Origin of the sequence: Flavobacterium faecale, from assembly GCF_003076455.1 — a bacterium.
Classification (GTDB): domain Bacteria; phylum Bacteroidota; class Bacteroidia; order Flavobacteriales; family Flavobacteriaceae; genus Flavobacterium; species Flavobacterium faecale.
Window position 1 is genome coordinate 2,755,344 of sequence record NZ_CP020918.1, and the last position, 57,671, is coordinate 2,813,014.

General features: G+C 36.4%; 35 protein-coding genes and 1 tRNA gene (1 of these 36 only partly in view). 7 read left to right on the plus strand and 29 right to left on the minus strand.

The genetic code is table 11. The annotated features are described in order from the left end of the window. The 9 genes from FFWV33_RS11840 to FFWV33_RS11875 form a co-directional block, all read right to left on the minus strand. Window positions 1-205, minus strand: partial view of an NAD(P)H-dependent oxidoreductase gene (locus FFWV33_RS11840; protein ID WP_108741087.1) — the beginning only. 428 nt of this gene lie to the left of the window's left edge; only the first 205 of its 633 coding nucleotides appear in the window; its start codon is at window positions 203-205; its stop codon lies off the left edge, out of view. Window positions 206-210: 5 nt separating this feature from the next. Further along, on the minus strand, window positions 211-666 hold the full coding sequence (locus FFWV33_RS11845) for a MarR family winged helix-turn-helix transcriptional regulator (RefSeq protein WP_108741088.1): 456 nt from the start codon (window positions 664-666) through the stop codon (window positions 211-213). Window positions 667-889: 223 nt separating this feature from the next. Further along, complete coding sequence (locus FFWV33_RS11850; protein ID WP_108741089.1) at window positions 890-1,075, minus strand: YgaP family membrane protein; 186 nt, start codon at window positions 1,073-1,075, stop codon at window positions 890-892. Between the two features lie 45 nt (window positions 1,076-1,120). Continuing rightward, window positions 1,121-1,426 carry a hypothetical protein gene (locus FFWV33_RS11855; RefSeq protein ID WP_108741090.1) on the minus strand — a complete coding sequence of 102 codons (306 nt, stop codon included), beginning with the start codon at window positions 1,424-1,426 and terminating at the stop codon, window positions 1,121-1,123. A gap of 59 nt (window positions 1,427-1,485) precedes the next feature. Next, window positions 1,486-4,731 carry an efflux RND transporter permease subunit gene (locus FFWV33_RS11860; RefSeq protein WP_108741091.1) on the minus strand — a complete coding sequence of 1,082 codons (3,246 nt, stop codon included), beginning with the start codon at window positions 4,729-4,731 and terminating at the stop codon, window positions 1,486-1,488. Window positions 4,732-4,824: 93 nt separating this feature from the next. After that, window positions 4,825-5,913: an efflux RND transporter periplasmic adaptor subunit gene (locus FFWV33_RS11865; protein WP_108742539.1), complete on the minus strand. Its 1,089-nt coding sequence runs from the start codon at window positions 5,911-5,913 to the stop codon at window positions 4,825-4,827. A gap of 54 nt (window positions 5,914-5,967) precedes the next feature. After that, window positions 5,968-7,281 carry a TolC family protein gene (locus FFWV33_RS11870; RefSeq protein ID WP_108742540.1) on the minus strand — a complete coding sequence of 438 codons (1,314 nt, stop codon included), beginning with the start codon at window positions 7,279-7,281 and terminating at the stop codon, window positions 5,968-5,970. Between the two features lie 167 nt (window positions 7,282-7,448). After that, a complete protein-coding gene (locus tag FFWV33_RS19665; RefSeq protein WP_255505326.1) occupies window positions 7,449-7,580 on the minus strand; it encodes a hypothetical protein in 132 nt (43 codons plus the stop codon). 47 nt (window positions 7,581-7,627) lie between these two features. Beyond that, entirely contained in the window at window positions 7,628-9,088 is a 1,461-nt protein-coding gene (locus FFWV33_RS11875) for an NAD(P)/FAD-dependent oxidoreductase (RefSeq protein WP_108741092.1), read from the minus strand. Between the two features lie 537 nt (window positions 9,089-9,625). Between FFWV33_RS11875 and FFWV33_RS11885 the strand changes: the two genes are divergently transcribed. Further along, entirely contained in the window at window positions 9,626-14,134 is a 4,509-nt protein-coding gene (locus FFWV33_RS11885; RefSeq protein ID WP_108741094.1) for a PAS domain S-box protein, read from the plus strand. On the opposite strand, the gene FFWV33_RS11890 is transcribed toward FFWV33_RS11885, so the two are convergent. From FFWV33_RS11890 to FFWV33_RS11950, 13 genes are all read right to left on the minus strand, one after another. Continuing rightward, complete coding sequence (locus tag FFWV33_RS11890) at window positions 14,131-15,255, minus strand: ABC transporter permease (protein ID WP_108741095.1); 1,125 nt, start codon at window positions 15,253-15,255, stop codon at window positions 14,131-14,133. The genes FFWV33_RS11885 and FFWV33_RS11890 overlap by 4 nt on opposite strands. A gap of 59 nt (window positions 15,256-15,314) precedes the next feature. After that, on the minus strand, window positions 15,315-16,421 hold the full coding sequence (locus tag FFWV33_RS11895; protein ID WP_108741096.1) for an ABC transporter permease: 1,107 nt from the start codon (window positions 16,419-16,421) through the stop codon (window positions 15,315-15,317). A gap of 160 nt (window positions 16,422-16,581) precedes the next feature. After that, a complete protein-coding gene (locus FFWV33_RS11900) occupies window positions 16,582-17,316 on the minus strand; it encodes an ABC transporter ATP-binding protein (RefSeq protein WP_108741097.1) in 735 nt (244 codons plus the stop codon). 112 nt (window positions 17,317-17,428) lie between these two features. Then, on the minus strand, window positions 17,429-18,325 hold the full coding sequence (locus FFWV33_RS11905) for an ABC transporter ATP-binding protein (protein ID WP_108741098.1): 897 nt from the start codon (window positions 18,323-18,325) through the stop codon (window positions 17,429-17,431). 87 nt (window positions 18,326-18,412) lie between these two features. Further along, window positions 18,413-19,291: an HlyD family secretion protein gene (locus tag FFWV33_RS11910; protein WP_108741099.1), complete on the minus strand. Its 879-nt coding sequence runs from the start codon at window positions 19,289-19,291 to the stop codon at window positions 18,413-18,415. A 1-nt stretch (window position 19,292) separates the two neighbouring features. Then, window positions 19,293-20,543, minus strand: coding sequence for a TolC family protein (locus tag FFWV33_RS11915; RefSeq protein ID WP_108741100.1), 1,251 nt, complete (start codon window positions 20,541-20,543; stop codon window positions 19,293-19,295). Continuing rightward, on the minus strand, window positions 20,540-21,148 hold the full coding sequence (locus FFWV33_RS11920) for a TetR/AcrR family transcriptional regulator (protein WP_245891497.1): 609 nt from the start codon (window positions 21,146-21,148) through the stop codon (window positions 20,540-20,542). The genes FFWV33_RS11915 and FFWV33_RS11920 overlap by 4 nt, the downstream gene beginning before the upstream one ends. A 246-nt stretch (window positions 21,149-21,394) precedes the next feature. Further along, window positions 21,395-21,697 (minus strand): thioredoxin, encoded by a 303-nt coding sequence (gene trxA, locus FFWV33_RS11925; protein ID WP_245891500.1) that lies wholly within the window; start codon window positions 21,695-21,697, stop codon window positions 21,395-21,397. Beyond that, entirely contained in the window at window positions 21,690-21,896 is a 207-nt protein-coding gene (locus FFWV33_RS11930) for a hypothetical protein (RefSeq protein ID WP_108741103.1), read from the minus strand. The genes trxA and FFWV33_RS11930 overlap by 8 nt, the downstream gene beginning before the upstream one ends. A 12-nt stretch (window positions 21,897-21,908) precedes the next feature. After that, window positions 21,909-22,709, minus strand: a complete 801-nt coding sequence (locus FFWV33_RS11935; protein WP_108741104.1) for a methyltransferase domain-containing protein — start codon at window positions 22,707-22,709, stop codon at window positions 21,909-21,911. Continuing rightward, a complete protein-coding gene (locus tag FFWV33_RS11940) occupies window positions 22,702-23,091 on the minus strand; it encodes a DUF202 domain-containing protein (RefSeq protein WP_108741105.1) in 390 nt (129 codons plus the stop codon). Before FFWV33_RS11940 ends, FFWV33_RS11935 begins: the two co-directional genes overlap by 8 nt. A gap of 127 nt (window positions 23,092-23,218) precedes the next feature. Next, window positions 23,219-23,419 (minus strand): YgaP family membrane protein, encoded by a 201-nt coding sequence (locus FFWV33_RS11945; protein WP_108741106.1) that lies wholly within the window; start codon window positions 23,417-23,419, stop codon window positions 23,219-23,221. Window positions 23,420-23,743: 324 nt separating this feature from the next. Continuing rightward, window positions 23,744-25,165 (minus strand): MBL fold metallo-hydrolase, encoded by a 1,422-nt coding sequence (locus FFWV33_RS11950; RefSeq protein ID WP_108741107.1) that lies wholly within the window; start codon window positions 25,163-25,165, stop codon window positions 23,744-23,746. A 179-nt stretch (window positions 25,166-25,344) separates the two neighbouring features. Here FFWV33_RS11950 and FFWV33_RS11955 point away from each other — a divergent pair, with 179 nt between their 5' ends. Further along, window positions 25,345-26,676: a cytochrome ubiquinol oxidase subunit I gene (locus FFWV33_RS11955; RefSeq protein WP_108741108.1), complete on the plus strand. Its 1,332-nt coding sequence runs from the start codon at window positions 25,345-25,347 to the stop codon at window positions 26,674-26,676. Window positions 26,677-26,772: 96 nt separating this feature from the next. Next, the gene (gene cydB / locus FFWV33_RS11960; protein WP_108741109.1) at window positions 26,773-27,849 is read left to right on the plus strand and encodes a cytochrome d ubiquinol oxidase subunit II; all 1,077 of its coding nucleotides are present in this window, start codon (window positions 26,773-26,775) and stop codon (window positions 27,847-27,849) included. A 154-nt stretch (window positions 27,850-28,003) separates the two neighbouring features. Here cydB and FFWV33_RS11965 read toward each other — a convergent pair. After that, window positions 28,004-28,088, minus strand: a tRNA-Ser gene (locus FFWV33_RS11965). Between the two features lie 780 nt (window positions 28,089-28,868). Between FFWV33_RS11965 and FFWV33_RS11970 the strand changes: the two genes are divergently transcribed. Further along, on the plus strand, window positions 28,869-29,102 hold the full coding sequence (locus FFWV33_RS11970) for a helix-turn-helix domain-containing protein (protein ID WP_108741110.1): 234 nt from the start codon (window positions 28,869-28,871) through the stop codon (window positions 29,100-29,102). A gap of 68 nt (window positions 29,103-29,170) precedes the next feature. Here FFWV33_RS11970 and FFWV33_RS11975 read toward each other — a convergent pair whose 3' ends face one another. The 6 genes from FFWV33_RS11975 to FFWV33_RS12000 form a co-directional block, all read right to left on the minus strand. Then, on the minus strand, window positions 29,171-29,944 hold the full coding sequence (locus FFWV33_RS11975) for a 4'-phosphopantetheinyl transferase family protein (RefSeq protein ID WP_108741111.1): 774 nt from the start codon (window positions 29,942-29,944) through the stop codon (window positions 29,171-29,173). Then, window positions 29,931-33,929 (minus strand): non-ribosomal peptide synthetase, encoded by a 3,999-nt coding sequence (locus tag FFWV33_RS11980; RefSeq protein ID WP_108741112.1) that lies wholly within the window; start codon window positions 33,927-33,929, stop codon window positions 29,931-29,933. The genes FFWV33_RS11975 and FFWV33_RS11980 overlap by 14 nt, the downstream gene beginning before the upstream one ends. Before the next feature lie 124 nt (window positions 33,930-34,053). After that, window positions 34,054-36,711 carry a non-ribosomal peptide synthetase gene (locus FFWV33_RS11985; protein ID WP_108741113.1) on the minus strand — a complete coding sequence of 886 codons (2,658 nt, stop codon included), beginning with the start codon at window positions 36,709-36,711 and terminating at the stop codon, window positions 34,054-34,056. Between the two features lie 545 nt (window positions 36,712-37,256). Then, the gene (locus tag FFWV33_RS11990; protein ID WP_108741114.1) at window positions 37,257-41,222 is read right to left on the minus strand and encodes a non-ribosomal peptide synthetase; all 3,966 of its coding nucleotides are present in this window, start codon (window positions 41,220-41,222) and stop codon (window positions 37,257-37,259) included. A gap of 258 nt (window positions 41,223-41,480) precedes the next feature. Further along, a complete protein-coding gene (locus FFWV33_RS11995; protein ID WP_108741115.1) occupies window positions 41,481-45,455 on the minus strand; it encodes a non-ribosomal peptide synthetase in 3,975 nt (1,324 codons plus the stop codon). A gap of 26 nt (window positions 45,456-45,481) precedes the next feature. Continuing rightward, on the minus strand, window positions 45,482-52,114 hold the full coding sequence (locus FFWV33_RS12000) for a type I polyketide synthase (RefSeq protein ID WP_108741116.1): 6,633 nt from the start codon (window positions 52,112-52,114) through the stop codon (window positions 45,482-45,484). 1,885 nt (window positions 52,115-53,999) lie between these two features. On the opposite strand from FFWV33_RS12000, the gene FFWV33_RS12005 reads away from it, so the two are divergent. The 3 genes from FFWV33_RS12005 to FFWV33_RS12015 are packed head-to-tail and all read left to right on the plus strand — an operon-like array spanning window position 54,000 to window position 57,520. Further along, complete coding sequence (locus FFWV33_RS12005; RefSeq protein ID WP_108741117.1) at window positions 54,000-54,518, plus strand: T9SS type A sorting domain-containing protein; 519 nt, start codon at window positions 54,000-54,002, stop codon at window positions 54,516-54,518. A gap of 12 nt (window positions 54,519-54,530) precedes the next feature. Further along, window positions 54,531-55,289: a hypothetical protein gene (locus FFWV33_RS12010; protein ID WP_108741118.1), complete on the plus strand. Its 759-nt coding sequence runs from the start codon at window positions 54,531-54,533 to the stop codon at window positions 55,287-55,289. Continuing rightward, the gene (locus tag FFWV33_RS12015; protein ID WP_108741119.1) at window positions 55,286-57,520 is read left to right on the plus strand and encodes a hypothetical protein; all 2,235 of its coding nucleotides are present in this window, start codon (window positions 55,286-55,288) and stop codon (window positions 57,518-57,520) included. Before FFWV33_RS12010 ends, FFWV33_RS12015 begins: the two co-directional genes overlap by 4 nt. Window positions 57,521-57,671: the final 151 nt, after the last annotated feature.

The following is a 57,671-nucleotide window of genomic DNA, read 5'->3' on the forward strand; positions in this document are numbered from 1 at the left end:
TTTGTCCCCATGCTACAGGTTGAATTTTTGCTCTAATTTCTGGGTTTTCAATGATGAAAACTTTGTATGGTTGTAAACCATAAGAAGAACTTGAAAGACGAATAGCTTCTTTTAAAAATTCTAAGTCTTCATTGCTTATTTTTTTGGTTGCATCAAATTTCTTTGTTGCATATCTCCAATTCTGATTTTCTAAAAATGTGTTCATAGTGTTTATTTGTTTCGGTATTTTTCTAATAATTGATTAAGTTGCTGTAATTCGGCTATTGTCAAATTTTTTGTAAAAGTACGTTGATGTTCTTTTACTTTTGGTTCTAATTCTATTAAGGTATCAAGACCTTTTTGAGTAATTAAAACTTCTATTTTTCGTCGATTGTCAGGACAAACTTGACGGGTCACAAACTTTTTGAGTAGTAATTTATCCACTAGGCGAGTAGTGTTACTCGTTTTTGCTACCATGCGCTCTTGTATGAGGTACATGTTAGCGGGATTTCCTTTTTGACCCCTTAGTATGCGAAGCACATTGTATTGCTCACTAGAGAGTTCGTAGGGTTTCAAAATTTCAGCAAATTGTTCTGAAATAACTTTTTCTGTATACAAGATGTTCAAGACGACTCTTGTCGAATCATCAAGTTTTCCTGTTGTTTTGGTTATGTCTTCGATGGTCATTGCTTTTTCATTTGTTATTTGTAGGTACAAATGTAGCGGTTATTTCATTTGTATATACAAATGAATGTAAATTTTAACATTTAATAAACATTTTAGTTGCAACACTAGGTTTTGAACTAATACTTTTTTGTGGATATAAATAGAGTAGGATACGCCCAAAATAAACATAAAAAAAACCCGATAAGCTTGATGCAAATCGGGTGATGATTGGTTTATGATTGTATTAGTCTTTTAATCCTATTTTGGATAAAATAGTTTCTAATAAACACCATTTTGTAAATCCGGATTGGATTAAGTTGACACCTATAAAAACGGTAAACCACATCCAGTTTTGATTGACGTAAAGGGTTAATAATAAACTTATTAAAATGAATGATCCTACTAGGATTCTAAAAACTTTATTTTTCATAGTGGTATTGCGTGTGATGAGGGAATTCTTCCTCTAAATAAATTATTAGTTTGATTTTTCGATATTTAAAACAGCGACATGAACATGAGAAGCACTTTTTTGTTCGCCATTAAATGCATCAACTAGTTCAAAAAAGGAGTCTACTTTTTCCTTTTTTACAAAAGCATAGTAAAGGATGGATTCGTTTTCGTTGATTTTGCTTCCGAACCAATTGCTTTCAATTGCCTCTTCGGATAAATCTTTAAATCCGGTTACTGTTTTATAAGTAAAGGTTTTTACATCTGCTTGTTTTAGCATTCTTTTTACTTCGCTATCAAATGACGATATAGCTGTTATGATGAGTAATTTCATAGTGTTTTAGAATTATAACAATTCCCTCCAAAAAAGGGAGGGAATTGGGGTCATTAAATTTATATATCATTTTCTTTATTAAGTACTGTCTCTCTTCCTTCGGAAAGGTTGGTGGAGGATTCCCATTTTTTACGCTCTGTGATGTAGTAAATAATAGGCACTACAATTAACGTAAGAATAGTTGAAACGATAGCTCCAAATACTAGTGAAATTGCTAATCCTTGAAACAAGGGGTCAAACAAGATGATAGAAGCTCCTATTACAACAGCTCCTGTTGTCAATAGAATAGGAGAGGTTCTAACTGCTCCAGCCTCTATAATGGCTTGTTTTAATGCGATACCGTCATTCAGTCTGATTTCGATAAAATCGATCAGTAAAACAGAATTTCGAACCATAACTCCAGCTAAGGCAATCATACCAATAAAAGAAGTTGCTGTAAAATAAGCGCCTAGCAACCAGTGTCCAAATACAATTCCGATTAACGATAACGGAATAGCCAACATCATTACGATTGGAGTTTTGAAGTTTTGGAACCATCCCACGATCAACATGTAGATAATCACAATGGCAACCATAAAAGCAACTCCTAAATCACGGAATACTTCTAAAGTAATCTGCCATTCTCCATCCCATTTTACAGTGAAATCGCTTTCGTCTGTGGGTTGTTCCATGTACAATTCATTGACTTTGTACCCTTTTGGAATTTTCATTTTGTCTAATTTCTCGGTCATTCCAAGAATGGCATAAACAGGACTTTCTAATGCTCCAGCCATATCAGCCGTAACATAAACCACTCTTTTTTGATCCTTTCTATAAATGGTTTTTTGTAAAGTTCCTTTTACTACTTTTACTAAATCACTTACGGGAATCATATTGCCTTGATTTCCTTTTATTTTCAAATTCTGAATGTCTTGCAAGCTTGTTTTATCCTTGTCGTCTAGCGAAAGAACAATCCCTACATTATCATTTGAAGTTTCAGCATATAAGTCAGAGACAGGATATTCTTTCAATAAATAAGTCAAATTCCCAACTACTTGTTGCGGTGCAATTCCGTTCAGCATTGCTTTTTCCTTGTCTACTTCTAGTTTGTATTCGACTTGATTGTCCTCAACGGTCCAGTCAATATCTACAATGCCATCTGTTTTATGCAAAATGTCTTTTACTTGTTGCGCTACTTTTATTTGATCTTTATAATCAGGACCATATACCTCAGCAACCAATGTTGACAATACAGGAGGCCCTGGCGGAACTTCAATAATTTTTACATTCGCACCATACTTTTGGGCAATTTTTTGAATATTCGGACGTACTGTTTTGGCAATATCATGACTTTGTAATTTGCGATCCTCTTTGTGTAACAAATTCACTTGGATATCTGCCATATTACTTCCACCACGCAAATCATAATGACGTACCAATCCGTTAAAGGTAATTGGCGCTGAGGTACCTATGTAGTTTTGGTAATCAACCACCTCTGGAATGGTAGTCAAATATTGCGCAATCTCTTTAGTCACTGCGGCAGTTCGCTCTAGCGTAGTACCTTCGGGCATATCAATCACCATTTGGAACTCGTTTTTATTATCAAAAGGTAACATTTTTACCAAAACGGCTTTCCCAAAAAACATTCCAACAGAACCTATTAAAAGTAGTACGGTAATTCCAACAAGAATTCTTCTTCGGGCACTACTCTCTAGCAATGGGCGCTCAATTTTGTTGTATATTTTGTAAATAAAATTGGTTTCAAGACCTTCGGCATGTTTGTGCTCTTGATCGTCTTTTTCTTGCAATAAATGATATCCTAAATAAGGCGTCACCGTTAAGGCAACAAAAAGTGATAATATCATTGCAATCGATGCTCCAATTGGCATTGGGCTCATATAAGGGCCCATCATTCCAGATACAAATGCCATTGGTAAAATAGCGGCAATAACGGTAAATGTTGCTAAAATCGTTGGATTTCCTACTTCGTTTATCGCATAAATAGCGGCTTGTTTAAACGGGAGTCGCTTCATCTTGAAATGTCTGTGCATATTCTCGGCAATAATAATACTATCATCCACGACAATACCTACCACAAATACCAAAGCAAAAAGCGTGATACGGTTTAGGGTGTAATCCAGCATATAATAACTGAACAATGTCAATGCAAATGTTAACGGAACCGAGAAGAACACGACCAATCCACCGCGCCATCCCATGGCAAACATCACCAAAATAGTTACCGCCAAAATTGCAATTCCTAAGTGCAGCAATAATTCGCCTACTTTGTCTGAGGCTGTTTCTCCATAATTACGAGTTACCTCAACATGTACATCATTCGGAATCAAATTTGATTTTAAATGGTCTACTTTTTCAATAATTTTCTCCGAGATTTTCATTGCATCGGCACCTTTTACTTTACCTACAGATATCGTAACGGCAGGATATTCAGATGGATCTGCTTTGTATTCTTTATTGGCTTTTCCGTATCCAAAAGACACATAATTGCTAGCTGTTGACGGTCCGTCTTCAATTTTAGCTACTTGTTTTAGGTACACAGGTAAGTTTTTGTTTACCCCAACCACTAGATTTTCGACATCATCTGCTGATGTTAAAAATTTACCTGTCGTAATCAAATATTCTTGGTCTTGATTGACAAAACTACCCGATTGTGAGCTTCCATTATTGGCTTGAATCATTTGCATGATACCTAGGGCATCCACACCGTTTTCGGCCATTTTATCTTTGTCTAGAACCACTTTTAAGGTTCTGCTGCGTCCACCAATTTCTTTAGTGATGGCAACATCTTTTACTTTTTCAATTTCCGATGTTACTTCCTCAGCAATCTGGCGCAATTGAAAATCATCTATTTTTTCGCTCCAAAGCGTAATACCCAACATCGGTACATCGTCAATAGAACGAGTTTTTACCATCGGTTTGTACACTCCTTTTGGGAACATATCTTCGTGTTTTGCTAGTTCGTCGTATAGTTTTACATACGAGCGCTCCACATCCTGACCAACATAAAACTGAACAATCAGCATGGCTTGACCGTTCATAGCCATTGTATGCACGTGCTCAACCCCTTTAATATTCGAAATAATTTTCTCTAGCGGTTTGGCCACACGACTTTCAACTTCCGTAGGGCTCGCTCCTGGATATCCCACCATGACGTCAGCCATTGGCACATTAATTTGTGGTTCTTCTTCTCTTGGAATCAGAAAAGAACTATAAACCCCAATGATCATCAAACCCACCATCATCAAAATAGTTAGTTTTGAATTGATGAAAAAATTGGCAATTTTACCTGAAATTCCTTCTTGCATATTCTTTTTTGTTTAAAGTTTAAAGTTTCAGGTTTAAAGTTGTCCTCCTGAAACTGAACACTATTAGTTATTATTTTGAAAACTGATCACTAATTACTGAATACTAACTTTTGCACCATTAAACAATTTTCCTTCAGCCGAAACAATGTATTGCTCATTTGCAGCCAATCCAGAAAGTACTTCGACTTGATTCCCAAAAGTTTTACCAATACGCAACCATCTTAATATGGCAATGCTATCGTTACCTATCACATATAATCCAGTAAGTTGTCCTTGTTTTATCAAAGCCGTTTCTGGAATCAACATTACATCACTTTTAGAGGCGTTTTGTTGTTTTTCGATTGGAAATTGAACGTTTACAAACATGCCTGATAATACCGAGGCATCTGCTTTGTCCAAATTAATTTTAACTAAATACTGTCCACCAGTATTCTTGGCAGATATGCTTACTTCGCTTACTTTCCCGGTAAGTTGGTCGTTACTCGATTTGACCAAAACAGTAACAGGCATCCCTTTTTTGATTGCTGTAATATCACTTTCAGATACCATTGCTGTCACTTGTAATTTTGATGCTCCTTCAATACTTACCAATGGCATTCCTGGATTGGCCATATCACCTTCTTTAATAAAAGTATTGGTTACCACGCCCGAAAACGGAGCCGTAATGTTGGAGTATTTAAACTGTGCTACGACTTCATTTCGCATTTGTCTGGCGCCTTCCAATCCTGCTTTTGCCATTTCGTATCGTGCGGTCATATCATCCAATTCTTTTTGCGAAGCACTTTGCTGCTTGAACAAATTCATAAAACGATCGTAATCTTTCTTAGCATTATTATATCCAGCCGTTGCTTGTAAAATACTTGCGTCAACTTGTGCTTTTTTGGCTTGTAAATCGGTATTATTGATACTTACCAGCGTTTGTCCAGCGGCTACTTTTTGTCCTACTATAACATTTACTTTAGTTACATATCCCATCATTCGAGTGCTCAAATTTGCACTGTTTTCTGCTTCAATTTTTCCGCTAGCACTTACAAACGGACTGTTATCATTTTCAGAAACTCCACTTACTTTTACTGCAATGGCAGGCAATTCGGTGATGGGTTCTTTTTTCTCTCCGTTGCAAGAAATAAGTAGGACAAAAAGGGAAGCGATTATTGTCGTTTTAAATAAAAAGTTCTTCATTATATTGCTTTTAAAATTGAAATTGATTTTTGAAATTGTCATTGAAATTGACTTTTATTTTGTTAAAAACTGTAAATATTGTTGAGTGAAATTGTATTCAAAAACAGCTTGTAAAAAGTCCAATTCTTTTTTGAACATTTGAGTTTCCGTTTGCAATAAGTCCGTTGTTTTTTCTAACCCTTGAGTAAAACGGTTGCTTCTTATTCTGTACGCTTCTTGTGATTGTTCTAGATCCAATTGGGCAAGATTTACTTTATTTTCAGCATCTCTTAACTGACGATTGGTTTTGTTTAACTCCAGTTGGCTTTTGGCCTTGTATTGTTGGGTTTCAATTTCGGCTTTCTGAAAATCAGCTTTTGCTTTTTCCATTTTTCCTATGGATTTAAAACCATCAAAAACATTCCATGACAATTGCGCACCTAATGAATATCCCTTAGCAGCGGTTCCAAATAAGGAATCATCATACAATTCGTAACTACCAAAAGCATTTAATCTAGGTAAGAAATTCATTTTGCTAGACAACATCATTTTTTGATAAGCTGTAGTCGATAAATTCATGGCTTGAATATCTTTTCGATTTTCAGAAAGAGTTGTTGCATTGCTTTCAATCGTAATGCTGTTTTCTAATTCTTCTGTTGGTTTGTATATTTTATCTCCAATATTTTCATTTAGTAAAAAAGCCAAATAATCAGAAGCATTTTGAATGTTACTCTTAGCATATTGCAATTGATTTTTAACTTCATTTACACGCACTTGAACGGATAATAAATCTGTTTTTTGCAGCATTCCTTGTTTAAAATAGTTTTCTATTAATTTCAAGTTAGCATCAGCAGTAGTATTTGCTTTTTCTAAAACCGAAACTGCCTTGTAGGCCAGTTGCAATTCCATAAACGATTTATTCACTTCTAGCTCAATGTATTCTTTGGTGCGCTCCGTTTGTAATGCGAAAGCATTCATTTTAGCCTTAGCTGCTTGACGACCATAAATTCCATCTACATTAATTAAAGGTTGTAGAATCTCAAATTTGGTAGCAAAATTTTGAATGCGATTTGGATTGTTCAATAAATTCGGATCAAAATCAGAAGCGGTCAAAATTTCTTGATTCAATTTAGATCCAAAAGCCATTAAAGGATTTGTAGTTGTAATCGCAGTGTGCGAGGCGGTGATATTCGGTAAGAAAATAGCATTCGATTGTCTATAATCTGCTTGTGCCGATTTGAACTCTTGGTTTGCAATTTTAATTTGTAAATTTTTCTCAGTCACTTTTTGCGAAAGCTCACTTTTAGAAATAGCTAACGTTTCTTGACCATAACTGAAAGTCGAGATGGAAATCATTCCGACCAATACTATTAAATTAATTTTCTTCATCATTTTTTGGTTCTAATTATTACACAAAGATAATTTTGCAATATGAGCTCTACAGTAACAATAGTCACACTTGGTAAATAAAATAGTAAAGCATTTCAGAATAGGCTCTAAAATGCTTTTGGATTTGTTTGTTTTGTAAAGGATTGTCCGTGTTTTTGGATTGTTTTTTATCCTCTAGTACTGCCATGTCCGCCAGCAACAATTTTTAATATTCTGATATTTAAATAGAAAAATTTAAAAAATTGTATAAAAACATTTTGCATTTTTGAATGTTGTGATTTTGATATTCTTTGTGTCATGATTTTATTTTTTAGTTGCTTTGTACTTCTGTCTTATACTCTGAATACTATTCAGGAATCAACCACCAAAACGGACGCATTTTTGCTTTCCATAAAAAGGCATAATGCAAAGAGAGTTTTACCCAATGTCCTGCCAATCCAATGTCTCCAAAGGTTTTATTGATGTCACGACCACCGGTTTGTGGATATTTTATATAATCAGGAACAATAGGGTAGGTAGTAATACTCACGCCGCTTCCTTGTGTCATTCCAAAACCTGCCGAAGCGATACAAGCCGCTCCCATATTACCCATAGAACCTTTGTGATGCAAGGATTCTTTTCCGGATTTAATAGAATCGATAATGTTGTCAGCTACTAGTCTAGCTGTAATTCCAGAAGGCATTCCCGTTCTTGGTGGAGCTGGAAAAATATCAGTTCCGTTTTTACTTTTTCGTGGTTTCGAAATAGAATGTGGTGGTGCAAAAGCAATTCCAGGTGCAAAAATATTTTTGTAAGAAGGATTCTGATAGGTTTCTGGCCAGTCTTGAACCGTCCATTCTTCATAAGGTTTCGGTGTATAATCGGCATCTACAATCATAAAGCCTTTGAATAATTTATCGGTAATATCAGCGCCATTTTTATCATACCCTTTAAAACCATGACCTGAAAAAGCGGGTATCAACATCGCAAAATCATAGGTTTCTGATTTGAATTCTCCTTCCAGATTTTCGTAATGTGCTACGCCATCTTCGATTTTATTAACACCAGCACCCAGAATCCATTTGATGCCTCTATCTTCAAAAATCATTTCGATCATGTCTTTGGATCTCATGTTTAAACCGTTGTAATCCAGTAGCATCCCATCCATTCCAAAATCGCCTAAATCATTTTCGTTAGAAATCCAGGTTACTTCAACTTGATTTCTTACACCATGACGAACCAATTCTTTTTCAACATTCAAAATATATTCAAAAGCAGCACCTTGACAAGTTGCTTTGGCGTGCCCCGTTCCAATTAAAACTTTAGCTTTTTTATTAGACCCTTTTAATTGATCGATAAGATCTTTTAAACCGTGCCATGCATGTTGAGCATGGTCATAAGTACATACTGAGAAAGCTTTGTTTGTACCGGGATTTAATCCTTCGGTCATGTCAAACGCTAATTTTGGACCTGTTGCATTAATCAAGTAATCGTAGGTTACATTTTCGGTCTTTCCTTGATCTGCGCCAAAAACATATTCAACCGCTACATAAGGTTTAGTTTCTGTTGCATTTCCTTCTGGATGAAACGAAACAACTTTGGCTTGTTTATAGCCGATGCCTTTTCTTTTGTATAATGGTTCTAGCGGGAAAATTAATTCTTCTGCTTTCATTCTACCAATTCCCACCCAAATATTCGATGGAACCCATTGGTAATTTCGATTGGGAGAAACAACAACAACTTCATGTTCCTTGTTGAGTTTTCGACGCAAATGAGCCGCTGCGGTATGGCCAGAAATTCCTGCTCCTATAATTACTATCTTTGACATATGACTATGATTTAATTAATTGAAAAGATAAAGGTCTACTAACTATCTGTGAATCACAGTGACATTTGTTACACAGCCTTTTTAATTTGCTAAAAAAAAAACTTTTTAATGAGTTTACTGTATTAAGTATAAAAGTACTTTTAAAATGGAATGAAAAAAATGATAATTATCAGATTTACAAAGATTTAGGTGTTTGTTTTTCTGATTTGATTTTTTTTGATTTTTTTTTAAATAAAATAAAACGCTGTAATTTTATAATTTGTATTCAGTATTCGAAATAGCAAAGTTCGTCTGGACGAAGTACAATTGTTGCACAACTGCCTCCAACTATCTTGATAAAGTGGTGATATTAATTTAAGAATAGTAGTACTGCCATATAGGATTTGTAGGCTAATTATTAATTTAAAATTGTAATTAGGGGAAGTCTTTAATTCCTTTAACATTTTAATAAGCAAATTGGTTGTTTTTTTTTAAATTTATGCTATCTTTAAAGTAGACTTAGTGTAAACGACGAAGTGTGACTTATAATACAGATTTATGGAAGATAAAAAGCTCTCTTATGAAGACTTGGAAAAGAAAGTAACAGCCCTTGAACAGGCTGTAGCTACCTTGGAATTGGATAAAACAAATTTGGAGAGTGTCAATGAGCCAAAGGATGTAGCTTTTCAAGAAGACATCCATTTCTGTATTTTCGAAAGAATTACTGATGCTTTTATAGCGCTTGATGCCAATTGGTGTTATACGTACATGAATCAAAAGGCAGCAGAATTTTTAGACTGCAATGCAAATGATGTATTAGGTAAGTGTATTTGGGATTTGTTCCCAAGCGGAACTGAGTTAGGATTTTACGATGCGTACCACAAAGCATTCGAAAAACAACAATACATTTGTGTAGAACAATATTATCCAACTTATGGATTATGGTTCGAAAATCATATTTATCCCTCTTCTAATGGTATCTCCGTTTTCTTCAAGGACATAACCGAAAAGAAGAGTATTAGTAATGCTTTAGAGCAAAACGAAAAAAAGTTTAGAGCTTTGGTTGAGTACAATCAAGAAGTGATTGCAATTTTTGATGCTAATAAAAAGATAATTTTCAGGTCTGGAGGAGCTTTGCAAATCACTGGTTATACAGATGATGAACGCACCTATTTTCCAATGACTGATTTTTTACTGCCAAATAATTTGGAATACTGTGAAAAAAAATTCCAAATGTCTCTTGAAAATCCTGATTTAGTAATTCCAATTTTGATGCAAATAAAGCACAAAAAAGGACATTTTATTTGGATCGAAGGAACTATGGTAAACAAATTACATGATCCTGCTGTTCAAGGTATAATTATGAACATTAGAGATGTGACGGATCGAATCGAAGCCAAGGAAATACTTGTAAAAGAGCAAATTAAGTTTCAAAATATTGCAGCTACATCGCCAGGAATGATTTATTCTATGCGACAAAATAAGGATGGATCCTTATGTTTTCCGTATGCGAGTAGTGCTATGAAAGCCTTATGTGGTTATACATTTGAAGAAGTAGAAAAAGATGCAAATTTGATTTTTTCAAGTGTGTACTTAGAAGATGTTGCTTTACTTCTGGAAAAAATTATGAAGACAAAAACTGAATTTGTCCCATTAAAACATGAATATCGTTACAATCATCCGCAAAAAGGATTGATTTGGCACGAAGTAAATTCCTTACCTGTGCGCGAGCCTGAAGGTACGGTAATTTGTCATGGTGTAATAACCGATATTACAGAGAAGGTAAATGCAAATCATAAGGTTTTAAAAGCAAATAGATTGTATCAATTTATTAGCCAGATCAATCAAATGATTGTAAGGACAAAAGATCAAGAGACGTTATTTAAGGAAGCCTGTACCATTGCTGTAGACTTCGGTAAATTTAAAACGTCCTGGATTGGCATTGTAAATCCAACCACCAATAAAATAGATCATGTAATGATTGCTGGTGATGATGAACAACATTTGAAGCAAGTGCCCTTAACCGAAAACTATATCAATCAATTTGGTACAGGTCCTTGTTTTACAGCCATAAACAGTGGGAAATATGTGGTAAGTAATGACATCGAGACAGATGCAGTTATGGCACCATGGAGTACAGAAGCGCTGAGTAAAGGTATTAAATCTATGATTGCATTACCAATCATCACATTTGGACGTGCTATTGGTTCTTTTGCCTTTTATGCTGAAGAAAAAGATTTTTTTGATACTACCGAAATCGCATTACTAAGAGAAGCTACAGGTGATGTGGCTTTTGCTTTGGAAATTTTCGAAAAAGAAAGGTTAAGAAACGAGACAGAAAAAGAGTTGGTAGAAAGCGAACGTAGGTATCACACGTTAGCAGAAGTTTCTCCTGTTGGAATATTCCGTTCTGATTATTATGGTAATATCACTTTTGTTAACTCGAATACAGTAAAAATTCTGGGGTTGAGTCATGTGGAAATTATTGAGCAAGGTTGGTTTCATGCGGTACACGAAGCTGACCGCGAAAATTTACGCGTGCTGTGGGATGAGCTAATTCGTACTGGTGACGAACAAACTATTGAGTTTAGATTTGTACAGCCAAATCAAAAGATAATTTGGGTTTTGGGGACTGCCGTAGCCGAAAGAGACTCGAATGGAAAAGTGATGGGTTATATTGGTACTATGACCGATATTACCATTCATAAAAATAGTGAGCAACAATTAAGAATATCTAATGAGCGATTTGAAAAGATTGCTACAACCACAAATGATATTGTTTTTGAACTTAATTTGGTTGATGGAACAAGTTGGCATAACAAAAGTTACAATGAGATTTTAGGTTTTTATGATGATGATGCTTCTCCTGCTGAAAATCAAAGGTTGTGGCGTTCTCGTTTGCATCCCGAAGATAAGGAGAGAATAATCGAGTCATTTGAGCGAGTTGTTGCTGAAAAGAAGAATTATTGGGCTTCCGAATTTAGATTTCTAAAAAATGATAAATCTTATGGCTATTTTTATGAGAGAGACGTCATTATTCGAGACGAAAATTTAGTTCCGATCAAGATTATGGGATCTATGTTAGATATTACCGAAATCAAAAAAGCTGAGGAAGAATTTAGAAAGGTCAATACAAGGCTTAAAGGGGTTTTTGACGCCTTACCTGATTTACTTTTTGAAATAAGTGGCGACGGAATAATTGTGAGCTATCATTCCCATAGTGATAATTTGTTGTCTACACCATCTGACTATTTTATTGGAAAAGAGTATAAACAAATATTGCCTGCTCATGCGGCAGAAGTTGCGGAAGCTGCAATACTTGAATCATATGACAAAGGAATTTCAACCGGTAAGCAATACTGGTTAGAATTACCAACAGGAATTCATTGGTTTGAACTATCGGTTTCAAAGCTTGATGGAAAAAAGTTTAAAGACACTTTGTTTATTTGTTTGTCTAGAGATATAACGGCGACTAAAAAAATTGAACAATCCTTACTGAGAAGTAAAAAAAGATACCGTGGATTATTAAGCAATCTTGAAGCTGCAATAATTGTATACCGACCTGATAAAACAATATTGACTAGTAATAATAAAATACTCGAACTCCTTAATACTACCATAGAGGATAAAGAGGATTTAAAAAAATTGATCGAAAGCTTGTCGTATGTAGACGAGAATAAAAAGAAAATCTTAACCGATGATCATGTGGTTAATCAAATATTACGGACCAATGAGCCAATCAAAAACTTAACGGTTGGTATCAATGTAGGAAAGAGTAAAAAAATTATTTGGGTACAAATGAATGGTTTTCCGCTTTGGGGTGAAAACGGAACTATAGACGAAATTGTACTAAGTGTGATAGACATTACGAAGCAAAAAGTAATGCAAAATGAAATTAGAAAAGCTAAGGATCAGGCTGAATTTGCTAATAAAGCAAAAACACAATTTTTGGCCAATATGAGTCATGAAATACGTACACCGTTGAATGGTATTATTGGATTCTCTTCTTTATTGAAAGAAAAAAATCCTAAAAAGATTCGAAAAGAATACATTAATACAGTCAATGAATCGGCAAATAGTTTGATGCGAATTGTAAATGATATACTCGATTTTTCTAAAATTGAATCGGGTAATGTTGAACTAGACATTGAAAAGGTAAATCTGCATGACCTTTGCAATAAAACTATCGATTTATTTAAGCAACAAGCAGCTCAGAAAAAAATTGCACTTACCTACGAATTTGATAAAGAGATTCCAGAATGGGTAATGGGTGATGAGGTAAAACTGAAACAAATTGTTGTCAATTTGATTGGAAATGCGCTTAAATTTACAGAACGCGGCGAGGTTTTGTTTACTATTAAACAAGTACCATCAAAAAGGGAAGATCAGGTCCAGGTTTTGTTTTCTGTGAAGGATACCGGAATCGGAATCAAATCGCACAGCAATAGTAAAATTTTTAAATCGTTTGTTCAAGAAGATAATTCAACTAGTAGAAAATTTGGCGGTACTGGTCTTGGTTTAACCATTTCAAATCAATTACTCGATTTGATGGGCAGCCAATTAGAACTTAAGTCGAAAGTAGGGATTGGGAGCGAATTTTTCTTTACGGTAGCATTCAATACTGTTTTGAATGCTACGAGTACAGCTGTAGGTGCGACTATTATCAATGACCCAATTGCCTTAAAACTTCTAAACGTTAAGACTGTTTTGTTGGTAGAAGATAACAAAATCAATATGTTACTGGCTCGTACCTTATTGAAGAAAATAATGCCTAATTGTGAAATTCATCAAGCCTTAAATGGTGAATTGGGTGTAGAGAAATGTAAATCGGAGAAAATCGATGTTATTTTCATGGACATACAAATGCCCGTCAAAAATGGTTATGAGGCCACTGCAGAAATTAGACAACTTGAAGGTTATCAAAATGTACCGATAATTGCATTAACAGCAGGAATATTAGTAGGTGAGAAGGAAAAATGTTTTGAAGCCGGTATGGACGATTACCTTTCCAAACCAATTATTTTTGCCGATTTGGAGCGAGTGGTTTCGAAATGGTGTGCGGTTTAATTCGTTTTTTTATAACTCCAAACTGCAAAACCGTTGATCGCAAAGGCATAAAGCGCAATAATACCCAATTGTAATTTGATATCGTTAAAACCAGCACCTTTGAGCATAACCATTCTTATTACTTCTACAAAATACCGAATTGGGTTCAACAACGTAATGTTTTGAGCCCAAGTTGGCATACTTTCAATTGGTGTGAACAAACCGCTCATGAGGATGAAAATCACAGTGAAAAACCAAGCAATAAACATGGCTTGTTGTTGGGTTTCGGTATGATTGGAGATAAATAGCCCGATGCCTAGAATTAAGATCAGGTAGACGGCTGTAAATCCATACACCAAGAAAATATTTCCTAAAATTGGTACGTTAAAAATAACTTTGGCAATCAGTAACCCAACGGATAAAATCACCAGTCCCAATACCCAAAACGGAAACAATTTACCAATTATAAATTGATGTTTTTTGATGGGGGTTACATTGATCTGTTCTAAGGTACCTACTTCTTTTTCGCGAACAATATTCATGGACGATAAAAATAAAGACAACATAGTAACCAGCAAAACTAATATTCCAGGAACCATAAAGGTCTTGTAATTGAGTGTTTTGTTGTACCAAAAGGAAGGGATAGTTGTAATTCTTTCTGGTTGTATTGCAACTCCTTGTTGGTAGGTTTGCAGTTTGGTTTGAATAGACTGGTTGTAACCCGAAATGATTTGTGAGATATAAACGTTGGAAACTCCCGCCGCTGCGCCGTCAATAGCATTGATGCTTACCGATAAATTGGTGTTTTGTTGTTTAATGAGCTGCTGTTCAAAATGAAGCGGGATTTCTAAAATTACATCTACATTGCCTTTTTGCATTTCGAGATTCGCTTCTTTTTTGGATTGAAAAGCGGTAACAATATTGAAATAGTGGGAAGCTTCAAATTTACTGATTAGCTCACGTGAGCCAGCGCTGTGGTCGTAATCTACATAGGCGAATTTAATGTTTTTGACTTCAAAGCTCGCTGCATTAGACAGAATTACCAATTGCATTAATGGCAAAATGAAAATGATGGGCAGCATCCCTTTGTTTCTAAAGATTTGCTTGAATTCTTTTTGTATGATGAAGAGGATTGTTTTCATAATTTGTATTTAAACTTTAAACCCAGTCAGGGTTCAAAACCCTGACTGGGTTACTAGGATTATTCCAAACGAATTTTATATTTTTTGATGCTCAAGCCTGTGTATAGAAAGGTCATTCCGATTAAGATTAACGTTTCTTTCCAAATTATTGAAAAACTAGCGCCCTTGAGCATAATGGCTTTGATGATGATGATAAACCACTTGGCGGGAATGATATTACTTATGATTTGTAGCGGTAATGGCATGCTCGAAATGGGGAAGATGAAGCCCGAAAGTAGTATAACTGGTAACATGAGGCCGAAGAGCGAAATCATCATAGCCGTTTGCTGAGAATCTGCCAATGTGGAAATTAAAATCCCGAGTGTCAAGGCGCAAATGATGAATAATACGGTCTCTAGGGCGAGTAAAAGTAAACTTCCTTCGATGGGCATTTCAAACACAAAATAGCCCAAAAGTAGGATGATAGCAGCGTTGATAATGGATAAAAAGATATACGGGAACACCTTGCCTATGATGACTTGAATGGGTTTGAGAGGCGAAACTAACAGGATTTCCATAGTACCTAATTCTTTTTCTCGAGTGATGGATATGGAGGTCATCATGGCCGATACCAACATTAAAATTACGGTCATTACGCCAGGGACAAAAGTAAAAACGCTTTTCATGGCTGGGTTATAAAACAGCTGGGTTTGCGTCTGAATTTGATAGCTAGGCTGGATGTTTTTGTTTTTTTCTTGAATATAATTTTGTAATATAGAACTGATGTAATTGGATATGGTGTTGGCCATATTGGGATCGGTAGCATCGGTGATGACCTGAACTTTTCCGTTTTTGAGGGTTTGTAAATTTTTGATGAAGTCTTTTTCGAAAACCAAAACGGCTTTGACTTTCCCTTTTTTGAATACGCTTTCAATCTGGGACTCAGATTTAATTTCTTGCTCGATATCAAAATAAGATGAGCGGCTTATTTTTTGGATAATTTGTTGGGTTTCGGTATCATTTGATTTGTCAAGTATGGCGATTTTTACATTGTTGATTTCGTTTGTAATGGCAAAACCAAACAACATAATTTGTGCAATAGGCATTCCGAAAAGAATAAACATAGAACGCTTGTCACGAAAAATGTGATAGAATTCTTTTTTTATAAAACCGATAAATCTTTTCATTTTTGTTTGTTTAAAGTTTCAGGTTTCAGATTTCTATTTCAGAAACCGACAAACTATTTTTTAATCTTTTCACTATTTTATTTAACTGCAAAAACCAATACATTTGTTAAAGTATCTGTATCTACAATATAGGTAGTTCCCCCTTCGGGGGCTAGGGGGATTACTCAATATTCCTAGCCAATTTCAAAAACACATCGTTCATGGAATCCACTTTATACTTTTGTTTTAGATTTTTGGGTGAGTCCAAAGCTTCGATCACGCCATCGACCATGATGGACACACGGTCGCAGTATTCGGCTTCGTCCATGTAATGTGTGGTCACAAATATGGTGGTGCCTTTGTGGGCTTGTGTATAAATCATTTCCCAAAACTGTCGTCGGGTAATGGGGTCCACTCCGCCGGTTGGCTCATCTAGAAACACAATTTTTGGTTCGTGCAATAAGGCCACCGAAAACGATAATTTTTGTTTCCAACCCAACGGCAAGGAGGCAACCAAATTATCGGCTACGTTTTGCATTTGCAATTCGGTTACCAATTGTATTGTTTTTTCTTTAATTTGTTTGCGAGACAAACCGTAGATGCCACCAAAAAAAGTGATATTCTCTTTGATGGTCAAATCGTCATACAAAGAAAATTTTTGACTCATATAGCCGATGTTTCTTTTGACTAAGTCGGCTTGCGTGGCAACATCCAATCCAGCGACAATAGCAGTTCCAGCTGTTGGTTTGGAAATCCCGATTAACATTTTCATAGCCGTAGTTTTCCCCGCGCCATTAGCACCAAGAAACCCGAAAATTTCGCCTTTGTACACGTCAAAAGTAATGCCTTTGACGGCGGTGAAATCGCCAAATTTTTTGGTTAGGTTTTCGACTTGTATTATTTTTTCTTGTTTCATTTTATTTTAGCCACGAATTACACAAATTGGCACGAATGAAGTGCTTTATATGATTTCACAAATTTTATTAGGACAGTAACTCATAACTCTTACTTCAAAACTCCTAACTCTATTAAAGGTCCATAAACACATCTTCAGTAGTGGTTACCGCTTTTTTTATAATAATATCAGTATGACCTTTACTTTCTAAATACTCTTTCAAAAATATTGGATCGAAATCTTCTCTTTTATCGATATAATGAATAAATTCTCCAAAAGCATATACACTATAATGAGTAGGATAACTTTTTAAATCATGAATTAATCCATGGGTATTCTTGGATTGAATGTCGTAAATTACTTTTTCATAGTTGCTAGTGATGGCTTGCGGCGTATCGATTTTTAGCACTTTACCTTTTTTGATTAATGCAATTCGGTCACAAAGCGACGCTTCATCCATATAGGGAGTAGAAACCAAAATCGTAATTCCTTTTTGCTGTAAGCGCTTGAGCATTTGCCAAAATTCTTTTCTAGAAACAGGATCCACTCCTGTGGTGGGTTCGTCTAAAAACAATACTTTTGGAGCATGAATCAAAGCACAACACAAGGCTAGTTTTTGTTTCATTCCGCCCGATAATGCACCTGCTCTTCGTTTTTTGAAGGGTTCAATTTGAACGTATATGTCTTCAATTAGTTCATAATTTTCTTCGATGGTTGTACCGAAAATTGTGGCAAAAAAAGTTAGGTTTTCTTCAACAGTTAAATCTTGGTATAACGAAAATTTCCCAGGCATGTACCCAACGGAATTCCGAATGGCTTTGTAATCGGTTACAACATCCAGACCCGCAACAGTTGCGATACCTTGGTCGGCGAGTAGGAGTGTAGTCAAAACACGAAAAATAGTTGTTTTACCAGCTCCATCAGGACCTATTAACCCAAACAATTCACCTGAATTGACTTCAAAAGAAACCGAATCAATAGCTTTGATTTTGTTGTAGGATTTGGATATGTTTTGGATGGATATGCTCATATATAGGCCCCCTAACCCCCGAAGGGGGAACAACTGGAAGGCGTAGTTGTATTAAATTCTTATTTCTTTGTATTCCCCAGTTGGGGGTTAGGGGGCTAATTTAACTTCCGCTGGCATGCCGATTTTTAGACTCCCATCATTTTTTACTAGCACTTTTGCAGCGTAAACCAAATTCACTCGTTCTTCTTTGGTTTGGATGATTTTTGGCGTGAACTCAGCAGCCGATGAAATCCACGATATTTTGCCTTTGTAGGCTTTTAATCCTTCTTTTTGATCGATAGAAACCGTTACTTCTTGACCTACTTTTATAGCCGATAATTGGGTTTCGCTAAAGTAGACACGCAACGTCATTTCAGACAAATCGGCAATTTTGTACAGGGGTTTCCCGAAGGCTGTAATTTCTTTGGGTTCGGCGTATTGTGCCAAAACAGTTCCTTTAACAGGATTGACAATTTTTGATTTTTTGAGTTGGTCGTTGATTTTTTCAATCTGAACATCAATCGATTTTACTTCGCTTACAATTGGGGCATTTTGTGTCGCTATACTGTTTATTTGTTGTTGGAACACTTTTACTTTTCCCGCGATTTCATCCACTTGTCGTTTTGTAGCGGCGTTTTCTTTGAACATCGCGTTGATACGATTTTGCTCCAGTCGTGCTGTTTTAAGTTGCTCTTCAATCACAGAACGCTGTGATAAAACGTTGGATGATTTGGAGTTGATCGTGTTTTTGGATGCGATTAATTGTTGCTTGTTGAGGTATAATTGTACAGTGTCGATTTGACCAATTATGGCTTCTTTTTCGAGTTGCATTCCTTCGTCCAAATTCAGGTATTCAATTTTTCCATTTGCTTCTGCAGAAACAGTCACTTCTGTAGCTTCAAAATTCCCGAAGGCATCAGCTTCACTTACTTTTTTGTTACAAGAAACAAGGGCTAAAGCGGTTAATAATAGGATACTTTTTTTCATCTTAGTTGATTCCTTTAGTAGTTTGATAATTTATTTGAGCAAGTTCAAGTTGCGTCTCGTGCACTTTTTGATTGGTTTTTGCCTCAAAAAGATGGTTTAATTCGGTAACATAATCAGATGCCGTAATCACACCGTTTCGAAGTTGCGAATCCGACGACTGCACTACTTTTTCGCGCAATTGTATAATTTCGTCATCCGTTTGGATAATGATTAGCATTTTTTCGATCTCAGTTTGGAGTTCTGCCAATTGCATTTGGTTGTTGGTTTCAAAAGTTTCTTTATCGGTCGACACTATTTCTTTGGCAATGTCTAGTGCTTGCTTGTCAGTTTTGGATTTGTCCCAATCAAAAATAGTCCAGTTCATTTTTAATCCCACGATATAGAACCCCTCAAAAGAATTGTTTAGCATATTCAAACCAGGATTTCCGTATCCTGCTTGTCCAAAGGCGTTAAGTTTTGGTAAATTAGATTTCGAAATCACCTCTTTCGAAGCGTCAATTTGTGCTTGTTGTAAATCAAAAAACTGGATTTCAGGTCGTGTTCCGTTGCTGTCTATCGTTCTTGGCTTTTCTAAAACAGTGTTGACTTCGAAAGTAGTTTTGGTCAAACTAGCTAAATTTTGTAATTCTTTGGTACGTTGAAAACTATTTTCGGTTAGGGCTTGTTTTAGTTTCAATAATTCGGCTTCCAATACTTGTTCAGATGCTGGCAATACTGCACCGTTTTTCACAGCCGATTTTACTTCTTTAATCTTTGAGACAATCGTATTTTTTTTGTCCAACAACAATAGATTTTGGTCTTGCCATAATAAAATCATCAAGTACGAATAATTGATACGAGATTTAAGCGTGTACAAATTAACCGCCACTTGTTGCTGTTGGGTAAGGGTTTGTGCCGTTTTCAGTTTGGAGTTGGCCTCTATCATTCCGCCATTATAGATCAATTGGTTAACGTCTACTGTGGCTCTGTATTGGTCTTTGTTTAGTGGTGTGATAGTGATGTTCGGAATACTAATGGGCAATTGTGTTACAGCTGATTGGTAAGTTGCTTGAGCGTTAAGGTCAATTTTTGGCAATTTGGCTTTGTTCATCGCATCAATTTCAAAGGTTGATTTTTGTTGGAGTAGCGCCGTTTGCTTTGCCAATGGGTAATTTTTGGCAGCGAGTTCATAACACGATGTCAATGTAATTTTCTGTTGTGAAAATACCCAAATAGGGGACATGACGATTAATAGTAGTACTGATTTTTTCATTTTTTTATAGCATTAATTATAAAGGAAGCCACATGTTTTTTGCGTTCCTCCAATAATTGATTGTAGGCTTCTTCTTCTGTGTTCGAAAGTTTTTGTAACAGTGGAGTCCCTACAAAAGGAAAAATACAGAGCGAAAATAAATCAATCAAAAGCTGTTTTGGCTGTATTGTTCTGATGGTTTCATTTTGAATGGCTTCTTCAATTTGTTTCAAAAAATTTGTTGGTTTAGGCAATGCGGCTTGACTAAAAAAAGTGGTCGTAAATTCTGGATTGTTATTTAATTCCTGAATAATAAATGTTGGCAGAAAACGATTTTCTAGTACAAACGATATGTAGGTGTTCGTAAAGTTTTCAATCTTCTCAAATAAAGAAACATCCGAATTGAGTACTTGATGGATTTGCGGTGCCAACTGCATAAAAGCCCTTTTAAAAACGGCTTCGAATAACAATTGTTTGGATCGAAAGTAATAATGTAGCATGGCTTTGTTGATTCCTGCTACATCTGCAATTTCTTGCATACGTGCAGCAGCCAATCCTTTTCTATGAAAGACTTTCATGGCGCTTTCAAAAATAATTTCTTCAGTATTGGATTCTAATTTTTTCATTAAACTATATGGTTTAACCATTTGGTTAACAAAGGTAGAAAAAAAAAGCAATTGGCGTTACTTTTTTTTAAATTTCTACTTGAATTTGCAATTTATTTATCAGGTATACAGTTATTTATATCTAGATTACCGGATTAAAATAGGATTGATTATGTACTTGAAGTATAGATATAACGTGGAGTCTAAATTATTTATACAAGACTTTTATAATGCATCAAACTACAGTACATTAGCACTTCTTTTTTGTTATTTATTCGTTTTTTCTAAAATGATATTCATGATGTCTTTCTTTTGCAAAACACCTGATTGTCTCCATAATTGTTTACCATTTTGATATAAAATCATTGTAGGTACGCCACGTACTTGCAACTGCGAGGCCAATTGTTGGTTTTTGTCAACATCTACTTTTAAGATCGAAATTCCGTCGCCTAAATTATCTTTTACCTCCTTTAATATGGGTGCCAACATTTTGCATGGGCCACACCATGTTGCGAAGAAATCTACTAAAACGGGTTTGTCAGAATTAATAATGGATTGAAAATCACTCATTTGATTTGTTTTTATAAGTTGGAACTGCGCATCCATTAAGGCTACAGCCTGTGTTGAATACGGATTGAAATAGGAAAAAAGCACCTACAAAACCAAAAAGCATTTCATGGTATTGTATGGCTTGTTGTATCATAAAGGCAGCAATCGCTAGACGTATCCATCGCATGGCGTGCCAATTGTTCAATATTCTATTTTTCATAGTGTTCTTTTTTTATTTAGGACTATTAGCTATTGTATCAAGATCAAAATCATCAATACTTGTGCTACTTACTACCAATATAGACGCTTGATCTATACTGATACTGACATTTAAGATCTTGTTTTGTTTTAAAAGGTTAGTCTTTATGCCTTCAACATCAAGTTCTTTTTCAATTTTTGGACTATATAACTGCACAAATACAGCATTGTTTTTTTTGAATCTAATTTCTAATTCTGATCCTGCTCTTGGCTTAATGGAATTTTTTGCATGTTCGAAAACTATAAATTCAAAAGCATGTTGAAAGAGCATTTGATATTCTGCTTTAGTCCCACCAAATGGAGGTCCTGATTCAAACTCTTTATCGAAAAGCAAACCAGTTAGAATTCCGTTGCTAGTTAAAAGGCTGTGCATCTTCCAAACATACCTTTGACGAAGCTTTGGTGGCAGGGCACAAAAAAAGGTTTGTTCGATAATTAAATCATATTTTCCCTCATGTTCGAAAAAATCGCCTAAAACAATCGTGATATTTGGATTGTCTTGAAACTTTTCTTCAAGCTTCTGTACCAATGTTGGCGCAATATCAATAACAGTAATATTTGTAAATCCGATTTTTAAAAGATGTTCCGCTTCGTAGGTATTGCCGCAACCAGGAATCAAAATAGCTAGCTCTTTATTTGGTAATTGATCAATATAAGATTGGATAGGAGGAGAGACACAGCCCAAATCCCAACCCGTTCTGTTGTTTTTGTATTGTGTATCCCAATATTCTTGGTCAACTATTTTCTCAGCTGAGTGGGCGACTGTTTTATTCATAGTATTCAAGTTGGTAATCTCCTATATGTTTGTTGTTGTCTTCAATCATTTTTTTATGTCTAAAGAAATTGATTATTCCATATATGAGTATAAATAGAGATGTACCGTAAAACACAATTTCGATTAGTAAACTCCTTTCAATTTGCAAAAGATTGCGGGTACTTAATCCAGCTATAGAAAAATACATTGCTGTGCGTAAAAAAGCCAAAAATGTACTTTGGTTGGCCAAAATAGTACGCTGCAGTGCAAGGCGTTCCCGAAGGATCAAATCTTTTTTTAAAGTTTCGGCAACTTTGTTTGTTTTTGGAATGGTTTTTTCAGGTTTTTGTTTTGAACCTAAATTAAACCATTTCCAAAAATATAATTTAGATAGAAAACTCATAGATTGGTATTTTGATTTTTTGATATTTAAAAATACATATTATTTAATCGTTTTCAAAATTTTTATCGAAGGCAATAGTACTAGAATTGTTTACTAGTATCCATGTTTGACTTGTTGGTAAATTCCTTTATTTTTTACCCGTATTGATTTTAAATGGGGCATATAGTGGACAAAAACTTATGAAACTAGTAGCTATAAACACGACTGCTACTGCTATTAGTATAAGTGATAAGGTACCAGATATGATATCGGTAAAATACAATCCTGAGATTACTACAGCAATAATAAGTCGGATGATTTTGTCGGTGGTTCCCATGTTTTTTTTCATGTTATAGATGTTTTAGGCCCGAGGGCTGTTAGGGTATAAGTGTAGTTTTTATCTAAAGTCAAAGACAAAAGAAGTGTATAGAAACTTAGTTTAAATCTTAGATTCTAGTTAACCATATTTCTTTTTAATCTATTGCAAATTATTTCAGGTAATTATACAAAAGTCGTAATCGAACTGTTTTTTTTGCGTGAGGGATAGTCCCGAAGTTTCGGGAGTAAAGCACGGAAACAAGTGTAGCGCTAGCGAAACTTGTTGAGGACTTGAAACGGATAGCCCGACCCGCCTACCACGATTTGTGGTTTTGGCGGGTCACGCCCAGTTATTTTATTCTGTTTTCAAAACTTTGGATTGGCATACAAAATCAGTTTTTGGTAAATCGGTTTTTGCAATTGCAGCAAAACCACCAGCGATTTCTGTAAAGTTTCTAAAACCTCGTGCTTGCAAAATCGAAGCGGCGATCATTGATCGGTAACCACCTCCACAATGAAGATAGAAATGTTCTTTGGTATCTACTGTTTCAATCCAATCGTTGATGTTGGCAAGAGGTCTCAAGTAAGCATCTTCAAGGTGCTCTGCTTTGTATTCGCTTTCTTTTCGAATATCGATTACTTTGCTTTTGCCAATTTCGACTTCTTTTTCAAACGTAGTGGCATTGATTCTGTGTACGGTATCAATTTCTTTAGCTGCTTTTTTCCATGCTTCGAATCCACCTTCTAGATGTCCTACGATGTTATCAAAACCTACTCGGCTTAGTCGTGTCACGGTTTCTTCTTCTCGGCCGGGTTCTGTTACTAAAATAATGGGCTGTTTTACATCAATGATTAGTTCACCAACCCAGAGTGCAAAGCTTCCGTCGATACCAATATTTATAGATTGCGGAATGTATCCTTCAGAAAAGTTTTGATCATTACGACTGTCCAAAATTAAGGCCCCAGAATTTTCTACAACCGATTCAAAATCTGTTACTTTTATCGCTTGCATTCCGTTGTTAAGTACCGTGTCAAAACTTTCGTATCCTTGTTTGTTCATGGCTACATTCATTCCAAAATAAGCAGGAGGAGGTAGCAAACCATCGGTAACTTCTTTAATAAATTCGGCTTCGGTCATGTTGGCTCTCAACGCATAATTGGTTTCTTTTTGGTTGCCAATGGTCGAAATAGTTTCTTTGCTCATGTTTTTTCCGCAAGCGCTTCCGGCTCCGTGTGCAGGATAAACAATCACATCGTCTGGCAAAGTCATGATTTTATCACGCAAGGAGTGAAAAAGGATTCCAGCCAATTGTTCTTGTGTCATCGAAGCCGCTTTTTGAGCCAAATCGGGGCGTCCTACGTCACCAATAAACAAGGTGTCGCCTGAAAATATAGCGTGTTCTTTTCCGTTTTTGTCGATTAACAAATAAGTACTGCTTTCCATTGTGTGTCCAGGGGTATGAAGCACTTTGATGGTAATATCTCCAATTTTAAATTCCTGACCATCAGTAGCAATAATAGCATCAAATTCTGGATTTGCATTAGGACCATACACAATTGGAGCCCCTGTTTTTTCGCTCAAATCTACATGGCCAGATACAAAATCTGCATGAAAATGAGTTTCGAAAACATATTTTAAAGTTACTTTATCACGTTCTAGACGATCAAGGTAGGGTTGTGTTTCTCTTAATGGGTCAATGATTGCTGCTTCTCCATTTGAAGTGATGTAATATGCTCCTTGTGCGAGACAGCCGGTATATATTTGTTCGATTTGCATGATATAGTTGTTTTACTAATTACTACAAAGATACAGTTGAATTTTTAGGTTTATAGTGACTAAAGTTACACAAGCTAAAATAATTTTGAAATTGAAAATAAATCAAATTTAGCTATTGTTCAAGTAGGGTTTTTAGTCTGTAAGGGTTAAATTTGTGGCAATATTAAAAAACCTTTCCTATGGAAGAAATGCTCTTTTATGATCGAATGCAGTTTGCGTTTACCATAACTTTTCACTACTTATTTCCGCAATTGACAATGGGACTTTCGTTAATTGTAGTTTATTTTAAATACAGATTTTTAAAGACCAACGATCCACATTATAACAAGGCCACTCATTTTTGGATGCGAATTTTTGCATTGAATTTTGCAATGGGAGTCGTTACAGGGATTCCGATGGAGTTTCAATTTGGTACCAACTGGGCCAAGTTTTCCGAACTAACGGGAGGTATCATCGGTCAGACATTAGCGATGGAAGGAATGTTTTCTTTTTTCTTAGAGTCTTCCTTTTTGGGAATGTTCCTCTTTGGCGAAAAAATTTTAGGACACCGCTGGCATTTTGTAACTGGACTGCTTATTTGCTTGGGATCATGGGCAAGTGGATACCTAATTATTGCTACTCACTCTTGGATGCAACATCCTGTAGGATATGAGGTGCTAGAAAACGGGAAATTTGTCCTTACTAATTTTAGTGCTTTGTTTACCAATGTGTGGTTGTGGCCATCGTACCTTCATAATCAAGCAGCGTCTATGGTGACGAGTTCGTTTGTAGTTGCAGGAATTGGAGCATTCTACATACTGAACAATCGCAATGTTTCCTACGGAAAATTATTTTTGAAAACAGGAGTTATCTTTGGGTTAATTTCAAGTTTAATCGTTGCAATGCCAACGGGAGATTTGTTAGCTAAAAATGTAGTTAAACACCAACCGGTAACTTTTGCGGCCATGGAAGGTATTTTTCATACAGATAAAAAAGGAGCAGAGATTGTCCTTATTGGGCAACCCGATGTGAAAGATAAAAAACTGGACAATAAAATTGCTGTTCCCAACGTATTGAGTTTTCTAACCTACGGAAACTGGGATACCGAGGTCAAAGGTCTTGATCAATATCCAGAGGATACCCATCCAACAAATATTTCGGGACTCTACTACGCTTATCATATTATGGTGGGATTAGGTACGCTGTTTATCGGAATGACATTGTTGGCCATTTTTCAGTTACTTAGAGGTAGATTATTTCAAACCAAATGGTTGTTATGGTCGTTTATGTTTATGATGCCTTTCCCTTATATTGCAAACATAACTGGATGGTATACTGCCGAACTGGGGCGCCAACCTTGGTTGGTCTATAACTTATTACGTACGGCAGATGGTGCTTCGCCAACGGTATCTTCCGGTAATACCCTGTTCACACTTATGGGCTTTGTAGGTTTGTATGCTTTACTCGGAATGTTGTTTGCGATTTTGATCGGGAAAATTATTTACACAGGACCAGAACCTACAGAAAAGTAAAATGGGATTTGTGATTGAATATTAATAATTTTTGATTGCAATTTATTCGAATTAATCCCGATCTGTCGGGAACTTACTAATATAAAAAATAGCGATATGGAATTCTTTTGGTATGTGGTGTTAATCGTCATTTTAGGAACTTATGTGGTTCTGGACGGTTATGATTTTGGAGCAGGAATAATTCATTTGTTTTTTGCTAAAACAGAAAAAGATAAAAAAGCGATTACCAATTCAATCGGTCCTTTTTGGGATGCCAATGAGGTATGGTTAATTGCAGGAGGTGGAATCTTGTTTTATGCTTTCCCAACCTTGTATGCAGCTTCATTTAGTGGGTTTTATTTGCCACTGATCATGATTTTGTGGTTATTAATATTTAGAGCTGTTGGACTCGAATTGCGTGGGCAGTTTCACCACCCCATGTGGGAGGCAGTTTGGGACAAAGCCTTTGGAATTGCAAGTTTATTGTTGGCCTTGTTTTTTGGCGTGGCATTAGGGAATGTAGTACGTGGTGTAAACCTTGGTATGGTTACAAATGGTGTTTCTACACAAGAGGCACATTATTTCTTTTTACCACTATGGAACTCCTCTTTCAGTCCGCAAAGCTCAGATTTAGGGATTATAGACTGGTTTACGTTGTTTTTGGGAGTGGTTAGTGTTGTCGCTTTGATGATTCATGGCGGGAACTGGATCATATACAAAACCAATTCAGATTTGAATCCAAAACTAAAAGAGGTGATTTATAAACTAAATTTTGTGCTGCTTGCACTGGTAATCATTTCGTTATCAGTTTGGCATATTATTGAGAAAAAGCCTTTTCATAATTTCATAGATAATCCTATTTTGTTTATTTTCCCATTAATCACCTTTATAGGATTGTTTGGATTATTCAAAGTGCGAAGCTTTAAAAAAGATGGAACAGGTTTTATATTTTCAACACTTTTCCTTGTGGGCGGATTTACATCTACAACGGCTTCTATTTTTCCAGAAGTTTTACCGTCTACGAATTCGGTTAATCCATCATTGACGATTTATAATGTTGCCAATGAGCCTTACGCACTATCGGTAGGTGTATATTGGTTTGCAGTTGCCTTCGTTTTGGTAATTACCTATTTTGTTATTCAATACAAAGTTTTCAGCGGTAAAATGGACGATGTAGGATATGGGGAGCATTAATTAGAAATCCATTTAATCTTATCCAAAATATATTTTAAGCCTTAGCAGTACTGTTAAGGCTTTTTTTGTGAAGTACTATTTTGTAGTGAGGTTGAGCTGTTACTTTAAATAGAGATATAAAAAAAGCCTGAAATTTTCGTTTCGGGCTTTTGAGCGGAGAAAGAGGGATTCGAACCCCCGGACCTGTGACAGTCAACAGTTTTCAAGACTGCCGCATTCGACCGCTCTGCCATTTCTCCAGTGAGCGACAATCATTATCTGATTGCGAGTGCAAATTTAAACCTTTTTTTGACATTACAAACCTAAATTGAATTTATTTTGAATAAATAATTTAGATTAGGGATTTTAGAGGCTAGTAGAAGCTGTAGAGAGGATACGGTATTCGTTTCTTCTACATAAGTAAGCATTCAATTTAGTGCTAATAATAGAGGTGAAGAAAGGTAATGACTAAGGTTCGAATGCTATTTTCTTTTTAAATCAATTATAGAGCACAATTCGGTATTTTTATAATCGAAAAAGAATCTATGTAATGCAGAGTTTAATTTATTAATTGGGTTTATTTTAATGTTTTTGCCAATACCTTTTTAGTTTACTTATTCATAAATGTAGCTACAATAAATACTAATTTTCTAGTAGTACATAAAGTTGTTTTTCATTTTTTTCTATCTTCATGAGTTTAAAGGATGTTTGTAGTCCGATTTATTAAACCATTGGTCTGATTCTTTTTTTTATAAGCAGTAGTAATCCTAATTTCCCACTAATTTTGCAAACTTTGTACTCTAGTTGCAGTATTCATTGTTTTTTGGAATTAAAACAGGAGGATTGAAATCTCGAAGTTAAATTTTATTGGAATACCTGATTTTGTTTATTTTGAGTTCAAAATAATGAAGTATTTTAAGGATATTTTATCCTTAATCAGGTATTTTTAGTACATTTGGACATCAGAAAATCTTTTTTCTTGAGTATTAAAAATTTGAAGGCATTGCAACATAGGAAGATAAAGCAATAAAATTATTTTTATGAGTCAAACGAAGGTGTACATAAACATTAGGAAAATAAGAGAATTAAAAAATCTAACGCGCGAACATGTGGCGGCCGATTTAAACATGAGCATGAGCGGCTATGGCAAGATCGAAAGGGGAGACGTTGACTTGACGGTATCCAAACTGATTGAAATTGCAAAAGTATTGGGCGTTTCGCCAGAATTCATTCTGAAATTTGATGTTTCTATGTTTTTTAATGAGGTAAAATAAGGTGCTCTATAGTGGCGATGCTATTGAAAAGCGTTTATTACTTTTTGATTGTAGGTGGTTGTAAGCACTTATTTAAAATACTGCTCAAAATCGGATTCTAATTTATGCATTCTAATTTTTTTAGCATCTGTGGCTGGACAATTATAGGCAATGGCGCCAATATATCCTGTGGCTAATTCAAATCCTTTAATAGACCAATGTGTGTTGGCTTGATCTACTTTTAGTGTAGCTTCATGCATTCCATCAAGTGTAGGAATAGATTGGAAGCAATCATCAATACCTTGTCCTGTCGCTTTTACTACTGCTTCTTTACGTGTCCAAGCAGCATAAAAATCTCGCTTTTTGTCGGTACTTTTTTCTAATACTTCCTCTTCAGAAGCGTTAATGATTACAGGAATTAAGGATTCAAATTCAAAATCTTTTTCTATATATTCAATGTCAACGCCTATTTCCGTTTTTGATAACGCAATCATCGCATAGTCCTCTGCATGTGAAATATTGAAATGAATCCAAGGAGCATCTGCTAAAAAGGGTTTCTTATTTTCTTTTGTGTCAAATCGTAAAGCAAGAACTTCATTTTGCGTAAAAAAACCTAGTATTATTTTTAAAACGGATCGGTACACTACAAATCGATTTTGATCTGCAGTTTTATAAAATCGGTTTGCTTTGTTTTGCTCCTCAATAGTGAGATAGCTATTTAAATGTTCTTTTATTTCGAAAAAATCAGGTAAAAAGATGGTAAACAAGAGTATATCCTCCTGTTCTAATTTGGGTTGTAGTGATAACGACAAACTACCTTCTTGGAAGGTAGTTGTCGATATAGTAAGTTTAGCTTTTTGCATGCTTTTTGTCTAGTAAACCTTGGAGCATTCGAGCCAAGGTCTTATCATTCGGCGGGTCAACAATGCAATCGTGATCACCGGATATATTATGTATGTTAACTCCTTTTAGTGCTGCTTTCTTCCATCCAAGGTGGCTAGCATCCAATTTATAACCTTTGTCATCTGCTGCTCTAAAAAGTTCTACTTCAAATTGCTGTGGCAGTAAGTGATAGCGGTCTACAATTTTATCCACCATTTGATCGGCTTCTATAAACAACTCCATAGCATGAGCTTCATGTTCTGGAAGGCCAGTTTTGGGTCCAAAGTATTTTTTTTGTATATACGTCGTTTTAGAATTAATACGTGTTTTGAAAGATTTCCAGCTAGTAAGCATTTGGCAAAAATAATCGGCACGTCTGTAGTTACGATCGTAAATACGCCTTAATTTTTTCTGACCCGGTGTACGGCAGTAGTAAGCGGCATCTACATAGGTATCCAAAACAGCAATAAGACTTACTTCTTTACCTTGACTTTCCAATTGTCGTGCCATCTCAAAAGCTACAATTCCACCAAAAGAGAATCCTGATAAAGCGTAAGGACCAGTTGGGTTGATTTCGACAACATACTCAATATATTTTGCAGCCATTTCTTCGACAGATTGAAACCAATTGTCATAACCATTGGGACCAATCCCTTGAAAACCATACACTGGCTGGTCTTCGTCGAAATGGTTAATAACATGAGCAAAATTTAAAATATTCAATCCCGAACCGTGTACGATGAACAAGGGTGTTTTTGTACCGTTTGGTTTTAAAGGCACCAAAAAGTCATTTTTTATCTCCTTATCAATAGTCAACAATTTGGATAATTTCTCAACGGTTGAATGTTGAAACAAAGCGGAAAGCGGAATCCTTTTTCCGGTTTGTTTTTCAATTGCGACCATCACATTTACGGCCATAATCGAATGCCCACCCATTTCGAAAAAGTTACTAAAGATATCAACTTTGTCTTTCTTTAAAATGCATTGCCATATAGTAGCAACTAGTTTTTCTTCTTCGGTTCGTGGAGCGGTATAATTATTTTCACTATCCGATTTGCCTTCGTATTTCAAAAGTGTCGTTCTATCTACTTTGTCATTCAGCGTTCTTGGCATTTTATCCAAAACATTAAAAACATGCGGAACCATAAACGCCGGCAGTTGCGAGGCAAGATGATCTCTCCACTGACGGATTTCTTCGATTTCAGATGCATATTCATAATCTGCAACTACAAAAGCAATCAGTATATCATTTTTGGCTAAAACAATAGCAGACTTTATGCCTTTGATGGAGGTGAGAACGTGCTCGATTTCGCCAATCTCAATACGATGGCCTCTTACTTTTACCTGATGGTCAATACGTCCCAAGCACATCACTTCATTACTCGTGAGTAATTTACCAATGTCTCCAGAGAGGTACATTATGGCATCTTTTTTGTCCGAAAATTTGTTTGGCAGGTACTTAGCAGCTGTTAGTTCAGGCTTACCAAGGTATCCTTTTCCAACACCATCTCCACCAATAGCAATTTCTCCAACAGTATTTGGTGGTAATAGGTTAAGCTGTTCATCTACAATATAATACTGCATATTGTTAATAGGAGGACCTACAGATATAATAGTTTCTTCGTCTTTAATGTGCTTGCATGAAGAGAAAATAGTCACTTCAGTTGGGCCATAAAGTGTCCATAATTCTTCACTTCTTTTGATAAGTTCAGAAGCTAATTTGGCTGGTAAAGGTTCACCACAGCACCAAATTTTTATCGGTAACTTTTTTGACCATCCCGAATCCAAGAGCATCTGATAGGTGGTAGGTGTAGCAACGATTAACGAAATCCTTTCTTTTTCGAGCATTTCATAAAATAAACGTCCGTCGCTAGAGGTTTCGTGGTCTGGTAATACCAAAACAGCTCCCTTAAATAAAGGAAAGAACAATTCAAAACTAGCGATATCAAATGAAATCGTAGAGATAAAGGGTACGCGATCGGTCTCTTTGATTCCGGGTTCGTTTTCTAAAGAATACAGTAAATTGACCACATTTTTATTGGTAATTTTTGCTCCTTTCGGTTTCCCGGTAGATCCAGAGGTGTATAGCAAATACAATACATTTTCGGGATCAACATCCAAGGCTAGTTTGGTTGCAGGATATTGTGATAACGAACTCATAGCATCGTCAATCAAAATCGTATTGGCACTTTTTGGGAGTGCTAGGGCTAATTTTTTACTCGTCAATAAATATTTTGCTTCAGAATCCTCCATCATGTATTGCACACGTAGGGTTGGGTATTCGTGATCGAGAGGCAAATAGGCTGCACCACACTGAATAATCGCCATGATGGCATAGACCAATTCAGGGCTACGTGGGTACGATACCGCAATGTAATCTCCGGGTTGCACTCCTTGAGCAGCGAGATAATGTGCAAATTGATTTACTTTGGTATGCAATTCAGCATAAGTAATCGATTGGTTTTGATATTCAAGAGCAATATTCGTCGGGTTTAATTCGGCTCTATTGCTCAATACAGCTGCCAAAGATAGGTTAGGGTAGGGCGTATCAGTATCGTTTAAGGTGGTATATGCGGCTGCATAATCTTCTTTAACAATTTCAGCGATAGTATTATTTTGCTCCGTGATTATCGTTCGAATAGTATCTTCAAACCCTATCATCATTTTTTTGATGGTCTCTTCATTAAATAAGCTGCTGTTGTAGGAGCATTGAAAAGTAGGGACGTTTTTTGACATACAAGCATGCACGTACAACTCAAAAGCAGAGTACGCTCTCGGGTTGATGTCAAATTGATAGGTTAGTCCTTGAAAAGAATAATCGCTTTCGACATCACGATTAAGATCTACAGTCAAGGTTACGGGTACCAACGGAACACGAGACGGATCTCTAGCAATCGCAAGTTTGTTAAGTAAATAACCAAAACTTATTTGATGGTGCAACTTCGATTTTAAAATGGCCGCACTTCTTTGTTTTAAATAATCGGTAAAAGTTTGTGAAGGATCAATTTTAGTTCGAATAGGAAGCAAGTTGGAGCAATTACCAAGCAAATGCTTCATATCATAACGGGCATTTCCCGAAACCGGAAAACCGATTACGATATCATTTTGTCCTGTTATTTTATAAATAAAAATTTCATACGCAATAATCATGGCGGTTACGAGACTGCAATCGGCGCTTTTACGAAGTTGATTTAGTCCGTTGATTAATTTAATATCAATGGGATAGTCAAAACGATTGCTCTTGTAGGTGCGCAAGTCAGGTCGCTGTGTATCTATAGGTAAATCAACAACCGGCACAGATTCTTTGTAATTATTGAGCCAATACTCTTCTGTTAGTTTAAGTTGCTCATTTTCGACCAAATCATCAACGGTGGTGGCATAGTTACTAAATCGCTCTGGATTTTTTAACTTGGGTGCTACATTGTTCACACTTGCAGAATAGAGAATGCTTAAATCTTCAAGAATGATATTGATACTTAATCCATCACCAATGATATGATGGTGCGTGATGATTACAACGGTCTCTAAGGCATTAACTTTGATTAATTTTACACTGAACAAAGGCCCTTTTTCAAGATCGAATAGGGTGTTTACTTCTTCCTCAATCTGATTTTTGATCGCTTTATCTTTGTCAGCGGTAGCTAAGGAGCTTATATTTATTTCAGAACTAACGATTTTTAGTTCTTTGGCAATGTTCATATAGATACCATCACTGCTAAAAGTGGCTCTCAAACTTTCGTGTCGTTGCACCAAAGTTTTCAAGGCAAGTTCAAAAGCTTGGAAAATAAAGTCTCCTTTAAAAGTAAGCGTATAAGATAAATTATAGGCTTTGCTTGCATCACTACCTCCAATCATACAATCAGTCCAAATTTCTAACTGTGTATTAGTGGTTTTAATGACCGTTTCAACAGCATGGTTTTTTGCCGTTAAAGAAGGTTGTGCCTGTTTATGTAAAGGATCACTCATTTTTTTGAATATTATGTAGGTATTTATAGCTGGGGCTAAAAATTAGTTAAAATTTGACGTGTTGTGGCATGCTTATTGGTATTTATAGCAATGAAATCTGTAGCATTTATTACTACGTTTTTCACTATACTTCAATACCTATCAATAAATCGGTTAAAAATAAGAAATTTAGCTGTATATATAGTGCTTTCTGCGCAATTTGTTGTAAAAGTTTTGCTATATATTGGTCAAATGGTCTTTTTTCTATATCAAAATTATCTCCTGGAATGTGATGCAAATCAATTCCGTTTTTTGCAATTTTCTTCCAACCCAATTCCAATGGCGCTAAATCATACTCGGGATGGTCTTTAGACCGAATCAAATCAACTTTAATATCTTGTGGTTGTAATTGGTATCGATCTACAATTGTAGATACAATGTCTACTGCTTCATTAAATTTCTGTAATGCTATTTGCTCATCTTCAGTAATTTTACTTTCAGTGCTAAAATGTTTTTCTTTTAGATAGTTTCTTTTTGCATTGATACGATTTTTGAATGCTTCGATACTAAGGAGCATTTGTTTTAAATAAATCAGTCGCTTGCGTGTACGGCTGTACTGGCGTACCCATTTTTTTTGTCGGAAACTTTTATAATAATACGATGGATCTACAAAAGTGTCCACTAATGCAGTCATAGAAACTACTTTTCCTTCTGCCTTTAATTGTTTAGCCATTTCAAATGCCACTACACCACCAAAACAAAAACCAGATAGCGCATAGGGGCCAGTAGGCTGAATTTTCAGCATAGCAGCTATGTAATGAGCGGCCATTTCTTCGATAGATTTATACCAATCGTCATATCCCTTTGGACCCACACCTTGAAAGGCATAGAAGGGTTGGTCATCATCAAAATGTTTGCTCATGTTTACAAATTGTATCACATTCAATCCACCCGCATGCACCATGTATATAGGAGGTTTTGATCCAGTAATTTTTAAGGGCACCAAGCAGTCGGCAAAAACAATCCCATCTGTATGCAGTAATTTGGCAAATTTGGCTACAGTATTATGTTCAAATAAGGTTGGTAATGAGAATTTTTTTCCAGTACGTTTTTCAGTTTCTCCAATAATTTTAACTGCTTTTATCGAATGACCACCAAGTTCAAAAAAATTGCTAAAAATATCAATAGTATCAATTTCTAGATTTTTCTCCCAAATTTCACTGATCAATTTTTCTTCTTCAGATCGTGCTATGGTTATTTTTTTCAAAAGTTGTGTTTCTTCCAAAAGTTGAAATAAAGCAGTCCTATCAATTTTGTCATTTAGGTTAACCGGAATACTATCAATCAGTTGGTATCGTTGTGGTACCATGAATTCAGGTAACTGTTCTAATAACTGCTCTCTGCAAAATGCAATAAAATCAGAGGTTGCTAAATCACTTTTTACAGGAATGATAAAAGCAGCTAAAGTAGCATTTTGTGCAAGTACAACAGCCGATTTTACGCCTTCAATGGCCGCTAGTACGTTCTCTATTTCTCCAGTTTCAATGCGGTATCCCCTTATTTTTATCTGATGGTCTATTCTGCCTAAGCACACAATTTGTCCGTTACCATCCACTTTTCCTAGATCTCCAGTACGGTACATCTTTCGATTATTAGTAACATCCTTAAAATAAGGAACAAAAAGTTGATCGTTAAGTTCTGGTCGGTTCAGGTAACCAGCTGATACACCATCACCACCAATCACTATTTCTCCAATTTCTCCTTCTTTGACCAAATTGCCATCGGTATCTAGTAAAAAGATGGTCGTATTAGCAATTGGTTTTCCTATGGTAATAAGTTCGTCTTGAGCTGTTATTGGAGTAATAATGGAGCAAACGGTAGTTTCTGTAGGCCCGTAAAAATTCCATACTTGGTCACATTTTTCTAGTAACTCCTTAGCCAGTGACAATGGCAAAGGTTCTGCACCTGCTATGGCTTTTATATTTAAGGGAACAGTCCAGCCCGAATTAAGTAGCATTTGCCACATGCTCGGGGTACAAACCATTAGAGTAATCTGATCATCTTGAATTTTTTGTATCAATCGCTGTCCGTCTAATCGGGTTTCATTATCAACAATTACTACGCAGGCGCCAAAAAGTAGCGGAAGGTAGATTTCGATTACCATAGGATCAAATGAAATGGTGGTGACTGAAAATATTTTGTCCTTCTCCGTTATTTCAAGATCGTTTTTTAAAGCATACAAAAGATTCAGTATGTTACAATGGGCAACAACCACACCTTTTGGCTTTCCTGTAGAGCCGGAGGTATATATGATGTAGGCTCCTGTTGTAGGATGTACACGATGATCTAAAGGTTGTGTTGGAAATTCTTCTGCGCTTACCAAAAGGTCGCTAATGGCATACGACTGATTCCCAGTGGTATTGTTATTTAATTTGGCTACTCCAATATGAAAACGAGCAGAAGCATCTTCAATCATCAGTTTCAATCTCGCTTCTGGATAAGAGGTATCTACGGGTATATAAGCGGCCCCACACTGCAAAATAGCAAAAAGAGTCGCAATTAATTCGGGAGAACGTTCCAATGAAACAGCCACAACATCTCCTGATCGAACGCCCTCAGACAACAAAAACTGAGCAGTTTTATTGATCATGAAATCCAATTCTTGGTAGGACAGTTTTTGTTCCCCATCTTCTATCGCAATTGCATGGGGGTTTTGTTGCACCCGTGCCGAAAAAAGATCGTGTAGGGTACTTTGAGGATACACCAACTTTGGACCACTAATTATTGAATTACCATTTTTCATTCTAAACTAAATTAATGCGAACTAATTTACTATCAAAAACTTGTAATCGTATTTTATTTTTAATTTTAAATCAAGACTAGCTATGCTATGTCTTATGATAAGTGTTTAGTTCTGCGGTTATTATGTTGAAGTTAGCTATTTCCAATAGAAGTTTTTTTAACTAAAGAAACATCTTTTTCTCTCTCTGGAAAATCTTCAACAGAACAAAAAAACCACTTTTATTGCAAAAGTGGTTTAATTTTCTGTATACAGCAGGTATAATCGTTAAACTGCCTTAGTTGTAAGGTTATAGAAGTTTCATTCGATACTAATCAGCATCACTTTAAAAACTTATTTTAAGCGAACAATTAAAAAACGGCATCAATAAATGCTTGCTAAAAAAAGTATTTAAGTTTAAAATTGGATGATCATGTCAATATTTTTTTTTCGAAAGAGAAAATAATTTAACTAAATGGTATGATTGTAATTCGTTGTTTTTCAATAAAATGAATCATTATTTTTTTATTCGAACTAATTGCATGCTGTCCTTCAATTTGATTAACAGATTAAATTGAAACTGCTCTTTCATTCAAAATAGTTTGAAGTAAACCAGCTAGTGCCATATCATTTGGAGGCGCAACAATGTCCAGATGATTACCAGAAACCTCATGAATTATAATCCCATTTGGAACTGCTTTTTTCCAACCCAAATAAATAGGATCGGTCTTGTATTGCTTATCATCTTTTGATCGAAATAAATCAACACTAAAAGACTGCGGTTTCAATTGATACAAATCAACAATCCCATTAACCTTTTCGACTGCAGCTATAAATTGTGCGAAAGCTTCTGCTTCCTTGGCCGTTTTAGTAGGGTTTTCATCCACATATTTTTTAAACAAATAATCTTTTTTGGCTAGCGTACGGTCTTTCATGGCCGTCCAACTAAAAATCATTTCCTTAAAGAAATTAATTCTTTTCTTTCGTACCGATATTTGTCTACTAATCTCTTTTTCTTGAATGGTATTTTTATAATAAGCGTGATCTACCGTAGTATCAAGTAAAGCTGTTAATAGCACTTTTCGACCTTGTTCTTCCAACTGACGTGTCATCTCAAAAGCAACCACACCACCAAACGAAAAGCCGGCTAGCGCATAGGGCCCAGAAGGGTATAAGGCTACAATGGCTTCAATGTATTGTGCTGCCATATCCTCGATAGAATGATACCAATCGTCATAAGGGCGAGCAGTACCTTGGATGCCATACACGGGTTGGTCTGGATCAAAGTGTTTGCTAATACTTGCAAAATTCAAAACATTGAGTCCCGCACCGTGAATTAAAAATAGAGGTGGTTTGGTACCAGAGGCTTTCAAAGGAACAAGACAACTCACAGTATTGTCTTCTGAGGAGTCTAATAATTTTGCAAACTGTTCCACTGTTGGATGTGTAAAAAGTAAAGAAAGCGGGAATCGTATTCCAAAACTTTTTTCAATTTCGATCATAACTTTTACCGCAACAATAGAATGCCCACCTAATTCAAAAAAATTAGTAAAAATATCAATGGGAGCAATTTGTAGCTGTTTTTCCCAAATCGATGCAATCGCAAGTTCATTTTCGTTTCTTGCTGTTGTAGTATCAGAAGCAGGATTAATGGTATAATTTGACAATGCCTTTTTATCAATTTTACCATTTAAAGTTGTAGGTAGGACTTCAATCACATTAAAATCATGCGGAACCAATTTTGGAGGTAAATGCTGTTGCATTTGTTCTCTCCAAAACGGAATTTTTGCCTTAGCGTCACTTATGGAGTCGGTTGGTACTATGTGCGCAATTAGGAAATTGGCTGTGGCTAGAACGACTGCTTGTTTAATTCCTGGTAATAAGAGCAGGGCTTGCTCAACTTCACCAGGCTCTATACGATGTCCTCTAATTTTTACTTGTTGATCCAATCTACCCAAATACTCAATTTCGTTAGTCGCTAGTAACTTACCCAAGTCACCAGTTCGATAAATAAGATCTTCCTCGGATGAAGATAAAGTGTTGGTAATGAATTTTTCTTCTGTTAATTTTGGTTTATGCCAATATCCCTTAGAAACACCATCGCCTGCAATTGCAATTTCACCCACAATACCTTGAGGTAATAGATTTCCTTTTTTATCAATAATATAAACTTGCGTATTGGCTATCGGGCTACCAATCGTAACAATTTCGTCCTCAAATTTTATTTCTTTGATGATGGAGTAGATGGTGGTTTCTGTTGGGCCATATCCGTTCCATAGTGTTTCACATCGGCTTGTTAGTGCTCGGGCAAGATCGAGAGGCATAGCTTCGCCTCCACAAATCGCTTTTAAAGGTAGTTTTTCTGTCCAACCGGAGTCGAGCAGCATGTACCAAGAAATGGGAGTTGCCTGCAAGAAGGTAACCTTCTCTTTCCTCATTAAATCTAAAAGTAATCGACCATCACGTGCTGTCTCTTGATTAGCGATTTGCAAAGATGCTCCAGAAATTAGTGGTAAGTACAGTTCTACGCCTGCGATATCGAAAGATATAGTTGTAATCGAAAGAAATTTATCAGAAGAACCTATTCCTGTTTTCTCCTTCATACCTATAAGAAGATTGACAAGATTATGATGTGTAATAGGTACTCCTTTCGGTTTTCCGGTGGATCCAGAGGTATATAGTAAATAGGCTAGACTGTCGGTACTGAACGGAACAGCTACGGGTGTAGCGGGAAAGGTTTCTAATTGTGCAAAAATATCCTCAATAAAAAAAGTATGCTCCACCTGTGGTGCTACTGCAAAAATGGTCTTAGCAGTTAGTAGTAATGTAGCTTGAGAATCACTAATCATGTAATCTAACCGTGCAGCAGGATATTCAGGATCCAAAGGAAGGTAAGCAGCTCCACATTGCAGTATCGCAAGAAGAGTACTAACTAATTCGGCTCCTCTTGGAAGCGACACTGCTACTATTTCGCCTGGTTGCAAGCCCTTCTTTAACAAATAATGAGCTATTTGATTTACTTGTGCTTGTAGTTCTTGATAAGTTAATTCTTTTCCGTCGGCATATATTGCTACATTATTTGGAGTTTTTACCATTTGTATTTGAACTATCTCAAATACGTTAGCAGTTGGCATGAGTACTTCAGTGTCATTTAACTGTTTATAATCCTTTAAATAACTACTGTATATGGTATCACTTATTTTACGACTAGGGTATTCGGTGATTGATTTTATCAGTTTCGAATAGGTCTCCATCATTTTATAAATGCTCTCAGGTTTAAAGAGAGCCGTATTAAACGACCATTCAAAAACTAAATTCTCTTCAGTTCCTGTTGCATTAACGAAGATTTCAAAAATTTCAAAAGACCTTGGGTTGCTTTTGCTGCTACAATTTAGATCGTGAAAGCTAGTAGTCTCTTCTTTTGCAGAATCAACATTAAATACGATAGGGACTAATGGAATTCTAGAAAGATCTCGATTTGGATTAAGTACTTCCAAAAGTTGACCAAAAGTAACACGAGGATGCTCATAGGCAGCTGCTAATTCAGATTTTCGTTTAAGGAGATAATCTTCAAAAGTAGTCTCTGGATCCATTTTGAACCGTAAGGGTAATAGATTTGCACAATGGCCTACAACTTCAGACATGCCTAACGCTATTTGTCCAGGAAAAGGTAGTCCTATTACCAATTCTTCTTGAGCAGTGATTTGGTGTAAAAAAACTTCAAAGCTTGCCAATAGGGTAGTGTTGAAGCTCGTCCCCGAAGCAGTGCTTATTTTTTTCAAAGCTTTTAATAGTGACGAATCAATAGCAATGTCTATTCGTGCACTAGCATAAGTTCGGAAATTAGGTCTTGGATAGTCAATAGGGAGATTGACTTCGGGTGTACCTTCCTTATACATGTCCAACCAAAATTTTTCAGAAACCTTATGCTCAGCTGATGCATTATATGTTAATTTTTCAGAGGCATAGTCATTAAAAGACATAGCAGCGGCTAAGTGTGCTTCTTTATCGAGGCAAAAACTCGTGTAAAGGGTAGCCAAATCGTTACGTACAATCTCAAAAGACCAAGCATCGCAAACAATATGATGTGCGGTAATAAGTAAAATATGTTTGTTTTCATCCAATTTAATCAGGTTAAACCTTATTAAGGGACCATGAGAAAGATCAAATAAATAGTTGGTATCTTCTTGGATAAGGAGTGAAACTTTTTCTTGCTGTTGATCAATAGAAAAATCCGTGAAATCATACTGCTCCAGTGGTAGCACTAATTTTTTAGATATAGTCATGTAAACACCAGCAGATCCAAAGGTTGCTCGTAGTGATTCATGTCGATCTGCTACGGCTTGGATAGCAGCAGATAGATGCTCAACCTGTAATGGACCCGTGAACTCTAAAGAGGAGGATTCGTTATAGGCTTGATTTGCTTCAGATCCACCGACAGTACAAGCAACCCAAAGCGCTGACTGTGCCTTGGTCATTCGTACTACAAATTCTGTTTCAAGACCTACAGAAGGGTCATAGTTTTGTGGTAACATATTGTCTTGGGGTATTTATTATACGCATATTTACATACGCTAACTTGTAAGTTGGGAGTCCTTTACGAAAATATACGATAAGACTTCATAATATGAAGTTACAAATTATTTTTGTTTTAAGTTCTTTTTTTAATCCCGAAAAATGCTAAACAGCTAATTACTATAATTACTTTTAACATATAAACATTTGTTTTTCAGAAGAATACATTTTTTTTGTTTCGAACTAATTGCATGCTGTCCTTCAATTTGATTAACAGATTAAATTGAAGCTGCTCTTTCATTCAAAATAGTTTGAAGTAAACCAGCTAGTGCTATATCATTTGGAGGCGCAACAATTTCTAGATGGTTACCGGAAACTTCATGAATTCTAATCCCATTTGGAACTGCTTTTTTCCAACCCAAATAAATAGGATCGGTCTTGTATTGCACATCATCTTTTGATCGAAATAAATCAACACTAAAAGATTGCGGTTTCAATTGATACAAATCAACAATGCCATTGACCATTTCGTTTGCGGCAGTAAATTGAGCCAAGGCGTCTGCTTCTTTCGCTGTCATAATGGTATCTTGATCTACATATTTTTGAAACAAATAATCTTTTTTGGCTAGCGTACGGTCTTTCATGGCACGCCAGCTAAACAGCATTTCCATTAAAAAACTCATTCTTTTCTTTCGTACGGATACTTGTCTGCTATATTCTTTCTTTCGAATAGAATTTTGATAATAGGCATGATCTACGGTAGTATCAAGTAAAGCGGTTAATATCACTTTTCGACCTTGTTCTTCCAATTGACGCGTCATCTCAAAAGCTACCACTCCGCCAAAAGAAAAACCCGCTAGCGCATAAGGACCAGAAGGGTATAAGGCTACAATGGCTTCAATATATTGTGCTGCCATATCCTCGATAGAATGATACCAATCGCTATAGGGGCGAGCAGTACCCTGAATACCGTACACTGGCTGGTCAGGATCAAAATGTTTGCTGAGGTCTACGAAATTCAAGATATTAAGACCTGCACCATGTATAATAAACAGGGGCGGTTTGTTTCCAGATTTTTGTAAAGGAACCAAACAAGAAGTCGAAAGTTGGGTTTTACTTTGTATTAATTTCGCGAATTTTTCAACTGTAGAATGTTCAAAAAGTGATGATATCGGATACGTTTTGCCTGTTTTTTTCTCAAATTCAGACATGACTTTTACTGCAATAATCGAATGACCACCCATTTCGAAAAAATTACTAAAAATATCAATAGTCGGTAACTTTAAGTGCTTTTTCCAGATTTCAGCAACCAAAACTTCTTCGTCAGTTCTAGGCGGGCTAAAGCTAGCCGTTGCATTAATTTTTGCTTTAAGTTGCAACAGTGCTTTGTCATCGATTTTTCCGTTGGTAGTCATCGGAATTTGATCTACAAAATAGAACACAGATGGCACCATAAACGAGGGTAGCTGAATCGTTAAGTGATTACGAACTTGCATTAAAAGTGTTGCTTCATCAGTTGTAGTTTTCTGTGGAATTAAAAATGCGATTAACGAGTCATTATCGGTTAAGACTACAGCAGTTTTTATTTCGTTAAGGTTTGTAATAGCATGTTCTATTTCTCCTAATTCTATACGATAACCTCTTATTTTTACTTGATTATCGGCTCTGCCAATGTATTGGATAGTATTGTTGTCCAATAACTTCCCAATATCGCCTGATAAATACTGTTTGCCTCCCAATTGATCTGTGAAATTAGGAAAAACATAACGCTCATCGGTTAGTTCTTGCTGTCCCAAATAGCCCGATGATACACCTGCTCCTGATATTGCAATTTCACCCAACTGCCCTTTTTTTACAGGTTGTCCTAGTGCATTCAACAAGTGAATTTGAGTGTTGGCAATAGGTTTTCCAATAGCAATAAACGCATCGTCTTTATTGATTTGAGATAAAATACAACATACAGTAGTTTCGGTAGGACCGTATATATTCCATAAAGATTGGCAACGGTCCAAAAGTTCTTTGGCTAGCGTTAATGGAACGGCTTCGCCACCAATCAAAGCTTTGATAGACAAAGGAGCATCCCAACCCGAATCGAGAAGGATTTGCCATATCGTAGGCGTTCCCCACATGAGTGTAATAGCTTCGTCTGCCATTTTTTGAAGCAATAATCGTCCATCACGTCGTGTTTGCTCATCGACCATGACGATAGTTGCCCCGTGCAATAAGGGTAAAAACGTTTCCATGACCATAGCGTCAAAAGAAATGGTAGTTAAACAAAGCACTTTATCATTCGAGTCAATTCCTGGTTCTTTCGCCATAGAACACACAAGATTAGACACATTTTTATGCATTACTTGCACTCCTTTTGGTTTTCCTGTTGATCCTGAGGTATAAATGATATAGGCTATTTCGTTTGGTGAAACGGAATTGCTCAAAGGCTTGCTATCAAATGGTTTGCTTTTTTCGAGCAAAATAGCAATAGTGTACGCTTTTTGAGTCAGTTCAAACAGTTCGGTCTCCTTTTGCCCTATAAAAAACTGTGCGTTTGAATCTTCTATCATTAATTTCTGTCTCGCCTGCGGGTAGGCTGGATCGATAGGTACGTAAGCGGCTCCGCATTGTAGTACTGCAAAAATGGTCATCAACAATTCAGGAGATCTATCCAAAGAGATAGCAACTATTTGTCCAGAACACAAGCCTTGCGACGATAAATAATTTGCCATCTGATTGGCAGATTGCCATAGCTCAATATAGGTAACCGTTCTATTTCCGTCAATAACCGCAACAGCATCAGGTGTACGGGTCACTTGCGCTGCAAAAAGCTCGTGCAAATTGTGATCAGGAAATAGGGTTTCAGTCTGATTGAGCACAGTATAATCTGCTGAAAAGTCCTCATAAACTATGTCACCAATAGTTTGATTAGGATTTTCAGCTACACGTTTCATAATGTTTTCGAATGATAACATCATTGCTTCAATGGTTTTAGCTTCGAACAAGGCCGTCTTGTAGGACCATTCGAAGATAAAATTTTCACCTTTTTCGCTAAGATTTAAAAACAGTTCGAAAGATTCAAAGGCTTTAGGATTGCTTTGACGCGTAAATTGTAAATCAGCAAATTGAACTCCATTGTTCATACCTAAATCAACATTAAAAACTACCGGAAGTAAAGGAACTCTTGATGGGTCACGCGCTATAGGTAATTTTTGTAACAATTGCCCAAAAGTTAAATTTGGATACTCATAGGCATCAAGTAATTCTGATTTTCTTTTCTTTAGGTAAGTAGTAAACTCACTATTTGCCTCTATGCTACTTCTTAAAGGTAAAAGGTTGACACAATGCCCAATTAAATGCGACATTTCTTTTACGGGTTGGCCTGCAAAAGGCATACCGATGACCAAATCATTCTGCCCTGTAATTTTGTACAATAAAAGTTCAAAAATAGTAACAAGGGTAGTAACCAAACTTGTTCCTGCTTGGCGTCCTGTTTGCTTAATTTGAGCTACTAAAGCCGCGTTTAGTTCGAAATCCAATCGGTTTCCTTCATACGTTTTTAGCTGAGGTCTTATAAAATCTGTTGGGAGGTCAAGAAGCGGAATGTCCTCCTCAAACTGTGAAAGCCAAAAGTTCTCTGTTGCTATATTCTCTTCCGATTGTAAATAATGAAGTTCCTCAGTTGCATAAGCACTAAAGGGTACAGCATTTTCAAGGATTGGCGTTTGCTTTTTAGCATGAGCAGTATACAAGGCACCTAGATCTTGAAACAATACTCCAAAGGACCATCCATCGCATACAATATGATGTGCTGTAAGGACAAGTGTATATTTCGTTGCTGAATGTTGAAAAAGAGCCACCTTAATTAGAGGACCATGCACAAGATCAAATAGAAAATGGGCATCATTTCGAACATAATTTGATACTATATTCTCTTGATTGGTTTCCGTTTCATTGCTTAAATCAATTTTTTCAAAAGGAATATTAATTTTTTTGTAAACAGTCATGTATAAGCCATCTGGGCTAAAGGTGGCACGTAAAGATTCATGTCTGGCAACTACAGCTTGAACAGCGGCTTCCATAGCTTGTGTATCAACGGCACCATCAAATACTAGGGTTGTCGATTCGTTAAAAGAGCGTGCTGCATTTTCTCCACCAAAATAACAGGCAGTCCAAATTTCTGCTTGTGATTTTGTAGTATGCAATACAAAGTCGATTTCGGGACCAGTAAAGGGGTTGTAGGTTACACTATTTTCTACCATTTGGGGATACTTTTCTCTGTTAGTTTTTACAAGTTAATCTTATCATACGATCCTTCAATGGTCTCATTTTCTACAAACCAAGCTGTATTTCCTTCAGGATCTCTTCCTAAATCTGCATTAGGGACAGGAGGTATATTTAGCGTAACATTGTTTTTATTAGCAACTGCGGCTAACGTTGAACTAGTACCACCATAAAAGCCAGCCTGAACCAAAGTCACAAGACTATCTTGGATGGTAGCTATGATAAAATCGATATCCTGATCGGTATACGGTTCAGTCAAGAAGCACGGAAAACCGTCCATGATATGAATTCCTTTTTCACGCAATACTGTAAAAAGGAGATCAGTGTATTGAACGTCATCGTTAAATTTCATGCGCCATAATGAGCTGAAGTGATTGATTACCATAGGCAAACCATTCGAACTAAAATAAGCATTTAGTTCCGCAGCCAATCGATCGGTCATGGCGTTCAAACGATTTTGCAAAGCAGGACCTTGCTCTTTCAAATGAAGAAGTGAAGCTTTACAACTAGCAAGTGCCAACGGATGGCGTACAAACGTTCCCGCAAAATAAGTTACCCCAATTTCCGGAATCGAATCATCTCCAAAACTCCATTGACCACCGTCCAAGGTATCTAGGTATTTTCGTTTTCCTAAAATAGCTCCGATAGATATTCCACCGCCAATTACTTTACCATAGGTTGCAATATCGGCTTCGATTTCAAACAAAGCTTGTGCACCGCCAAGATGAGACCTAAATCCCGTAATCACTTCATCAAATACAAGGGCAATATCATTTTGTTCTGTTAAAGCTCGCAATTGTTTCAAAAAAGCAATCGGTTGAAATTCAGGTCGTCTACTCTGTACCGGTTCTACCAGTACAGCGGCTATTTCATCGGCTCTTTCGGTGATAATGCGCAAACTTTCATCTGTTCCATAATCCAATAAGAGCATATTTTGAACAGATTCCGACATAATTCCTGCCGCAGCCGGAAAGCTCGTTCCTTTTTTCGAACCTCGAACCAATGCTTCATCATTAATTCCATGGTACGAACCAGTAAAAGCAACAATCAAAGAGCGTCCCGTATAGGTACGCGCAATACGCATAGCACCCAATACCGCCTCTGATCCTGTGTTACATAAGGCTGCACGGTCTTGGTTGGTGAACGAAAGTAAAAGTTCGCACACTTCTGCGGCAAGGGGATGTTGAGGTCCAACTTCAAAACCACTTTCAATTTGTTGGTGAAGGGCTTCTTTTATAAAATCAGGTTGATGACCAAAAAAACAAGATCCAAAACCATTTAGCGCATCTAAGTATTGATTTCCATCGAGATCCCACAATTGGTTACCACTTGATTTTTCAATAACAAGAGGATAAACCATCTCTTTGGTTAGGGGTTTGAAACCAGTAACCACCCTTGGATCGGCCATGATACTTCTATTCTTTTGTGCATAGGTTTTACTAGCAGCTGTTTTTTTAGTGTAGCTCGTTACAAGTTGGGCCAAAAATGCAGCTTGCGAGGGCGCTAATTCGGTTGCCAATTTTTCAATCTTTGGCGAAGCACCAAAAGGTTTTGAATGCTCAACAATTTCGTTGGCTGTTCTACTATCTGCGTTTGAATTTTGTGCAAGTATCGGCTGAGGCATTTGTTGTGCTGCCTCTTGATGACTAGTGGTGGGTAATTGAATCGGTGTTCCTTGGAGCAATTCTATCTGCTTTCCTAGTAGCTGAATTTGTTGAGCAATCAATCCCAACGCTGTATTATTTTGTTCAGAACTAACAGGGTGAGTATAGCTAGCAACTGCCGCAGCCACAGGAGTAACTTGCGGTATAGGAGCCACTGCTGGAGCTACCGCTACAGGTTCAGGAGGAAGTTGCGCATCTAAAAAGTCGGCTAACAAATCGGGTGAACTTAGACCTTCATTAAGTTGACGAAAAGTAATGGGGAGTTTGAATTCTTTTTTTAATCGAATAGCCAATTGGGTTAGGGTCAAGGAATCCAATCCCAATTCAAGAAACGAATAGCTAGTAGCATCTTCTGGATATTCTACACCACTAGTTTGATTGATAGCAGCTGCAATTTGATTTAAAATAGTAATTTTTCTCATAGGTAATAGGTCATTTGTCGGCTCAGTCACTAGTGGAGCTTTGATAGATAGTTGTTCATTTTGTTTTGCCAAGGTTGCTATTGGTGCAACTTTGGGAGGATCAATCCAACAGGGTTTTCGATCAAAAACATAACTAGGCAACGCAATAAGTTGTCGTTGTCGGTCTTGATAGAAAGCCTTCCAATCGGGTTCAAATCCCCTCAACCACAATTCACCCATAGTGGTCAAAATCGATTGGTAATCGTTCCCGTTTTCTTTTGGCAAGGGTAAACTTGTATAAGCAGCGATCAAATTTCCCGCTCCTTGTTGCTTGGTTAAAGCCGTTAATGTTTGCCCAGGACCCACTTCTAAAAATGTTGGATCATCCAACGTTAGTAATGTTTTTGCCGCGGGACTATAGCGAACGGCTTCGCGCATATGGTTGGACCAATAGGTTGGATCGGTTGCTTGTTCATTTGTAAGCCATGTTCCCGTTACCGATGAGGTAATGGGAAGGGTAGGAGTTCCTAATTTTATTTTTCGAACAGCAGTTTCAAATGGCCCCACAGCAGCATCCATCATGTGTGAATGAAAAGCGTGGCTTGTAAATAGCTGTTTGTTGGCGATTTCTGCCTGTTGTAACATTTTCGAAAAAGATAAAATTTCATTTTCTTCACCCGCTACCACACACAATACAGGCGAGTTTACCGCTGCAAGAGAGAGTGTTTTGGGCAAAATAGCGAGTAGTTCCTCTTCGCTCATTCGAACAGAAAGCATAGTTCCCGTTGGCAGTTCACTCACCATTTGACCACGTAAGGCAATCAAATGTAAAGCATCTTCCAAACTGAAAATTCCAGCCAGCACACCACCTACAAATTCACCAATACTATGACCACAAATGGCGGTGGGTTGTATCCCCCAACTGCTCCAAAGTTGTGCCAACGCATATTCGGTAACAAACAAAGCCGGTTGGGTAAAGCGCGTATCTTTCAACTGCGCTTCTGCTTCCGGACTGGGACGTTCTGGATATAAAACCGTTCGGATATCAATCAGAAGGTCTTTTTTCAAAAGTTCTGCACAAAGATCAATCGTCTCTTGGTACACTTTTTCATGCTGGTACAATGCCATTCCCATTTGAGCGTATTGCGATCCTTGGCCTGGGAATAGAAAAACCAATTCGGAGGGTACCGATTTTAGCACAGCCGATTTAATACTAGTTTTTTGTATCGAAAGCAATTGGTTGGCCGATTCAACATTTGTGTTCCCTACCAAAAAAGAGCGGTGTGTAAAATTCTGACGGGTTTTTTGTAAAGAATAGGCAACATCAGCTAATGCAATTTCATTTTCCGTATTTAATAATTGTCCCAATTCCTTTTGAAAGCCTTGAGCGCTAAACGCTGTTTTGGCAGACCATAACAGCAATTGCTCTGGACGACTAGGACCGAAGATCTTAATTTCTTGCGGATATTCTTCGACTACTAAATGTACATTGGTTCCGCCCACACCAAATGAACTTACTCCTGCACGTAAAGGCAAATCGGTAGTTGATTTCCAATCTCTCAATTGGGTAGTAACAAAAAACGGACTATTTTTAAAATCAATAATCGGATTCGGATTTTCAAATCCCAAAGACGGTGGCAGCTGTTGATGGTACATCGCCAAAACGGTTTTGATCAATCCAGCAACCCCTGCCGCAGCAGTAAGGTGACCCATATTACTTTTGATAGAACCAATAGCACAAGATTCCTTTTCGGGCGCAGGGCCAAAAGCCATTTTTAAACCTTCAATTTCAATAGGATCCCCCAGTGGAGTAGCGGTACCATGCGTTTCTACATAGCTAATGGTTTCGGGTGCAATGTTGGCATCCTGCATCGCTTGCGCAATAGCATCGGCTTGCCCTTCGGTGCTAGGAGCTGTAAAGCTTCCTTTGTTTCCTCCATCATTATTAATTCCAACTCCTTTAATAATACCATAAATAGTATCACCATCTTTTTGCGCGTCTTCTAGACTTTTTAAGAGCACTACACCAGCACCATCACTAAAAACGGTTCCTTTTGCGTCAGCATCAAACGATCGGCAGTGCCCATCATTACTCAACATCGAACCTTCTTGGTACAAATGACCACTATTGATGGGTGCTGTGATATTGGAGCCTCCTGCGAGGGCAAGATCACAATGGCCGTTTCGAATCGCTTCTACCGCCTGCGCAATGGCTAGGAGCGAAGTAGAGCAAGCCGATTGAATACTCACGGCAGGCCCTTTCAAGTCCAGTTGATATGCCGTTCTAGAGGCAATATAATCTTTTTCATTAACCGTTTCTGCTTGTAAATAACCAATTTGGTCTAAGATGGCAGCATTCGGAAGTATGTTTTTCTTATAATAGGTATTGGTTCCCACACCTGCATAAACGCCAGTTTTACCTTTGTAATGCGCTGGTAAGTAACCCGTTTGTTCTAGTGCTTCCCACGCAATTTCTAAGAATAAACGAAACTGTGGATCCATCACTTCGGCTAATTTTGGATTAATACCAAAAAAGGACGCATCAAAACGATTCGCTGACGTAATGATTCCGCGTGCCGATACATACAAAGGATCGTTGCGCAGGCTTTCAGGCACAGCCGCATCCAATTCTTCGCGATTGAAAAAAGTGATAGTTTCTTTTCCGCTTTTTAAGACCTCCCAAAGTTCAGGAATGGTATTAGCACCTGGAAAGCGACTCGCCATGCCAATGATGGCAACAGCATCAGTTCGGGTATTTTTTTTTGTTTTCGAAAAATCAAATTTTGCTTCTTCCTTTATGGTTAGTTCCAAAAACGAACTCAAACTACCTACCGTTGGATATTGGTAGATGTTGGTAACAGAAATAGGACTATCTAATTCATTATTCAATACAGCAACTACCTTTTGTACTAAGAGTGAAGTAGCACCCATCTCAAAAAAGTTATCGTCAAGGCCCACAGCAGGGATATGCAATTGCTTTTGCCACACTGTAGCTATGTTTTTTTGCAGTTCCGTTTTTGGTTTTCGAAAAAGTGGAGCATTTGAAGGACGGATATATTCTGGTTTTGGCAAACTCTTTTTGTCAATTTTACCGTTAGAATTCAGCGGAAATTGATCTACCCACATAAAAACGCTAGGAATCATATAGGTAGGCAGCAAGGTAGAAAGTAGTTCAGCTACAGTACTATTTGTTATGTTATTTCCATCCGCTTTTAAGTAAGCCACAATTCGTGCAGTTTCAAAATCTTTGTTAACAATTACAGTGGCCAATTTAATTTCGGGCAAGCTAAGGAGTACAGCTTCAATTTCACCCAATTCAATACGGTATCCATTAACCTTTACCTGATCGTCAATACGCCCCATATAGACAATATTCCCGTCTGTATCTTTTTTAACCAAATCGCCAGAACGATACATTTTCGTGCCCAAATGAAATGGGTTCGAGCAAAACTTTTCTGCATTTAATTCAGGTCTATTAATATAGCCTTTTGTAACGCCTTTTCCTGCAATACAAAGTTCACCAATTTCTCCATCTGGGACAACTTGATTTTCTTTGTTAATGATATGTAATTGAACATTCGCTAAAGGTTTACCAATCGGAATATTTTCAGTAACATGATTAATTGTAGTGTGAGTTTTATAGACGCAGCAACCCACTGTTCCTTCTGTTGGACCATAATGATTGTATAGAACCGCATCAATACCATTTTCTTTAAGTAAATCTATATGATGTTGGTATAGTGCTTCGCCACCAAGCATAAATTGAGAGCTAAGTTTTTGATTTTTGTTCCTTTGCACAGCAGTTATTAAGAAACTTAGGTGCGAGGGTGTCATTTTTATAAAGTCAAAGGGAGCGTATTTAAATAAGTTTTTATCCGAAAATATACCATTGCTAGCGGCAGTGCTAATAATAATTTTCTTTCCATACATAAGAGGAGTGTACAGCTCGGTCACGCTTCCATCAAAAGACATGGAAAGATGAGCAAAACATCCAGACTGATTTACAGTATCACTAAGTATGTATTTAGTACTATCAACATAATTATACAAATTACTATGTTCCACCATAACTCCCTTAGGACTCCCTGTGCTTCCTGAGGTATAAATTACATAGGCTAAATGATTGGGATTGACTTTGAAGTTAAATGTAGAATAAGATTTATCTAGGTATGTACTGGAAATAAAAAGTGATAAAAAGTGATCGTCAATGGTAAGAGCACTGTTGCTATCTTTAACAATATACTCAATTCGCTGCAAAGGATAGCTAGGTTCAATAGGAACATAAGCAGCTCCACATTTTAAAATCCCTAACATACACACAATTGACATCTCGCTGCGCTCCAATAGTATAGCTATAAAATCTCCTTCGACTATTCCATGCATACTAGTTAAATAATTCGCTAGTTGATTGGATAACACATCCAATTCCAAATAGGTAAGTGTTTTATTTTCAAATACAACCGCAACATTCGATGGATGTTCGACTACTTGTCTCTGAAATAAATCCAGAACAGTCCAATCCTCGATAGAAGTAGGGGTGTTGATAAAACTAGTATGTATTGCTTGCTTCATGGTGCTAACGTTAATTCGTTTTTCTAATCTGAAATAAACCACCACAAAAATGTGTGTAACAAGAGAAAGACTTTTTTAGCTAACAACCAAGGAGAAAATGCTCGATAGAAGTAACTCATAAAAGACTAGTAGATCGGGGCATTGATCCAATAGGATTGTGGTATTTATTTCATATTTACCTCTTTATTGTTATAAAAAGAAGTAAATACTACTGCAAAAGAAAGAAAAACTATTGGGTATCAATTATTATTTCTTTGTAAGACAGTATAATGTCGATGAATGGCACAAATTCAACGTACAAACGTTGTCGATTAGTTGCTTAGTCTCCGTTTTCAATAATTAAGTTACTATTTGTAGTCCATTTGGTAGCTATAAGTGTATAAAGGTCTTCGATAGGCTAAGTCGGACCATTTTAGTAGTTATGTTTCATAATCCGACTTTCAATTGATTGTTCACATTATAGGACACACCTATATATAAGGAGTACCGACAATTTTGTCCCATTGACCCTGTCGAGATGTAAACTGTAGCAACAGAAACACTGAAACTATATGCAAGATAATTATGAAAATGTCATTATAACCTAAGAACAACAATCTGAACGAGTGGTTCAATCTAAATCCCTAATCCCTAATCCTAAATCCTAATTCCTGAATCCTAACTCCTAACTTAATTTGTTTTCAACTAGTAGTTTCCAACACCTATATATAATGCAAACCCAAATTTTTGTCCCATCGAGCTTGTCGAGATGCAAACTGTGGTAACGGAAACACTCAAATTAAATACAAGACAATTTTGAAAATGTCATTATAACCTAAAAACAATCTAAAGAAGTAGTTTCTTCTAACTGATAACTGAAAACCGAAAACTCATAACTTATAGCTCATAATTTATAACTCCCAACTCCTAACTTATTTAGTTCTCGACGAGTTGCCACAAATACCTATATATAATGTACACCCACAATTCTGTCCCATCGAGCCTGTCGAGATGTAAACTGTGGTAACGGATATGCTCAAATTGAAAGCAAGATAATTTTAAAAATGTTATTGTAGCCTATAAACAACAATCTTAAAGAAGGAGTTTCCTCTAACTGATGATCGAAAACTCGTAACTCATAACTTATAGCTCATAATTCATAATTAATAACTCCCAACTCCTAACTTAAATTTGCTTTCAACTCCTATATATAATGTACACCCACAATTTTGTCCCATCGAGCCTGTCGAGATGCAAACTGTGGTAGCGAAAACACTCAAATTAAATTTAGGACAATTTTGAAAATATAATTATAACCTAAGAACAACAATTTGAACGAGTACTTCAATCTAAGTCCAAATTCCTAAATCCTAAATCCCAATTCCTAATTCCTAATTCCTAAATCCTAACTCATAATTTATAACTCCCAACTCCTAACTGAACACTGATAACCGAAAACCGATAACTTACAACTCATAACTGATAGCAGATAACTCCTAACTAATAACTTTCTCGTTAAGAATTCCATAATCCAAACCACTCAACATTATGAGATTCAAGATTCAAAGTACCTATTTTAAGATATTGGTAAATCGTATCCTCAAAAGCACCATTTTGATTAAATACCCGTTCATTTGTCGAAAGTTTTGCTTTTTTAAGCAAAAACTTTGAAAAAAATAAAAGTTACATAATTTCCTGAAAATGTTTCAATGGCATAGTTATTGTGATGTTGGGGTGTCGCACAAATACAACTCAAAAAACAAAATAGTGTTTATAGGTTTTTTACTAACAAATGAGTTAATTCGTGTATTTAATCGATTTTTTAATTCATTTTGACGGATAAAGAGGTTTATATGTTTATGTTTGTACCAGAATTAATTTATAAACAATTAAAAATCTCAGTAAGGTGAAAAATTTAAAAATCAAATATAGTACAGTGGTGCTGCTAACGATCTTCTTCGGTTCGTTTGCAGGTTTCAGCCAAAATAGTAACGGTGATGTAATGGGGAACATTATTACATCAGGTAACAATGCCGAAGGAAGTTCTGGAAGCGTAGCCTATTCTATCGGGCAAGTTTTTTATACCTACGTAGGCGAGTCAGTATATGAACTAGCACAAGGGGTTCAACAAAATGAAACGGCAACTACATTAATTGTTCCTACAAATGTTGATCCTATCGCAGAAATTGTTATTTTTCCTAATCCAACAACAGATTATGTATCCATAAACATGACGGGAATAGTGCTTAATAAAACGCAGAGTTCTTACCAACTTTACGATATGCAAGGAAGAATGCTAAAACAAAGCAGCATCAAAACACAAGAAACCCAAATTAATGTCAGCGATCTTAGCTCGGCAGTCTATCTATTGCAAGTTGTAGTAGACAATGATCATACGAAAACATTCAAAATAGTAAAAAACTAAAAACCCTCAAAAATGAAATCAATACTTACCCTACTATTATTGGTGACAGTTGCACTATCTGTGCAAGCGCAATCACCAGAAAAAATGAGTTACCAAGCGATAATTAGAGCACAAGACAATAGTCTGGTGGTCAATTCTAGAATTAGCCTACGCGTGCTCGTGCACCAAACCTCTGCTTCAGGAGCTACAGTCTATCAAGAAACACATTCACCAAATACCAACAACAACGGACTTGTTTCTTTGGAAATTGGAACAGGTAAAGCAGTAACAGGAAGCTTTAGCAGTATCGCTTGGCAAAACGGACCTTATTTCATAGAAACACAGGTAGATCCTGCAGGTGGCTCTAACTATAGCATTGTAGGGATAACCCAATTGCTAAGTGTACCTTATGCTTTACATGCCAAAACAGCGGAGCGCTTGGTAGGAGCAGCTCCAACAGCAGCTGCAAATACAGTAGCAACACCATATAGAGCTACCTTGATGTCGGTAACAGCGGCAAGGAGCTTTGTAGTAGCTGATGTAAACAATACTATTGCTTGTACCACTACAGCGACTCTTACCTTGCCAACAAATTTTTCAAGCATGGCAATTGGAGATACCGTAAATCTAGAAGCACATAATGGAGCAATTTTAACTATACAAGCAGCTTCAGGAGTAAGTTTGAACTATAAAGACAGCGGAACTGCTAGCTTTTCAAGTGCAGCAACCAATGTAACCTTTGGGTTTTTGAGAAAAACAGGAGATAATTCTTATATAATTTCAGGACAATGAGAAAATTATTAAACATACTATTATTTTGTACCACAGCTAGTTTTGCACAAAACTACCAGTACGCACAAAATAAAAAACCGGAACTACAGAAGGCTGCATCGATAGTGGAGGCGCCACTTTCAAGAGTAATTGATTTAAATCAAATTGAAGAGAAAGCCTATTTTGCAGCGCATTTTTTGCCGCTTTCAGAAAAGGCTAATATTCAAAAAGCACTGGATCAGTATGGTGCTATTAGATTGGATAAAGGAAGCTATGAAGGAGTAGCAATTACAATGCATAGTAATCAACATATTTACGGCCACCCAACTTTTTCATGGACATCAAAAATTACTGTTGCAGGTGGAAGCTCAAATGTTAGTCTAATAAATATGCATGTTGAAGGTGAAGATCTACACCTTGGAAACGGAGCACCTATTACAAACTGCTTGTTTAAAAATTTTGCATTTACCGGTATAGTCGCTGATTCAGGAGCTATGATAGAAAATTGTGAGTTCATAAATTTCATTATCAGTTATACTAATTTAGATTTTAGCAAATCAGGTTACTATAGAAATAATAAGTTTATAAAAATACAAGGGGGGGGAGCTGAGCCAAGAGGTACTGCTGGAATTACTATAAAAGGTAATAGTTCTACGCCTAGTTATGGTAATACCCATTTATGGACGAACTTGTTAACGCCTCAAGGTGATGCTATAGTGTTAGATAATTTGCAATCTTCAAATTGGGTAGGTGTAGATACTGAAATGTGGAACTCGGAGGGTTTGAGTGTTGGTAATAAATCTATGTTTTATGCTACTAATATGGGAGTACTTAATATTACGGAATTAGGTGGTACTGATTATTCTAAAACTCCCACGGGAGGATATAACATAGATGCGAAAAAATTATTATTACTTAATAATGGAATAGGAAGTTCTGTACTGAGTAAAATTTCTACAACTACGAATGCATTTAATCTAGGAAGTTATATAGATATAACCAGACAAGAAGGCACAGTTGGAGGTTATGATTTAAGCGGACAGAGATTACAAGATATTTACAATACTTCCGACGTATATATAAATGGTTTAATACAGTCTACTGTTTTATCAAATACAGGAACAATGGTTACGGATTATTTAGGAACCAAAAAAACACCTTGGTCAAGACCTAGTTGGGAAAATTTACCTGATCCATTAGGAGCAAATTGGAAAATAGATAGAGTAGGAAAACCTGATAGTGCATCATATATTCAAAATTTAATAAATACAAATAAAATTGCAGAATTACCTGAGGGCGTGTTTTATATTGGTTCCTCTTTAAATGTTGGAAGTAATGGCGAGGGAATTATTGGTGCAGGTACTGGTAAGACTATAATTTGCGGTTTGACCGATGATTTTCCTTTAATTAGTATGTATAACAAGAAGTCACCTGGTGCTGATTACTTTGGTACTGATTATACATTAGCATATTTAACACTTCAAGGTGGGTCTAAAGGACAGTTTTTCCCTGAAAATTATTGGGGTACAAGTTATATCACACCTAAGTTTGTGATTTTTAGAGACCAAGCTATAGGTGCTCATTTTTACAAAATGGGAGGTACAGATAATTGCTTTTGGGATCATGTGAGTTTTATTAATTGCGGCATTGGTTTTTATCAAGATTCTAAATATTTTACTGGTGATCCAGGATATATAGATAAAGTAGTTTTTTATGATAACCAATTTCTAAACTGCGGAATAGGCGTGTCGGTGCAGGCAGCTCGTGCTGATAACTTAAATGCATGGGTAAACTGTAAGTTTGATAATAATGAAATTGCATACGAAAACGGGAGTAATAACTTTCCGATAATGGCAAATTGTGATTTTACAAACACTTATGGTGACTATATTATTCGAGGTGGTGATATTTCATTATATAACTGCGACTTCCATGATAATAAGCCAACTATTGCTACTCATCATTTTGTTCAAATATGGGCAGAAGGTTGTAATTTTATGGATAACGTACCTTTTTCAACCTCAGTAATTAATAATAGTACAAGCCAAACTATTTTAAACTCTACTATAGTTGGTGATGCAATTGACAGGAAACACACAGGTAATAAACTTGATAGGTCATTATTTATGAATACTAACTTACTTTTCCATCCAACAATTAATAAGTTTATGATGACTGTTAAAGGAGTAGTGCCTACAGTGATTATCGATGCGGCTCCTAATCCATACCCGCAATTGTTAGTAACACAATAAATATGGGTAGAAATACATAAAAAAGGTTCAGGTGATTTTCATCTGAACCTTTTTTATGTATTAGATTTTTTTTTAAATATAGATTTATCTTTATTATAGCAGTGGTGCTGAATAAGTGATGAATATTTGAAGGAATAGAACTTTATCGGAT

What these genes read in the sequence shown, in the direction of transcription:
- FFWV33_RS11845 (WP_108741088.1), bottom strand. Translation starts at nt 666, where the DNA reads ATGACCATCGAAGACATAACCAAAACAACAGGAAAACTTGATGATTCG.
- FFWV33_RS11850 (WP_108741089.1), bottom strand. Translation starts at nt 1,075, where the DNA reads ATGAAAAATAAAGTTTTTAGAATCCTAGTAGGATCATTCATTTTAATA.
- FFWV33_RS11855 (WP_108741090.1), bottom strand. Translation starts at nt 1,426, where the DNA reads ATGAAATTACTCATCATAACAGCTATATCGTCATTTGATAGCGAAGTA.
- FFWV33_RS11860 (WP_108741091.1), bottom strand. Translation starts at nt 4,731, where the DNA reads ATGCAAGAAGGAATTTCAGGTAAAATTGCCAATTTTTTCATCAATTCA.
- FFWV33_RS11865 (WP_108742539.1), bottom strand. Translation starts at nt 5,913, where the DNA reads ATGAAGAACTTTTTATTTAAAACGACAATAATCGCTTCCCTTTTTGTC.
- FFWV33_RS11870 (WP_108742540.1), bottom strand. Translation starts at nt 7,281, where the DNA reads ATGAAGAAAATTAATTTAATAGTATTGGTCGGAATGATTTCCATCTCG.
- FFWV33_RS19665 (WP_255505326.1), bottom strand. Translation starts at nt 7,580, where the DNA reads ATGACACAAAGAATATCAAAATCACAACATTCAAAAATGCAAAATGTT.
- FFWV33_RS11875 (WP_108741092.1), bottom strand. Translation starts at nt 9,088, where the DNA reads ATGTCAAAGATAGTAATTATAGGAGCAGGAATTTCTGGCCATACCGCA.
- FFWV33_RS11885 (WP_108741094.1), top strand. Translation starts at nt 9,626, where the DNA reads ATGGAAGATAAAAAGCTCTCTTATGAAGACTTGGAAAAGAAAGTAACA.
- FFWV33_RS11890 (WP_108741095.1), bottom strand. Translation starts at nt 15,255, where the DNA reads ATGAAAACAATCCTCTTCATCATACAAAAAGAATTCAAGCAAATCTTT.
- FFWV33_RS11895 (WP_108741096.1), bottom strand. Translation starts at nt 16,421, where the DNA reads ATGAAAAGATTTATCGGTTTTATAAAAAAAGAATTCTATCACATTTTT.
- FFWV33_RS11900 (WP_108741097.1), bottom strand. Translation starts at nt 17,316, where the DNA reads ATGAAACAAGAAAAAATAATACAAGTCGAAAACCTAACCAAAAAATTT.
- FFWV33_RS11905 (WP_108741098.1), bottom strand. Translation starts at nt 18,325, where the DNA reads ATGAGCATATCCATCCAAAACATATCCAAATCCTACAACAAAATCAAA.
- FFWV33_RS11910 (WP_108741099.1), bottom strand. Translation starts at nt 19,291, where the DNA reads ATGAAAAAAAGTATCCTATTATTAACCGCTTTAGCCCTTGTTTCTTGT.
- FFWV33_RS11915 (WP_108741100.1), bottom strand. Translation starts at nt 20,543, where the DNA reads ATGAAAAAATCAGTACTACTATTAATCGTCATGTCCCCTATTTGGGTA.
- FFWV33_RS11920 (WP_245891497.1), bottom strand. Translation starts at nt 21,148, where the DNA reads ATGAAAAAATTAGAATCCAATACTGAAGAAATTATTTTTGAAAGCGCC.
- trxA (WP_245891500.1), bottom strand. Translation starts at nt 21,697, where the DNA reads ATGAGTGATTTTCAATCCATTATTAATTCTGACAAACCCGTTTTAGTA.
- FFWV33_RS11930 (WP_108741103.1), bottom strand. Translation starts at nt 21,896, where the DNA reads ATGAAAAATAGAATATTGAACAATTGGCACGCCATGCGATGGATACGT.
- FFWV33_RS11935 (WP_108741104.1), bottom strand. Translation starts at nt 22,709, where the DNA reads ATGAATAAAACAGTCGCCCACTCAGCTGAGAAAATAGTTGACCAAGAA.
- FFWV33_RS11940 (WP_108741105.1), bottom strand. Translation starts at nt 23,091, where the DNA reads ATGAGTTTTCTATCTAAATTATATTTTTGGAAATGGTTTAATTTAGGT.
- FFWV33_RS11945 (WP_108741106.1), bottom strand. Translation starts at nt 23,419, where the DNA reads ATGAAAAAAAACATGGGAACCACCGACAAAATCATCCGACTTATTATT.
- FFWV33_RS11950 (WP_108741107.1), bottom strand. Translation starts at nt 25,165, where the DNA reads ATGCAAATCGAACAAATATATACCGGCTGTCTCGCACAAGGAGCATAT.
- FFWV33_RS11955 (WP_108741108.1), top strand. Translation starts at nt 25,345, where the DNA reads ATGGAAGAAATGCTCTTTTATGATCGAATGCAGTTTGCGTTTACCATA.
- cydB (WP_108741109.1), top strand. Translation starts at nt 26,773, where the DNA reads ATGGAATTCTTTTGGTATGTGGTGTTAATCGTCATTTTAGGAACTTAT.
- FFWV33_RS11970 (WP_108741110.1), top strand. Translation starts at nt 28,869, where the DNA reads ATGAGTCAAACGAAGGTGTACATAAACATTAGGAAAATAAGAGAATTA.
- FFWV33_RS11975 (WP_108741111.1), bottom strand. Translation starts at nt 29,944, where the DNA reads ATGCAAAAAGCTAAACTTACTATATCGACAACTACCTTCCAAGAAGGT.
- FFWV33_RS11980 (WP_108741112.1), bottom strand. Translation starts at nt 33,929, where the DNA reads ATGAGTGATCCTTTACATAAACAGGCACAACCTTCTTTAACGGCAAAA.
- FFWV33_RS11985 (WP_108741113.1), bottom strand. Translation starts at nt 36,711, where the DNA reads ATGAAAAATGGTAATTCAATAATTAGTGGTCCAAAGTTGGTGTATCCT.
- FFWV33_RS11990 (WP_108741114.1), bottom strand. Translation starts at nt 41,222, where the DNA reads ATGTTACCACAAAACTATGACCCTTCTGTAGGTCTTGAAACAGAATTT.
- FFWV33_RS11995 (WP_108741115.1), bottom strand. Translation starts at nt 45,455, where the DNA reads ATGGTAGAAAATAGTGTAACCTACAACCCCTTTACTGGTCCCGAAATC.
- FFWV33_RS12000 (WP_108741116.1), bottom strand. Translation starts at nt 52,114, where the DNA reads ATGAAGCAAGCAATACATACTAGTTTTATCAACACCCCTACTTCTATC.
- FFWV33_RS12010 (WP_108741118.1), top strand. Translation starts at nt 54,531, where the DNA reads ATGAAATCAATACTTACCCTACTATTATTGGTGACAGTTGCACTATCT.
- FFWV33_RS12015 (WP_108741119.1), top strand. Translation starts at nt 55,286, where the DNA reads ATGAGAAAATTATTAAACATACTATTATTTTGTACCACAGCTAGTTTT.